The following is a 57671-nucleotide window of genomic DNA, read 5'->3' on the forward strand; positions in this document are numbered from 1 at the left end:
GCCCGACGAGACGTCGGAGACGGGCGTCCTCGACGCCACGCTCGGGGCCGACCAGCGCTGGTCCACGTGGTCGTCCGTCGAGAAGGGCCAGCGCGGACCCGACCCCCTGCCCGAGTGGGTCGTGACCGCCGACGCGGCGGTCGACACCGAGCTCGGCGTGCTCAAGACCGGCAAGGAGGCGGACGTCTTCCTCGTCGAGCGTGCCGTCCCCGACGACCCTGCGCGGCGCTCGCTCCTCGCGGCCAAGCGCTACCGCGACCTCGACCACCGCTCGTTCCGGCGGGACACCGTGTACACCGAGGACCGTCGCGTCCGGCGCACGCGCGACCAGCGCGCGCTCGACCGCAAGTCCCGCTACGGCCGCCAGGTCGCGGCGGGCCGGTGGGCCGCCGCCGAGTTCGCCGCTCTGTGCGAGCTCTGGTCGGCGGGAGCGCCGGTCCCGTACCCGGTGCAGATCGACGACAACGAGATCCTCATGGAGTTCGTCGGCACGTCCGACGGCGTCGCGCACGAGGCCGCGCCCAGGCTCGCCCGCGCGCACCCGGACCCTGACCTCCTCGCGGCGTGGTGGGACCAGCTGCGCGACGGGATGGCCGTGCTCGCGCGCCTGGGGTACGCGCACGGTGACCTGTCGCCGTACAACGTGCTGGCGGACGGCGACCGGATCGTCATCATCGACCTCCCGCAGGTCGTGGACCTCGTCGCCAACCCGTTCGGCACCGAGCTGCTCCTGCGCGACTGCCGCACGATGTCCGCCTGGTTCACCGCGCGCGGGCTGGACGCGGACGCCGAGGAGCTGTTCGCCATGCTCCTCGCCCAGGCGTGGTGACACCCGGCTGACGACGGACGGCTGGACGCGCCGTGGGACGATCGGCGCGTGCTGCGCATCGCTCTGGTCGGGCTCGACTCGTCCCACGCCGACCAGTACGTCCGCCTGGTCGCGGCCGAGCGCCGCTGGCCCGGCGTGCAGATCGCTGCGCTCGTCGACGCCGAGCCGGGCCGGCGCGCGGAGCTCGCGGCGGCGGGCGGGCTCTCCCTGCCGGCGGGCTGCCTCACCGTGCCTGACGCCGTCCGGCGGGTCGACGCGGCGATCGTCGCCCATCGTGCGGGCCGGCTCCACGGTGCCGCGGCGCGCGAGCTGCTGAGCGCCGGCGTCCCGGTGCTCGTCGACAAGCCGTTCGCGGCGTCGGTCGCCGACGCGCGGACCACGCTCGACGTGGCCCGCGCGCACGGCACCGCCGTGACGACGGCGTCCGCGCTCCGCTTCGCGCCCGAGGTCGCCGCTGCCCGGGACTCGCTCGCCGGGCTCACGGCGGGTGGGGTCGCGCCGGGCGCGATCGCCGTGGAGGTGTCGGGCCCCGCCGACCCGGACGACGAACGGGACGGGCTGTTCTTCCTCGGCATCCACGTCGTGGAGGCGGCGCGCGCCGTCGTCGGCGCGACGCCGGACGTGGCGTGGGAGCCGCCCGAGACGACGACTTCCACGGACGGGATCGTCGCGACGACGCGGCTCGGAGGCATCGGCGTCCGGCTCCGCTTCCTCTCCCCGGTGACGCACGCGACCGCGGGGTTCGACGTCGTGCTGCGGACGCCCGACGGCGTCACGCGGTCCCCGGTGGTGCTCGACGACGACTACCTCGCCCCGGTCGTCGAGCACGGGCTCGCCGTCCTCGCGCTGCCAGGCGGCCTCGCGGACGAGCGCGCCACGATCCTCGCCGACCTCGCGCTCCTCGAGCAGGTCGCCGCAGCCGTGCGGGGCTGACGCCAAGTCTCGACCGCCACGCCCCGACCGCGCCGATGCGCGGCGGACGAGGTAGAACGGGACCATGGAGCCCTCCACCGAGTCCTTCGACGCCGACGACGTCCAGACGTTCCTCAACTCCTACGGGATCGCGCTCTCGACCGGGGACCTGGACGTCATCATGGAGAGCTACGCGTTCCCCGCGCTCGTCGTGGGGGCGACGACCTCGGTGCCGCTCCCCGACCCCGAGTCCGTGCGCGAGTCGACGCTCGAGACCGCCCGTGGATTCCGCGAGCGCGGGCTGGTCGGGGTCGTCGCCCACCTCGAGCAGGTCGAGGAGGTGGGCGACGCACTCGTGTGGGCGCAGGTGCGCTGGAGCTACCGCGACGAGTACGCGAACGAGCAGGAGGCGCAGGAGGTCCGGTACCTGCTGCGCCGTGCCCGGGACACCTTCGAGGTGTGCGTCGTCGCTCCGCTGAGCCCCTGACTTCGCAACGAGGCTCAGCAACCGGCTCCGTCGTCGGCGACCGGCCCGGTGCGCGGTGCCTCGCCGCCGGGGTCCGGCGGCAGGTAGTCGAGGCGCACCCCGTCGCCGACGGGGACGGCGAGCACGGCGGAGTCCTCCCCGGCCCGGCTCCAGTCTCGCGGGAGGAGGAAGTACGTGCCTCCGGCCTGCTGCATGAGGACCAGACCGTCGTAGCGGTGGCGGAAGGCGGTCCCGTCCGGACCGCAGACGCGGGGCTCCACTCCCGGCGCCACGAGCTGGAGGTCTGTCGTGCTGCGGACGACGACGCCGGGATACTCCGCGAGCTCCGCCTCGAACTGACGCCCACGACTCTGCCCGATCTCCGCCGAGAAGTTCGCGACCGCCCAGAAGAGCGCCACCGCGACCAGGGTGAACACCGCCGCCCACTCCGTCAGACGAGCGCCGACGGACGGCGCCCGCCACCCGGGCCTGGACCGCCGCAGCTCGCCGCGCCACGTCTGCACGACGGCGACGATCGCCAGGACGCCGAGCGCGAGGCAGACCGGCGCGGCCCAGGACGGGACGCCGTCGGCGAGACCGGTCCCGGGCCACACGGCCTGGAACAGGCCGAACCCGACGAGCGCGGCCCCGACCGCACCGACCGCCAGGAGCACCCGAGGACGATGGCGTCGCGCGTCCGGAGCGCGCACGGAGCCGCCGCGCGCCCACAGGGACACCAGCACGACGACCGCGACGACGGCGAGCGGCAGGAGGAACCCGTCCTGGGCGTTCACCATGTAGTCCGTCGAGGTGAGCTGTAGGGAGGTCACGTCGACGCCGAAGTAGTTGTAGAAGAAGATGACGCGCTGCCGGCCGAAGAAGTAGAGCAGCGCGGCGACCAGGCCGGCGGGAGCCACGATCTCGGTCGCGATCCGGGCGAGGCGCGGGACGTCGGTGCTCGGCCCGTCGCTCGGCCCGTCGCCGCCCGGCGCGGGGCCACGGTCGTTCATGGCGTGCTCGTCCCCGTCCCTGCCCCGTCGCCCTCCTGACCGCCGTCGTCACCGCTCCCCTCACCGGGGTCGCTCGTGGACGGGCTGCAGTCTGCGTGGAGGACCACGGTCGACCCGCGCGGGACGGAGAAGCCGCCCTCCTGCCACGGCGGGTCCGATCCCTGGTACGTGCACGTGTCGTCCGCGTCGGGCGGTTCGGAGAGGACCGTCACGCACAGCGTCCCCCCGCAGCTGACCGTCATCTGCTCGACGAACCGGCCGTGGACCTCGAGGAAGGGGTTGTCGAGCTCTTGGGCCGCCGTCGCCAGGAGGACGGGCGACCCGCCGCTCCCACCACCTCCGCGACTCCGTTCGCGCGTGGGCGTCGGCTCCGCGGCGGGAGAGGCGGTCGGCGCGGCGGTGTCTCCCGGCGTCGTCGGCCCGGCGTCCGTCACGGCGGCAGGTGCCGGGGACTCCTCGTCCCAGCTGCAGGCCGCGAGCCCGCACGCGACCGCCGCGCCCAGCAGTGCCCCGACGCTCGCGCGACCCACCCGGAGCCGTCGCCCGGCCCGTGCTGTGCCCTGCGTCGCCCGCACCATCGCTCGGCCCTCCTGGTCCTCCTACGACGAGGGAGACTGCGCACGAGGAGGCTGATACGGAGCGGGTGCCGCCGCGATCAGTGGAAGTCGCGCGACGACGTCGCGACCTGCAACGAGAGCGGGGCGAGGTGCTCCGCGACGAGGTTCGTCGCGCCGTCGGCCCGCTCCAGCCGGCCCCGCACGACGAGCGCCGCCGACCCGCGCGCGACCTTCCGGAACCGCTGCCACAGCCCGGGCGAGCACACGACGTTGAGGATCCCCGTCTCGTCCTCGAGGGACAGGAACGTCACGCCCCCGGCGGTCCCGGGGCGCTGGCGGTGCGTGACGACGCCGCCCACGGCGACGCGCGACGGCGGGTGCGGCCGCGTCCCCGGCACCTCGCCTGCCGCGCGCTCGGCGTCGTCGACGCGCTCGATCTCCCGCGACACCTCCACGGCGCCGACGACGGTCAGCACGCCCGCGGCGGTCAGGCCGTCGCGCACGTACTGGGTCGGGTAGGAGTCGGCGGACACCCCCGTGGCCCACACGTCGGCGACGGCGGTCTCGACGTCGGTCATGCCCGGTAGCCGGGGGGCCTCCACGCCGACGCTCACGCCCGGCAGCGTGCCCGGGCCCTCCTGCGCGAGCGCGCCGGCGGCCCACAGCGCCTCGCGCCGCGTCACGCCGAGGCAGTCCGTCGCCCCCGCGGTCGCGAGGCCCTCGAGCTGGGCCGTCGTGAGGTCGACGCGCCGCACGAGGTCGCGCAGGTCGCGGAACGGCTGCTCCCCCGCAGCGCCGTCGTCCGCCGTCTCGCGGGCCGCGACGACCCGCTCCGCGGCCTCCTTGCCGAGCCCGCGCACGCTCGCGAGCCCGAGCCGCACCGCGAGCGTCAGGTCCGGCTCCGGCCCGAACGCCGGGTCGATCCGCACGCCGACGTCACCATGGGGAGAGGGAGAGGGCGGGGACCGCCGAGGGCCGTGGTCGGGCCTGGCGGGAGGACCCGAGGAACGAGGGTCCGGATGGTAGGCCCGAGCGCGGTCCCCGCCCTCTCCCTCTCCCGCAAGCCGCTCGACCGTCGCCTGCACGTCGGACGCGTTGACGTCCGGGCGCAGCACGGTCACGCCGTGCCGGCGCGCGTCGGCGACGAGCGACTGCGGCGAGTAGAACCCCATGGGCTGCGCCGCGAGGAGCCCCGCGTAGAACGCGGCGGGGTGGTGCACCTTGAGCCACGAGCTCGCGTACACGAGGAACGCGAACGAGTACGCGTGCGACTCGGGGAACCCGAAGTCGGCGAACGCCTTGAGCTTGTCGTAGATCTCCTCCCGCACCGCCGGGTCCTCCACCCCCTTCTTCTTCATCCCCTCCATGAGCCGACCCCGCAGCTCCTCCATGCGCTCGACCGACCGCTTCGAACCCATCGCCCGGCGCAGCTGGTCGGAGTCCTTGGGCGAGAAGCCCGCGACGTCGATCGCCATCTGCATGAGCTGCTCCTGGAACAACGGCACGCCGAGCGTCTTGCCGAGCGACTTCTTCAGCAGCGGGTGCAGGAACGTCACCTTCTCGCGGCCCCGCGCCCGGTTGATGTAGGGGTGCACGGACCCGCCCTGGATCGGCCCCGGCCGGATGAGCGCGACCTCGATGACGATGTCGTAGAACTTTCGCGGGCGCAGCCGCGGCAGCGTCGCCATCTGCGCACGCGACTCGACCTGGAACACCCCCACCGTGTCGGCCGCGCACAGCAGGTCGTACACCGCCGGGTCGTCCTCCGGCAGCGTGTGCAGCTCGAGGCGGGACCCCTCGTGCTGCTCCACGAGGCCGAACGCGATCCGCAGCGCCGTGAGCATCCCGAGGCCGAGCAGGTCGAACTTCACCAGTCCCGCGTCCGCGCAGTCCTCCTTGTCCCACTGCAGGACCGTGCGCCCCTCCATGCGCGCCCACTCGACCGGGCACACCTCGATGACGGGCCGGTCGCACATGACCATGCCGCCCGAGTGGATCCCCAGGTGCCGCGGGAGCCGCAGCATCCGGTCCGCGAGGTCCAGCACCGCGTCGGGGATCTCCCCCTCCTCCGCGGCCGACGGCGGCCGGTGCGCAGGGACGACGTCGTGCGTGTCGTCCGCGCGCAGCGCCTCGTGCGGCGCCGCGGGCGGTCTTGGGTCGCCTCCGGCCCCGTCGCCCTGGTCCTCGGCGAGCGGGTCGACGACGCGCGGTCGCCGTGCGCTCCGGCCGCCCAGGTCGGGCGACCAGTCGCCACGATGCCCGGTGTCCTCCCTCCCAGCCGAACCCATCGGACCCGACCCCACGTCACGAGACCCCCACAGCGCCGTGACCCGCGCGTCCTTCTCGGCGGTCTTCGAAGCGATCGCGCGCTCCTTGGCCGCGCGGTCGGCCGCGGGCGACGACGGGTCGGGGCCGCGCAGGGAGCCCCAGCGCTCGATGGACTTGCTCCACGCGTCGGCCTGCCCGACGTCGTACCCGAGCGCGCGGGCGGCGTCGCGCACGGCGGACTTGGGGCGGTAGGAGATGACGTTCGCGACCTGGGCGGCGTGCGTGCGGCCGAACGTCGCGTAGACGTGCTGGATGACCTCCTCGCGCCGTGCGGACTCGATGTCGACGTCGATGTCGGGCGGGCCGTCGCGCTCGGGCGCGAGGAAGCGCTCGAACAGCAGCCCGTGCTTGACGGCGTCGACGGCGGTGATGCCGAGCGCGTAGCAGACGGCGGAGTTCGCGGCCGACCCCCTGCCCTGGGCGAGGATGCCGTGGACGCGGCAGAACTCCACGAGGTCGTAGACGACGAGGAAGTAGCCGGGGAAGTGCAGGTCCTCGATGACGCGCAGCTCGTGGTCGATCTGCGCCCACGCGCCCGGGATCCGCTCGGCCTCGCGCGGCCCGTAGCGGTTCTCGGCGCCGCGGCGCACGAGCTCGCGCAGCCAGGTCGCCTCGGTGTGCCCGTCGGGCACGGGGTAGGGCGGGAGGTCGGGCGCGACGAGGTGCAGGTCGAACGCGCACTCGTCCCCGAGCGCGGCGGCCGTCGCCACGGCCTGCGGGTACCGGTGGTGGCGCGCGAGCATCTCCGCCGCCGAGCGCAGGTGGGCCGTCGGGGCGCCGGGCAGCCACCCGTCCATGTCGTCGAGCGAGGACCGGGCGCGCACGGCCGCGAGCGCCCCCGCGAGGTCGGCGTCGTGCGGGCGGGCGAAGTGGGCGGCGGTGGTCGCGACGAGCGGGAGCCGGGCGTCGGCGGCGAGGTCGGCGAGCGCGGCGTGCAGGTCGGCGTCGCGCGGGTCGTCGGTCGTGGTGATCTCGACGGCGACGTTGTCCGCGCCGAAGACGGCGACGAGCCGGTCGAGCTCGCGGCGGGCCTCGGCCCGCCCGGAGGTGACGAGCGCGCGGCGGACGGCGCCCTTGCGGCACCCGGTGAGCACGAGCCACTGCCCGTCGGCCTCCTCGCCGAGGGTGTCGAGGTCGTAGCGGGCGGCGCCCTTGGTCCCGGTCGCGAGGTGCGCGGTGGCGATGGCGCGCGACAGGTTGCGGTAGCCCTGCGGGCCGCGCGCGAGGGCGAGCAGGTGGGTCGAGCGGGGGTCGGGCACGCCGGTGGGCGGGTCGAGGACCGGGGCCCCGGCCGGCACGGGGACAGGCAGGTGCAGCTCGGCACCGAAGACCGAGGGGAGCCCGACCTTGCGCGCCGCCTCCGCGAACCGGACGACGCCGTACAGGCCGTCGTGGTCGGTGATCGCGAGCGCCGACAGCCCGAGCCGTGCGCCCTCGGCGGCGAGCTCCTCGGGGTGGGACGCGCCGTCGAGGAAGCTGAACGCGGAGTGGGCGTGCAGCTCGGCGTACCGGGGGGCGGTCGTCCGGTCAGTCATACAGCCCCTCCACCGTCCAGCGCCCGCGCGCGCTCGCGAGGAGCAGGCCGCGGCCGTCGCCGAGCAGCACCTGGACGTGCACGCGTCGTCGCGGCGCGGGGGTCCACCAGCGCTCGGCGAGCGGCCACGGCCCGGCCCAGTCCACGACCGTGCTGTCGGGGTCGTCCGGGCCGGGCCACCGCACGCTCGCGGGCGTGCCGCTCATGGCGAGACGCGCGTCGACGACGACGGGCCGCCCGGCGTCGTCGAGCACGACGACGTCCTGGGGCTCCACGGGGACGACCGCCGGGGCGGGGCTCGGCAGCGCCCCGGGCCACGGCAGGGCGGGGTCGCGCGGGCGGGCGACGTCCTCCCCGAACGGCACGAGGTGCACGCGGTCGGTCGCGTCGCGACCGCCCTGGACCTGCACGCGCAGCACGGCGTCACCGCCGAGGATGCCCTGCACGCGCCCGAGCGCGCGGTGGGCGCGCGCGTCCTCCCCGCTCGACGCGCCCCACAGGCGCGGCTGCTCGGCCCCGGCGGGGACGACCTCCTCGGCGGTGAGGGACAGGCGGGCCAGCGGCGCGGCGTCGGGCACGACGCGCGCCCCGCCGGGCGAGCCCCCTTCCCTGCCGCGCCGTGCGGACCGGGCAGCGCGCACGCTCGTCGTGGTGAGCCAGCCCTCGAGCTGCCACCGCACCTTGTCGGTGAGGCGCGCGGGGCTCATCGCGCCCGGTCCGTCGAGGCGCCAGGTGCGCTCGAGGTCGTCCCCCTCGGTGGTCCGGGCGGTGATGCGCAGCCGGCCGGCGACGAGCGAGCGGGCGACGAGCTGGTCGTGCAGGTCCTCGGCGAGGCGGCGCGCGGCGAAGGTCGCGACGTCGACGCGCTCGGCGGGCGGGTCGAGCTCGGCGCTCACCGCGACGTCGGGCTCGATGCGGCGGCGCGCGGGCGGGCGCAGGTCCTCGCCGCGCGCGAGGCGGTGCGCCCACGCGCCGAGGTCGCCGAACCGTCCCTCGACGGTCGCGGGCGGCAGCGCCGCGAGCGCCCCGAGCGTGCGCACGCCGAGCCGGCCCAGGAGGTCGACGAGCTCGTCGATCGCGACGGCGGCGTCGGGCCGGGCGGCGACGTGCACGAGGTCGCGCGCGGGGCGCGGGGCGAGGAAAGCGGGCGAACCGCCAGGGGCGACGACGGCGGACGCGCGCGCGGCGAGCACCGCGGCGAGGATCCCGTCGGCGACGCCCACCTGGCACTCGTGCCCGGTGTGCTCGGCGACGCGTGCGACGAGCGCCTCCGCGAGCGCCGCGTCCGACCCGTGGTAGCGGCTGGCTCCGGACGCCGGGAGGAGCAGCAGCCCGGGACGCGTGATCTCCAGGCCCGCGACGACGGTCTCGGCCGCGAGCGCGACGGGCTCGAACTCGCGGGCGTCGCGCGCGTCGTCGACGTCGAGCAGCTCGAGCTCGGGGCAGCACTCACGGGCCCGGCGGCGGCGCATCCCCCGGCGGACGCCGTGCGCTCGCGCGGTGGCCGAGACGGCGACGACGCGGCGCCCGTCGTGCGTCGCGGCCGGGACGTGCGCAGGGACGTCGCGGACCGCCATCGCGGCGAGCACCGGCCAGTCCGGCACCCACAGGGCGGCCGTGCGGGTCGGGGTCATGGTCATGGTCATGGTCATGGTCATCCGACGAGCCTCAGCCCGGGACGGTCGGCGCGGTCCTCGGTCTCCTCGGGGAGGCCGACGGCCCGTCCTCCCGTGCGCACGGTGGTGCTGCGCTCGGCGAGGAACGCCGGCCAGTCCGCGTGGCCGAGCGGCAGGTCGACCTCGACGCGGACGGGACGTGCGGCGCCCCCGCGGCCCGCGCGCTCGACGACGAGCGTGCGGTGCCGCAGCCAGCCCGCCCCGTGGTGCGTCCCGGACCACCGGCCGCCCGTGACCGTGAGCGCGACGTGCGCGCCGGGCCACGCCGCCGCGGCGACGAGCAGCGCCCCGCGCTCCCGGGCGCGCGCCGCGAGGCGGCGCCGGTCGGCGTCGGTCAGGGCAGCGTCGGGCCCGACGACGACGACGTCCATGCCGTCGACGAGCGCCGCGATCGCGAGCGCGGCGTCCGGCCCCGGACGGGGCACGAGCGCGAGGCGGTCGAGGTCCGTGCCGACGTCCGCGGCAGCGAGCAGCCCGACGGCGGGGAACCCGACCGCGGCGGTCCAGGCACCCGCCCGGGAGGGCGCGGCGACGAGCGCGAGCAGCAGGCTCGTCGAGCCGCGCACGGCGAGGACGGTCCCGCGCTGCAGCGCGCCGAGCGGCAGGAGCGGGGCGAGCGCGTCGTGGACCGGCCACACCCGCTCGTCGGGCACGGTCGGGACGGCACGACGGGGGTGGACGGGCGCACGGTGCGGGCGCGCGGGCGGCGTGGCGGCGGCACCGGGGGCGACGGGACCCGCTGCCGGGGCGGGCACCGAGCGGTGCCGCTGGACCCCGGTCCGCTCCTCCGCACGCCGCAGGGCGGCGCGAGCCAGCTCGGCCCTGTCCACCCGGACCTGCCCCTGCTGCCCGGCGGCCCTCCGACCGGCCGGGTCGGCGAGAACGGTCATCTCGCCTCCCGGGTGGTGCTCGGACCGGCGCACGGGGACCGGCGCCGAGGTTTGCGCAGCGGAGTCGACGCCTCCGCCACGCATCGAACAGGTGTTCGAACACTTCCAGTGAACGGCCGCGCCCGAGGGGGTGTCAACTCCGCAGGTCGGAGCCGTCGGCTTCGTCCGAGATGCCCGTCATAACCCTCGACCACCACTCGAAGGTCTCCTTCAACCCTCGACCTCCACCCGAACCTTCGCCCTCGCGCCGACCACGTGCCTGCACGCGCCCGGTCGCGCACGATGGGTCCCATGGCCGACGTGAACCTCGACTCCCGACCCCAGGCTCCCGACCCCTACTCGCTCCTCCCCGCCGCACCCTCGTTCACCCTCACGAGCGCCGACCTCGCCGACGGCGAGCCGCTCGCGGACCGGTACGCCGCCGACGGCGAGAACCTCTCCCCCGCGCTGGGCTGGTCCGGCTTCCCGGAGGGCACGCGCTCGTTCGTCGTCACCTGCTTCGACCCCGACGCCCCGACCCCCGCGGGCTTCTGGCACTGGACCGTCGCGGACGTCCCGGCGACCGTGACCTCGCTGCCCCGGGGCGCCGGCGCGGCCGACGGCGCCGGGCTGCCCGACGGTGCGTTCCAGGTCCGCAACGACGGCGGCACGCCGGGCTACACGGGCGCCGCACCGCCGCCCGGGGACCGCCCGCACCGGTACGTCTTCGCCGTCCACGCCCTCGACGTCGGCTCGCTCGCCGAGGCGGCCGGCCTCGGGCCGGACGCGACGCCGACCGCGGTCGCGTTCAACGCCTTGTTCCACACGCTCGCGCGTGCGACGCTCACGGCGACGTACCGCACGACCTGACGACCGCACGACGGAAGAACCCATGGACGCCTCCACCACCCTGCCCACGCTCGGCTCGCTCACGTGGGAGCCGGCCCTCGACCACCTCGACCTCGTCGCGCCCGTGACGGCCGACGCGCTGCGCCGCTGGGCCGACGCCGACCCCGACGTCGCGACGCTGGTCGCCGTGACCGAGATCGACCCGGACCTCGCGGACACCGCGACGCTCAACGCCGCGTTCGACCTGCCCGTCGAGGCATCGGCGAACTGCGTCGTCGTGGGTGGCGCGCGGGCGGGCGAGGAGCGGGTCGCGGCCGCAGTCGTGCGCGCGCACACGCGCGCCGACGTCAACACGCGCATCCGCAAGCTCCTCGACGTGCGCAAGGCGTCGTTCCTGCAGACCGAGCGCGCGACGGCCGAGTCCGGCATGGAGTACGGCGGCATCACGCCCGTCGGGCTCCCGGCCGGCTGGCGCGTGCTCGTCGACTCCCGTGTCGTGACCGACGGCGAGCTCGCCCTGATCGGCAGCGGAGTCCGGCGGTCCAAGCTCCTCCTGCCGGGCACGCTGCTGGGGCGGCTCCCGGGCGTCGAGGTCGTCGAGGACCTGGCGGTCCCCGTCGCCTGACCCGGCGACGGGGAGCCGCCCGGCGTCAGCGCTCGAGCACGACCAGCCGCTGCGTCGCGCGCGTCATCGCGACGTAGCGGTCGACGGCGCCCTCGACGCCGTCGCCGAACGCCTGCGGGTCCACGAGGACGACGAGGTCGAACTCCAGGCCCTTGGCCGTCTCCGGGGTGAGCGACCGCACGCGCGCCGTCCCGGTGAACGTCTCGGTGAGCGCCGCGTCGCCGATGACGCACGCCGTGCCCTCGGCATGCTCGGCGAGCCACGCCTCGAGCACCGCGTCGAGGTCGCCCGCCGACCCGTACACGACCGGCACGCCCGTGCTGCGCACCGACGTCGGGACGTTGGCGTCGGGGAGCGCGGCGCGGATCACGGGCTCCGCCGCGGCCATGACCTCCTGCGGCGTGCGGTAGTTGACGCGCAGCGACGCCTCGGCCACGCGGTCGAGGCCGACGCGCTCGAGGCGCTCGCGCCACGTCTCGGGGAACCCGTGCCGCGCCTGCGCCCGGTCCCCCACGACCGTGACGCTGCGCGACGGGCAGCGGCTGAGGACCATCTGCCACTCGGCGTCGGTGAGCTCCTGCGCCTCGTCGACGACCACGTGCGCGAAGGGCCCGGCGAGCCGGTCGGGCGTCGCCGTGACCAGCGCGCCGTCGTCGACGAGCGCGTCGCGCAGGTCCTGGCCGCGGAGCATCTGCATGACGCGGAGCTCGCTGTCGTCGGTCGCGAGGAGGTGGTCGACGACGTCGTCCATGCGGGCGCGCTCGGCCGCCGCCGCGGCCTCGTTGCGGCGACGGCGGCGCGACGCCTCGGGGTCGCCGAGGCGTCGGCGCGCGGCGTCGAGCAGCGGCAGGTCCGCGGTCGTCCACGCGTGGGCGTCCGCGCGCTGCAGCGCGCGCACCTGGTCGGCCGTGAGCGACGGCGCGCACAGGCGGAGGTAGGCGGGCACGGACCAGAGGTCGGCCACGAGGTCGGTCGCCTCGACGAGCGGCCACGCGCGGTCGAACGCGGCGCCGAGCGCACGGTGGCCGCGCAGGGCGCGGCGTACGTCGTCCGCCGGCAGGTCGGTGACCTCGCCCACGGCCTTGTCCACGAGGATCTCCACGAGCGCGGCCCAGACCTCGTCGCGCGCCTCGTTGTGCGGGGTGCCGGGGTCGATCGACTCGAACGCCTCGGCCCAGTCGGCCGTGGAGAGCCAGACGTCGGCCCACGGCGTCTCGACCTCCATGCCCTCGGCGGGCGGGCGCTCCGAGAACCGCACGGCCGGCTCGATCGCGGCGACGAGCTCGGCCGACGCCTTGAGGCGCGCGACCTCGGGGTCCGCCTCCTCGCGCGCGGTCGCACCCTCCGGGACCAGGTCGCGCAGCGTGCACGTCTGCACGCCCTCCTCGCCGAGGCTCGGGAGCACGTCGGCGACGTACCCGAGGTAGGGGCGGCTCGGCCCGATCACGAGCACGCCACCGCGCCCCTCGCCCACGTGCGGGTCGGCGTACAGCAGGTACGCGGCGCGGTGCAGCGCGACGACCGTCTTGCCCGTGCCGGGGCCGCCGTCGACGACGAGCGCGCCGCGCGACCCCGCGCGCACGATCGCGTCCTGGTCGGCCTGGATCGTGCCCAGCACGTCGCGCATGCGCGGAGACCGGCTCGCGCCGAGGCTCGCGACGAACGCCGACTGGTCGTCGAGCGCCGCGCTCGACCCCGCGCCGTCGGGCACGAGCTCCTCGTCCCAGTAGTCCGTGACGCGCCCGCGCGTCCAGCGGTACCGGCGCCGCGCCGCGAGGCCCGCCGGGTGCGCGGGCGTCGCCGCGAAGTACGGCTCGGCCGCCGGCGAGCGCCAGTCGACGAGGAGCCGCTCCCCCGCCGGGTCGGTGAGGCCGACACGGCCGACGTAGACGGGGTCGGAGCCGTCGGCGAACGTCATGCGGCCCAGGCACAGGTCGACGCCGTAGCGCTGCAGGAGCCGCAGGCGTGCGCTGAGCCGGTGGACCTCCTGGTCGCGCTCGAGCGACTCCGTGCTCGACCCGCCCGGCGCGCGGCGCGCCGCGTCCAGGCGCTGCGAGAGGTCGGCGACGGAGTGCTCGAGGCTCGCCGCGATCGCGGCGAAGTGCCGCTCGTCCGCGTCGACGAGCGCGAGCTCGCCCTTGGCGGCGAGCCGGTCGGGAAGGTCGAAGGTACGGGTGGGCGCAGCGGTCAAGGTCATCAGCTCCGGTCCGGGCTCTCACGGGCGCGCGGACGTCGGTCCGCGCACGATCGGAGATTCTGCGCCCGGGAGGGGGCCTTGCCGCAAGACCCCCCGTGCGCTATACCTTGGAAAGGGAGGCCGGTCGGCCTCCCTTTCTCGTGCCCGCCGTCCGCAGGACCGGCTCCGTCCCGTCGTCCGTGCCGAGACGTGAGAAGTGGCCCCTCGCCGAGGTCGGTGAGGGGCCACTTCTCGCTTCGCGCTTCTCGCGTCTCTCGTGAGCGTGTCAGCTCTCCGCGCGGCCCTCGCGCCAGTAGCCCATGAACGCGACGGCGCGACGGTCGACGCCGAGCTCGGCGACGAGATGGCGCCGCAGCGTCTTGATCGCGCTCGCCTCGCCCGCGAGCCACGCGTACAGGACGGTGTCGTCCTCGAGCAGGCCCGGGACCTCCCAGAGGATCGACGCGTCGACGTCGACGTCCTCGAGGTCCTCGGCGGTGCGGCACTGCGCGGGCGGGTCCGTCCCGAGGACCCCGGCACCGAGGATGCGCGCTGCCGCCTCCTTGACGGCCGGCACGAGGCGTGCGCCGTGCGCGTCGTGGGCTCCCCCCGGGACGTCGTCGCGCGCGAGGAACGTCACGCGGACCCCGGGCGGCGTGACGAGGTCACGGGCGTCGCCCACGTGCGGCACCTCGACGTACACCTCGCCCCACGCGTCGGCGGGCAGGTCCTCGCAGATCGCCGCGATGGCGGGCAGGGCCGTCTCGTCGCCCGCGAGCAGGAGCGCGTGGGCGCGGGCCGGGGGCCGGAACTCGATGCCGCCCACGGGTCCGTCGAACGTCGCGTCCGGGCCGAGCAGGACGAGCGGTGTGCCGACCTGCGCGTCGAGCGCCCAGCGCGACGCCGGCCCGGCGTCGCCGTGCAGCACGACGTCCACGTCGACCTCGCGCGCCTCGGGACGCACCGCGACGGTCGTGTACGTGCGCAGCGGGTTGCGGCGCGCCTCGGGCTGCGCACGCCACGCGGCGTACCACCCCTCGGGGTCGCGCACGAGGTGCTCGTAGCCGCCGTCGGGTGCGGGGAGGACGAACTTGATGCGCACGTCCAGACCGGGGTCGCCGAAGAGGTCGAGCTCCGGGCCCGTGAAGGTGAACCGGCGGAAGCTCGGCGAGAGCTGCTCGACGCGCGCCACCTCGACGTCGAAGAAGCGCCACGGCGCCGTCGCCCGCGGGGCGGGGCGGGTGGTGGCGGCGCGGTGGGCGGCACGCGGTGCGGCGACGGTCTGACTCACACAGGTGAGGCTAACCTACGCGCCCCGCACGGGGTCAACCCGTCCGGCGGACGACCTCGCCATCGGGCGCGTGAGACGCGTCACGCCGCGCGGCCGCGGCTGCGCCACAGCAGGTACACGAAGTACGGCGCGCCGAGCAGCGCCGTGCCGAGCCCCGCGGGGATCTGCCCCGGTGCGATGACGACGCGCCCGAGCGTGTCCGCGACGGACACGAGGAGGGCGCCGAGGAGCATCGCGACGGGCACGACGCGCGCGTGCCGCGCCCCGACGAGCGCGCGCGCCGCGTGCGGGGCGACAAGGCCGACGAACGCGAGCGCGCCGATCGCGCAGACGGCCGCCGCGGTGAGCAGGGCGGCGGCGCCGAGGAGCAGCAGGCGCGTGCGGTCGAGGGCGACGCCGAGCACGCGGGGCGTGTCGTCGTCGATCGCGAGCACGTCGAGGTCCCGGCGGTGGAGGGCGACGAACGGCGTGACGAGCACCAGCGCCGCCGCGACGGGGACCAGCTGCTCGAGCGTGCGCCCGTACGTCGACCCGGACAGCCACGTGAGCGCGAGGTTGACGTCCCACGGCGCGACGACGACGACCACCAGCGTGATGAGCGCCATGACGCCGGCCTGCGCCCCGATGCCGATGAGCACGAGCCGGTCCGAGCTGAGCCCGCCCCGGTACGACAGCCCGTAGACGAGGCCGAAGACCAGGAACGCTCCGACGGTCGCAGCAGCGGACATCGGCCAGATCCCGACCCCGGGAACGAGCAGGATCATGGTCACGGCCCCGAGGCCCGCGCCGGAGGTCACGCCGAGCAGGCTGGGCTCGGCGAGCGGGTTGCGGCACACGGCCTGCACGATCGTGCCGGCGAGGGCGAGTGCCGCGCCCGCGAGCAGCGCGGCGAGCACGCGCGGGAACCGCTGGTCGAGCACGAACGAGACCTGGCGGCCCGCGACGCCGTTCCACCAGTTCGCGACGTCGCCGAGGAGCACGACCCGGTCGCCGAGCAGGAGACCCGCGACGATCGCGGCGACGACGGCTGCGGCCAGCACGACGACGACCACGAGCACGGTCCGCGTCGACCGGGGCCGACCGAGCGCGCCGTTCGCCGCCCGGGCTCCGGGGCCCGCGTCGCGCAGCCGGCGCGCGAGCCAGATGAGCAGCCCCGCGCCGACGACGGTGGTGACGATGCCGGTCGGCACGGCGAGCGACATCGTGCCCGGCAGGACGAGTCGGAGCAGGACGTCCGCGCCGAGCACGACGATCACGCCGGTGAGCGCCGCGAACGGCAGGAGCAGCACGTGCCGGCCGAGGCCGGGGACGCGGCGTCCGACGAGGCGCGCGACGACCGGTGCCGCCAGGCCCACGAAGCCGATCGGGCCGGCGACCGTCACCGCGATCGCGGCGAGCAGCACGGCCACGAGCACGGCGACCGCACGCGTGCGGCGCACGTCCACGCCGAGCACCGTCGCGGCGTCGTCCCCGAGGCCGAGCAGGTCGAGCCGGCGGGAGAGCACCAGCGCGGCGAGCACGCCCACGACGACGACCGGGGTCGCCATCGCGACGGTGCGCGTGCCGGACTGGACGATCGACCCGCTCCCCCACGCGAACAGCCCCGTGGTCTCCTGCTCGAACAGCACGAGCAGGACCATCGTCAGGGAGTGCAGCGCGAGCATGATCGCCGACCCTGCGAGCACGAGGCGGGTCGGCCCGTCGGCGCCGCCGCGCGACAGCACGAGCACGAGCCCCGCGGCCGCCAGGCCGCCGAGGAACGCGAGCCCGCCCTGGAGGTAGAACGGGACGGAGAGTCCGAACGCCGCGACGGCGACGACCGTCACGTACGACCCGGCGTTGACCGCGAGCGTGTCGGGCGACGCGAGCGGGTTGCGGGCGACGGACTGGAGCACGGCACCGGCGACGCCGAGCGCGACACCCACGAGGAGGCCTGCGAGCAGCCGGGGCACGCGCGACGCGACGAGGACGGCGACCGTCTCGTCGACCCCCTCGCCGCCGGTGGCGAGCCGCAGCAGGTCGAGCGGGCCGACGGCGGCCGTGCCCTGGGTGACGTGCACCGCCGCGAGGACGACCGCGACCAGGGCCGCGGCGACGAACGCCGCCGCGATCCCCAGGCGTGACGACCGCACGCGCGGGGAGACGGCCGGAGCCGGGTCCTCCAGGAGGAGGGTGTCCGGCTCCGCCGGCGTGCGCTCTCGCGTCGTCACAGTCGTCTCTTCGGTCTTTCGTGTGCGGACCGCCGGTGGGGGCGGAGGATCAGGCCGTCAGCGCCTCGACGACCGCGTCGACGTACGCGCCGGCGGACAGCGGGCCGCCGAACATCCAGATGCCGTCGGGCAGGCGGTGCACGTCACCGGCGGTGACGAACGGGAGCTGCTCCCACACGGCGTTGCCCGCGAGGCCCTCGGTGAACGGGTCGGCCTCGGCGTCGTTCGCGACGTAGAGGAACTGCACGTCGCCGAGCTGCGTCAGGCCCTCGACGTCGGTGGTCGCGAGCCCGTAGTCGGGGTCGCCGCCCTCGGTCCACGCGTTGACGAGGCCGAGCTCCTCGCCGATCCCGCCGAAGAACGACCCGGGGGTGAACATGCGGATCGACACCGCGCCGTTGACGACGTACCCGTCGGCCATCGTGAACTCGGAGCCCGCGAGACCGGCCTCCTCGAGCGCGGCGACGCCGTCGGCGACCTTCGCGTCGTACTCCTCGAGCGCGGCCGTGGCCGCGTCCTGCGTCCCCGTGACCTCGGCGAGCGTCTCGACGGTGGAGCGCATGTAGCCGATGGGGTCCTCGCCGTCGGAGCCGCGCAGCGTGAGCACCGGCGCGACCTCCTCGATCTGGGCGATGACGTTCTCGGGGAGGTCGGTCGTCGTGACGACGAGGTCCGGCTCGAGCGCGGAGATGGCGTCGAGGCTCGGCTCGCCGCGCGTGCCGACGTCGGGCGTGCCCTCGTCGATCGGCGCGACGGTGTTCCACGTGTTGTAGCCCTCGACGTCGGCCTGGCCGACGGGCTCGACGCCCAGCGCGACGAGGTTCTCCGTGAGGCCCCACTCGAGCGAGACGACGTCCGTGGCGACCGCGTCGAGCTCGTGCTCGCCGCGCTCGTCGGTGTAGGTCACAGGGCCCGACGCCGCGGCGTCGGTCGTCGCGTCGGTCGCGGAGCCCGCGTCCGGGTCCTCGGTCGTGCCGCACGCGGTGAGCGCGAGCGTCGTGGCGAGCGCGAGCGCGCCCACGGCGAGGGAACGGGTGGTCGAGCGCATGGGTGTCCTTCGGTTCGGTCGGCACCGGACGGTGGTCGGTCCGGTGGCCCGGGACGGGCCGCGCGGCGGTCCGGGCGAGGGGTGAGGCAGGAGGTCAGGCGGGGACGGCGACCCCGACGCGGGCGGCGTGCCGCCCGAGCGGCTCGCAGCACGTGCGTCCCGTGAGGGGGTGGGTGTAGACGTCGACGTGGATGCCGTACACCTCGGTGAGGAGGTCGGACGTGAGCACCTCGTCGGCCGGGCCTGTCGCGCGCACGACGCCGTGGTGCAGCAGGACGACGTGGTCCGCGACGGCAGCCGCCTGGTTGAGGTCGTGCAGCACGACGCCGACGGCGACGCCGTGCTCCGCCGCGAGGTCGCGCACGAGGTCGAGCAGCTCGACCTGGTAGCGCAGGTCGAGGTAGGTCGTCGGCTCGTCGAGCAGCAGCACGCGCGTGTCCTGCGCGAGGCACGTCGCGAGCCACACGCGCTGGAGCTCGCCACCGGACAGCTCGTCGACGCCGCGCTCGGCCATCGCCGTGATGCCCGTGACGTCCATGGCGTGCGCGATGGCGCGCGGACCGTCGGCGTCGTTCGAGCGGAACCGGCCGCGGTACGGGTGGCGGCCGTACGCGACGACGTCGCGCACCGTCACGCCCGACGGCGTCGGGCGGCTCTGGGAGAGCAGCGTCACGCGGCGCGCGAAGTCCTTGGGGTGCAGCGCGAGGGCGTCGGTGGCGTCGTCGAGCGCGACCGTCCCGGCGTCGGGCCGGTGCAGGCGCGCGAGCGAGCGCAGGAGGGTCGACTTGCCGGAGCCGTTGGGTCCGATGAGCGCCGTGACGGCGGCCGGCGCGAGGTCGAGCGCGGCGCCGTGCACGACGGTGCGCGCGTCGTAGGACAGGCGCAGGTCGTGGCCCGCGAGCGCCGGGACGGGGCTCGCGACGGGAACCAAGGTTTCACTCACATAGGTGAGGCTAATCTATGCAGGAGCCCGGGAACCAGCCCCGGGCCGTGTGATCGGCCTCACCGGTTCGGGCCACTCGGTGGCTCAGCCCTCGACGTGCCGGTGGTGCCGACGTACCGGCTCCGCGGGCGCTCGCGAGGGCGGCCGGTCCTCGTCGGCGGCGTGCGGCCGCGTCGGGGACGGCTGGTGCTCCCCGCCGAGCGCCACCGGGACGACGAGCGCGCGGTGGTCCGACAGCCCGGTGTCGACCGCGGACGCCTGGGTGGTCGCGCGGACCGCCCCGTGGGCGAGGATGTGGTCGAGCTGGCGGGTCGGCTCCGCGACGGGGAACGTCGCGGCGGACGCGAGCGGGTGCCAGCCGCTCGTGCGTGCCGCCTGCGGCGCGTCGACGTTGAGGTCGCCGAGGAGCACGACCGGCTCCCCGTCGAGAGCCTCCTCCACGAGCGAGCGCGTGAGGCGCACGAGCTGCGTGAGGTTGCGTCCCGGCACGAACGTGAGGTGGGTGCACGCCACCGTGATGCGCCCGCCGGGGGCGTCGACGCGCGCGACGAGCGCCGCCCGCGGCTCGTCGCGCACCAGCGTCGGCAGGCGGCTCCCCGGGAACCGGACAGGGATCTGCGTGCGCGGCGGCGGCATGACGACGGTGCGCCACGCCGTGACGGGGTAGCGGCTGACGACGGCGATCCCGTAGGCCGCCTGGCCGGGCTGGTGCTCCCCCGTGGGCGCCGTCCAGACACCGGGCTCCCCGACGAGCGTCGCGACGAAGCGGTGGTCGGCCGCTCCCGCCGCCTCGGCGGCGACGGCCGTGAGGTCCGCGCGGTGCGAGCGCGGCTGGTCACGGTCCACCTCCTGCAGCGCGAGGACGTCCGCGTCGAGCGAGCGGACCGCGTCCGCGAAGCGGTCGAGGTCGACGGTGTCGTCGACGGTCGACCGCCCGTGGAGGATGTTGAACGTCGCGAGGCGCATCGACTCGATTCTGGGCACCGCGACCCGCGGTCGCACCTCCAGTCCCCTCGGTGCACCCGCGACGTGCCAGCAGGGCCCGCGTGGTGTAGACCCTGGGGCATGGTGGACGACAGAGAGGCGCTGCACGACGGCCTGCGCATGACGGCGGCCGCGCTCGCCGACGCCGAGATCCCGCACGCGCTCGTGGGGGGCTACGCCGCGTGGGCGCGCGGTGCGCCGGAGCCGAGCCACGACGCGGACTTCGCGATCCGGGAGGTCGACGTGGACCGGGCTCGTGAGGTGCTGCGCGCTGCCGGGCTGAAGATCACGGAGCCCACGGAGAACTGGCTGTTCAAGGCGTACCACGGCGGCGAGCTCATCGACGTGCTGTACCGCATGGTCGGCGAGCCGATCGACGACGACCTCCTCTCCCGGACCGACGAGCTGGAGGTGCTCGCCGTCCGCATGCCCGTGCTCGCCGCGACGGAGATCATGGCCTCGAAGCTGCGCGTCATCGGCGAGCACTTCTGCGACTTCTCCCGCCTGCTGCCCGTCGCCCGGGCGATGCGCGAGCAGATCGACTGGGCGGAGGTCCGCGAGCGCGTCGACGACAACCCGTACGCGCGCTCGTTCCTCTTCCTCCTCGACGAGCTCGGTGTCGTGGACGCGACGCAGATGCACGACGACGGGTCGTCGAACCCGGGCCACACCTCCGACCCCGCGTCGGGAGACCCCTCGAGCCACCTGGAGTGACGACGTCGCTCGATGACCCTTCTGCCCGGGTTCGTCCCTCCGCGCGCGAGCGGGCGCGACCGTGGCAAGGGTGGAGGGGTACCGCCCGCCAACCCCAGGAGGTATCCGATGAGCACGGTCACCCAGTCGATCGACGTCAGCGTCCCCGTCCGCACGGCCTACGACCAGTGGACGCAGTTCGAGGAGTTCCCGCGCTTCATGGAGGGCGTGGAGGAGATCCGCCAGCTCGACGCGACGCACACGCACTGGAGGACGAAGATCGGCGGCGTCGAGCGCGAGTTCGACGCCGAGATCACGGAGCAGCACCCCGACGAGCGCGTCGCGTGGAACAGCACGTCCGGTCCCGACCACGCCGGCGTCGTGACCTTCCACCGGCTGAACGACACCGAGACGCGCGTCACCGTGCAGCTCGACTGGACGCCCGAGGGCGTCGTGGAGAAGGCCGGCGACCTGCTGCAGCTCGACGAGCGTCGCGTGAAGGGCGACCTCGCACGGTTCAAGGAGTTCATCGAGTCCCGCGGGACCGAGACGGGCGCCTGGCGCGGAGACGTCGGCTGACGCGCCGGGCGAGGTCCTCGACCTTGCCTCATCCTGGTGCGATGACCACGCACACCTCCGCCTCGTCCCGCACGTCCGGGGACGGGGCGGAGGTGCGTCTCACGGTGGGCGGCCTGCGGGCCGTCGCTCACGTCTCGGGCGCCACCGCACCGGGCCTCGTGGTCGTCCTCGTGCACGGTGTCGGGTCGTCGTCCCGCGCCTTCGATCCGGTGCGCCGCGAGCTCGTGCGCCGCGAGGCGCGTCCGCCGACCGCGGTGCACGCGATCGACCTGCCGGGGTTCGGCTCGGCGCCCCGCGCCCGGCACGACGTGTCGATCGAGGAGCACGCCGCCGTCGTCGCCGGGTACGTTCGCGAGCACGTGCTCCCCGACCCGCACGACCCCGCGCCCGTCGGCCCTGCTCCCGCCGTCGTCCTCGTCGGCCACTCGATGGGCGCCCAGGTCGTGGCGCAGGCGATGGCGGACCACCCGCGCGAGGCGCCCGCCGGCGTCCTGATCGGCCCCACGGCGGACCGCCACGCGCGCACCGCCGTGCGCCAGGGCCTGCGGCTCGCTCGCGACGCGTTCGGGGAGCGGCCGCGCGCGCTCGCCACGCTCGCGGTGGACTACGTGCTGCGCTGCTCGCTGCCCCACTACGCGCGCCAGGTCCGCTCGATGCTCGGGCACCGGATCGAGGAGGTCCTGCCCCGCGTACCGGGCCGCGTCGTCGTGCTGCGCGGCGTGGACGACCCGATCGCGCCGAGCCCGTGGGCGCGTGAGCTCGCCGCCGCGGCGCCGCACGGCGAGTACCGCGAGGTCCCCGGTCGCCATCACACGATGGATGCCGACCCGGAGGGGGTCGTCGCGGCCGTGCTCGCCGCCGGAGGTCTCTCGGCGTGAGCCGGCGTGGACGGTGGGGGGACGGGCTGCGCCTGCGGGACCGCGCCGCGGACTACGCGTACGTCGCGCTGCGCCAGGTCGAGCACGCGCTCCGGCACGGGCGAGCCGTCCCCACCGGCCCGGGCGACGGTGCTCCCGTGGTCCTGCTGCCCGGGGTGTACGAGACGTGGCAGCTGCTCTCCCCCGTCGCCGACGCGCTCGCCGCTGCGGGGCATCCCGTGCATGCCGTACCCGGGCTCGGGTACAACCGGCGGCCGTTCGGTGACGCGGCCGAGCTGACCGCGGGCTTCCTCGCGACGGCGGACCTGCGCGACGTCGTGCTCGTCGCGCACAGCAAGGGCGGGCTGATCGGCAAGCGCGTCATGCTGTCGGCCGCCGGGGGCCGCGTCGCGGGCATGGTGGCGGTGGCGACGCCGTTCGCCGGCTCCCGCTACGCCCGGTACCTCGTCGGCCGCACGCTGCGCGCCTTCTCACCGCACGACGCCGCGCTCCTCGCGCTCGCGGCGGAGCGCGGCGTCGATGCCCGGATCACGGCCGTCTACCCCCGGTTCGACCCGCACATCCCCGAGACGGGCAGGCTCGAGGGCGCGCGGAACGTCGAGCTGCCGCTCGCCGGCCACTTCCGCCTCCTGGGCGACCCCACGCTCGTCGCGACGGTGGTGCACGAGGTCGACCGCCTGTCGCGGTCCACGGCCGCGCGCTGAGCCGGCGGCGTCAGGCCGAGGCGACCGACCCGTCCGGCTCCACCGCCACGCGCACGAGCTCCTGCGTGCACCGGGTCATCGCCACGTACAGGCCGTTCCAGCCGCGCGGCTCGGCGGCGATGCCGTCGGGGTCTACCACGACCACCGCGTCCCACTCGAGCCCCTTGGCCTCGGACGCGCCGAGCACGGGGACGTCGGCGACCTCCTCGCGCAGGACGGCTCGGACGTCCTCGCGCAGCACACCGAGCCGCGCGTGCGGCGCCACGACGCCCACCGTGCCGCCGTCGTACCGCGCGGCGAGCACCGCGACCTCGGCTGCGACCGCCGCCCCGAGCCCGGCAGCTCCCGAGGTCACGTCACGTGGCGGGAACCCCGACGAGCGCACCGCGCGCGGCGGCGTGCTGCGGCTGCCCGCCCGACGCAGCACGGGGCCCACGAGCTCCATCACCTCGCGCGGCGTGCGGTAGCAGATGGTCAGGTCGGCACGACGCCAGCGGGTCCCGAGCACCGGGCCGACGGCGTCGTCCCAGTCGGTGTGAGGGTGCGGCGCCCTGGTCTGGTCGACGTCGCCCACAGCGGTGACGGACCGGGTCGGGCAGCGGCGCAGCACCATGTGCCACTGCATGGGCGACAGCTCCTGCGCCTCGTCGACCACGACGTGCCCGTACACCCAGTCGCGCCGCGCCGCCGCGCGGCCGGCGAGGAAGTCGCCCTGGTCACCCGGCTCGTCCTCGGTGCCGAGCGCGTCGGCGAGCGCGTCGAGGATCGGGACGTCGCTCGGCGCGAGGGTGGCGGGCTCGCCCACGACCCGTTCCACCTCCCCCGCCGAGAGCTCCGGTGCCAGTCGGGACAGCAGCGCGGCGTCGCCCAGCAGGTCGCCCAGCGCGGTGCGCGGGTCCGCGACCGGCCACCAGGCGTCGAGCACGCCCGTGACCGCGACGTCGCGCGCGAGGTCGACGCGCAGCCGTTCCAGGTCGTCCTCGGTGAGCTCGCCGTCCACGTCCCCGCCCTTCGCGCCGGTGGTCGGCGCGCGGTCGTCCCTCGCCGCGAGCCCGGCGTCGAGGCGGCCGAGGACGTCCTCGAACCCCTCTTCCACGCGCTCGAGCAGCTCGGCGTGGCGGGCCGCGACCTCGTCCACGACGGCGTCGAGCAGCAGGTCGAACGCCCGACGGCGCGCGGCGAGCACGCTGCGGCCGCCGGCCCGCGCGGCGTGCAGGACGCGGCCGACGCGGTCGGCGTCGAGCACGTGGGGCTCGCCGTCGACGCGCACCGCGAGCGCCCGCGGGCCGGGGACGAGCGCGTCGGCGTAGCGAGCGACGACGTCCTGCCAGAGCGCTCGGCCCTTGATCTCGGCGACGTCCCGCGCCTCCTCGCGCTCGGGCGCGACGCCGGGCACGAGCGTGTCGCACGTCGCCGAGACGACCGCCGTCTCGCCGAGCGCGGGCAGCACCTGGGCGACGTACTCGAGGAACCGGGACGACGGGCCGAGCAGCAGGACGCCCCGCTCGGAGAGGTGCGGGTGCGTGAACAGCAGGTAGGCGACGCGGTGCAGCGCGACCACGGTCTTGCCCGTGCCCGGGCCGCCCTGCACGACGAGCGTCTGGTCGGCAGGGGCCCGCACGATCGCGTCCTGCTCGGCCTGGAGCGTCGCCACGGCGGTCCCCATGCGCCCGGTGCGGCGCTCGGACAGGGCGGCGAGCAGCGCGCCCTCGCCGACGAGGCCGTCGGCTCCGCCCTCGCCGTCGACGCCGTCGAGCGGCTCGTCGTCCACCCCGGTCACGCGCTCGCCCGACGTGCGCACGTGCCGACGGCGCGCGAGACCCTGCGGCTCGCGCGCCGTCGCGGTGTAGAACGGGCGGGCTCCGGGTGCGCGCCAGTCCAGGACGAGCGGTTCCGCGCCGTCGTCGGACGCGCTCAGCCCGACCCGTCCGATGTGACGTGTGGAGCCGTCGCGCGCGTCGGTGCGGCCGAACACGAGCCCGTTCCGCGCCAGGTCGAGCTCCTCGCGGCGACGGCGCAGGCCGGCCCGGCGCGAGCGCTCGACGGGGTCGTCGGCGGCCGCGCGGTCCGTGGTGTCGCCCGGGTCGACGTTCCCGGCCCGGGTGTCCGCGGAGCCGTCCAGCAGTGCGTCCAGCTCGGCGAGGAGCTGCACGCGCCGAGCGAGGGCGGCGTCGAGGTGCTGCTGCTCCTCGGCGACGGCGCGCGCGACCGCGGACGGTGGGTCGACGGGCGCGGGAGCGGCGTCCGGCGTCGGAGCGGGGTCAGGCGGGATGGCGGGGTCAGGCGGGATGGCGGGGTCGACGTCGGGGACGGCGGCGGGCAGGGACGGGGACGGCTGGACCGGCACGGAACCTCTTCTCGTACGACGTACGGACACGAGCCCAACGCGCGGGTGCGCCCGGTTGTTCCCGGTGACCGCCGACGCCCCGCGGTCAGTCCACCCGCGTCGCCCAGAACGCGACGGCCGACGCCGCGGCGACGTTCAGCGAGTCCACTCCCCCGGCCATGGGGATCGTCACGACGCTGTCCGCCGCCTCGATCGCGCCGCGAGAGAGCCCGTCGCCCTCGGTGCCGAGCACGAGGGCGAGCCGCTCGGGCGGGTCGGCGACGACGTCGTCGAGGCTCACCGCGTCGTCGGCGAGCGCGAGCGCCGCGACCACGAACCCCTCGTCGCGCAGCACGTCGAGCCCGCCGGGCCACGACTCGAACCGCGTCCACGGCACCTGGAACACCGTGCCCATGCTCACGCGCACCGAGCGGCGGTACAGCGGGTCGGAGCAGCGCGGCGAGACGAGCACCGCGTCGACGCCGAGGGCCGCCGCCGACCGGAAGATCGCACCGACGTTCGTGTGGTCCACGATGTCCTCGAGCACCGCGACGCGCCGCGCACCGGTCCCGCCGCGCGCGGCGGCGAGCAGGTCGTGGACGGTGGGGACCGGCGGGCGGTGCATGGCCGCGAGCGCCCCGCGGTGCAGGTGGAACCCGGTGATCGCCTCGAGCACGTCGGGTGCGCCGAGGTACACCGGGACGGGCTCGCCCGTGCCGCCCGGGGCGTCGTCGACCGGGAGCGCGGCGATGTCGTCGGCGAGGTCGTCGAGCCAGCGCTCCGCCATGAGGAACGACCGCGGCCGGTGCCCGGCGGCGAGCGCGCGCCGGATGACCGTCGAGCTCTCCGCGATGTACAGCCCCTTCTCGGGTTCGTGCTTGGACCGCAGCGCGACGTCGGTCAGGCGGTTGTAGTCCGCGAGGCGTTCGTCGGCGGGGTCGGTGACGTGCACGACCCGCAGGCCTGCCCGGGTGCTGGTCTCGCTCACGGCGTCGATTCTCCCAGCCTCACGACGCGTGCCGCCGCAGCAGGGTGACCCTGCTCACGGTCTTTCGTCTCTCGCGCGATCCGGGCATCGGGGGTCGAATAGGGGCATGGGACCCGCGCCGGACGCTGCACCGACCCCCGCCTCGGCGGCCTCTTCGACCTCCGCGAGCACAGCCGAGCGCCTCCTCGACGCGCCGTGGTCGCGCCCGCCCGACGACGTCCTCGCCGAGCTGGGCACGGACGCGGGGGGACTGTCGAACGCCGACGCAGCGACGCGGCTCGCGGAGGTGGGGCCCAACCGGCTCCCCCCGCCGCAGCGCGACCCGCTGTGGAAGCGGATCCTCGTGCATTTCGACGACGTCCTCATCTACATCCTGCTCGTCTCGGCCGTGCTCAAGGCGATCCTCGGCGACTGGGTCGACTTCACGGTCATCCTCGCGGTCGCGGTCATCAACGCGGCGATCGGCTTCATCCAGGAGGGCCGCGCGGAGAGCGCGCTCGAGGGCATCCGCAACATGCTGTCGGTCAACGCCGAGGTCCGGCGCGACGGCGCGTGGGCGCGCGTGGACGCCGACGACGTCGTGCCGGGCGACGTGGTGCGCGTGCGGTCGGGCGACCGCGTGCCCGCGGACGTGCGGCTGCTGCAGGCGACGAACCTGCGCGTCGAGGAGTCCGCGCTCACGGGCGAGTCGGTGGCGGCGTCGAAGTCGGCCGACGCGGTGGGCGCGGACGCGGGGGTCGGCGACCGGTCGAGCATGCTCTTCTCGAGCACGATCGTCGCCGCGGGTCAGGGCGTCGGCGTCGTGACGGCGACGGGCTCGGCCACGGAGATCGGCCGCATCCAGACGATGATCTCCGAGGTCCGCAGCCTCGCGACGCCGCTCACGCGCCAGCTCGACCGGTTCGGCAAGCTGCTCGCGGTGCTCATCCTCGCGATGGCCGTCGTCATGGTGATCATCGGCCGGGTCGTCCACGACTTCTCCGTGCCCGAGCTGATCTCGGCGTCGATCGGCTTCGCCGTCGCCGCGGTGCCCGAGGGCCTGCCCGCGCTCGTCACCATCACGCTCGCGCTCGGTGTGCAGCAGATGGCCCGCCGCCGGGCGATCACACGCAAGCTGCCCGCCGTCGAGACGCTCGGCTCGGTCACGACGATCTGCTCCGACAAGACCGGCACGCTCACGAAGAACGAGATGACCGCGCGCACGGCCCGCACGCGCGGTCGCGCGTTCGCCGTCGCGGGCGCGGGGTACGCGCCCGTCGGGGACGTGACCGTGCCCGACGGCGGCCCTCGCCCCGCGGGGATCGACGCACCGGGCGAGGCGGCCGACCAGGGCACCGCGCCGGCGTCGGGCACGAGGACCGCCGACCTGGCCCGCGACCGCGACCTCGCGGCCCTCGCGACGGTCATGATGCTGTGCAACGACGCGCGGGTCGTCCCGGACGCGTCGGACGCCGACGGCTGGCGGCTCGTGGGCGAGCCCACCGAGGGCGCGCTGCGCACGCTCGGCATGAAGGCGGGGGTCGACCCCACGGGGTGGCGGCGCGTCGCCGTCGTCCCGTTCGAGTCCGAGAACAAGTTCATGGCGACGCTCGACGCCGACCCCGACGGCATCCTGCACGTGCACGTCAAGGGCGCGCCCGACCGCGTGCTCGACCGCTGCGCGACCCAGGTCGGACCCGACGGGACGTCCGAGCCGCTGGACCGCGCCTTCTGGGACGAGCAGATCGACGCGCTCGGCGCGCGCGGGCTCCGGGTCCTCGCCGCCGCGCGGCGGGCCGCCGCCGAGGGCACGGACGACCTCGACGCGGGCGACGTCGACGACGGGCTGGAGCTGTGCGGGCTCGTCGGGATCGTCGACCCGCCGCGGCCCGAGGCTGTCGAGGCCATCGCCGAGTGCCGCGACGCGGGCATCCGCGTGAAGATGATCACCGGCGACCACGCGGGCACCGCGCTCGCGATCGGCCGCGAGATGGGCATCGTCGACCCCGACGACGGGACCGGCGCGTCCGGGGCGCCCGCCGTGCTGACCGGGCCGGAGCTCGAGGAGATGAGCACCGAGCGGCTGCGCCAGGTGGTGCGCGACGTCGACGTGTACGCGCGCACGAGCCCCGAGCACAAGATCCGGATCGTCTCGGCTCTGCAGTCGCACGGCGAGGTCGTCGCGATGACGGGCGACGGCGTGAACGACGCGCCCGCGCTGACGCAGGCCGACGTCGGCGTCGCGATGGGCATCAAGGGGACCGAGGCGACCAAGGAGGCCGCCGAGGTGGTGCTCGCCGACGACAACTTCGCGACCATCGAGCGGGCCGTCGAGGAGGGGCGGCGGATCTACGACAACATCCGCAAGTCCGTGCTCTTCCTCCTGCCGACGAACGGCGCGCAGTCGCTCGTCATCCTCGTCGCGGTCCTCTTCGGGCTCACGCTGCCGCTGCAGCCCGTGCAGGTGCTGTGGATCAACATGATCACCGCCGTCACGCTGTCCCTCGCGCTCGCGTACGAGAAGGCGGAGCCCGACGTCATGCGTCGTGCCCCGCGCGACCCGAAGGCGTCGATCCTCGACGGCGCCTACGTGCGGCGCATCCTGCTCGTCTCGCTCCTCATCGGCGGCGCGACGATCCTGCTGTTCTACGTCGAGCGCGCCCAGGGCGTGCCGCTCGCCGAGGCGCAGACGACGGCGGTCACGATGCTCGCGCTCGGCCAGCTCGCGTACCTGTTCAACTGCCGCTTCCTCGACCGGTCGAGCCTCACGCTCGACGTGCTGCGCGGCAACCGCGTCGTGTGGATCTCGGCGGTGACGCTGCTGGCGCTGCAGGCCGTGTTCGTCTACGCGCCCTTCATGCACACGTGGTTCGACTCCGCGCCGATCGACGCGCTCGAGTGGGGCAAGACGCTGGGGCTCGCGCTGGTCGTCTTCCTGCTCGTCGAGGTGGTCAAGTGGGTCGGCCGGCGCTGGACGGCGCGCGACCACGTCCCCACGCTCGTCGACCGCCACCACGGTGCGTCCGCGGGCGGCGACGTGCGACGCTGATCCTGCTCGACCCGGAGCTCCGAGCCCCGAACCGCAGACCCCAGAAGTCCCGAGGAGAGACACCGTGTGCAGTCCCGCCCTGTGCCGCACGTGCGGCAAGACCACCTGGACCGGCTGCGGCATGCACGCCGACGAGGTCATGGCCGAGGTGCCGCCCGAGCAGCGCTGCACCTGCGCCTGACCGAGCCTGCCGAGGACGGCGAGGGCCCGCGCTCGGCTCACCCTCGGGTGCACCGCGCGCGGGCCGAGCCGTGTCAGCCGCCGGCCGGCCGCCCTGCGGGCACCGCGGCGGCGTCCTCGGCATCCTCCGCCTCGGCGCCGACGGGCGCCGCGAACTGGCTCTCGTACAGGCGTGCGTACGCGCCGCCCGCCGCCAGCAGGGCGTCGTGCGTGCCCTGCTCGACGATCGAGCCGTGCTCCATGACGAGGATCGTGTCCGCGTCGCGGATCGTCGAGAGCCGGTGCGCGATGACGAACGACGTGCGCCCGGCGCGCAGCGCGTTCATCGCCTGCTGCACGAGCACCTCGGTGCGCGTGTCGACGGAGCTCGTCGCCTCGTCCAGGACGAGGATCGCCGGGTCGGCGAGGAACGCGCGCGCGATCGTGAGGAGCTGCTTCTCCCCCGCGCTCACGCTCGAGCCCTCGTCGTCGATCACGGTCGCGTACCCGTCGGGCAGCGTCCGCACGAACGGGTCGACGTGCGTCGCCCGGGTGGCGGCGAGGAAGGCCTCCTCGTCGACGGTCCGGCCGTCGCGCACGCCGTAGCGCAGGTTCTCCTCGATCGTGCCCTTGAACAGCCAGGTGTCCTGGAGCACCATCCCGATGTCGGAGCGCAGACCGTCGCGCGTCATGTCGCGCGTGTCGACGCCGTCGAGCGTGATCCGCCCGGAGTCGACGTCGTAGAAGCGCATGAGCAGGTTGACGAGCGTCGTCTTGCCGGCGCCCGTCGGCCCGACGATCGCGATCGTCTGGCCCGGCTCCACGACGAGGTCGAGGTGCTCGATGAGCGGGACCTCGGGGTCGTACGAGAACGAGACGTCCTCGAACGCGACGCGGCCCCGGACCGGGTCGACCGTCGCGGCGGGCGACGGGTCGGGCGTCTGCTCCTCGGCGTCGAGCAGGTCGTACACGCGCTCGGCAGACGCCACGCCCGACTGGAGCAGGTTCATCATCGACGCGATCTGCGTGATGGGCTGCGTGAACTGGCGCGAGTACTGGATGAACGCCTGCACGTCGCCGAGAGTCAGGGTGCCCGACGCGACGCGCAGGCCGCCGACGACCGCGACGATGACGTAGTTGAGGTTCGCGACGAACCCCATCGCCGGCTGGATCGTCCCGGAGATGAACTGCGCCTTGAAGCTCGCGTCGTACAGGTCGCCGTTCTCGCGCTCGAAGTCGTCGATCGCCGCCTGCTGGTGGCCGTAGACCTTCACGAGAGTGTGACCGGTGTACATCTCCTCGATGTGGGCGTTGAGACGCCCGGTCGCGGCCCACTGCTGGATGAACTGCGGCTGCGAGCGCTTCGCGATCTGCGCCGTGATGATCACCGACAGCGGGACCGTGACGAGCGCGACCACCGCGAGGAGCGGCGAGATCCAGAACATCACGCCGAGGACGCCGAAGACCGTGAGCACCGACGTGACGAGCTGGGACAGCGTCTGGGTCAGCGTCTGGGAGATGTTGTCGATGTCGTTCGTCACGCGCGAGAGGATCTCGCCGCGCTGGTTGCGGTCGAAGTACGACAGCGGGAGCCGCCCGAGCTTCGTCTGCACCTCGGCGCGCAGCCGGTAGACCGTGCGCTGGACGACGATCGCCGTGATGCGTCCCTGGAGCCAGCCGAAGAGGAACGACCCCACGTACACGGCCAGGACCCAGGCGAGCACCGTCGCGAGCGCCGAGAAGTCGATGCCCGCGCCGGGCACGAGTCCCGGGACGCCGGAGACGAGTTCCGCGACCTGGTCCTGACCCTGGGCGCGCAGCGCCTCCACGGCCTGCGCCTGCGTCACGCCCGCGGGGAGCTGGGAGCCGACGACGCCCGCGAAGATGATGTTCGTCGCGTTGCCCAGGAGCTTCGGGCCGGCGACGGCGAGCGCGACGGACACGACGCCGAGGATCACCACGGCGACGATCGGCACGCGCTCGGGCCGCAGGGACCCGGCGAACCGGCGGAGCGAGCCCTTGAAGTCCAGGGCCTTCTCGGTGGGCATTCCCATGCCACCCATCGGGCCCGGGCCACCACCGCCGCGAGGGCGGCCCGCGAGGCGGGTCCGCGCGACGTCCTTGCCGGGAGCGTCCGTCGCGGGGGCGTCGGTGGCCGGGGCGTCCTGCTCGCCGCTCATGCTGCCTCCTCCATGGAGAGCTGGGAGTAGACGATCTCCTGGTAGGTCTCGTTCGACTCCAGGAGCTCGGTGTGCGTGCCCCGGCCGACGATGCGGCCGTGGTCCAGCACGAGGATCTGGTCGGCGCCGCGGATGGTCGCGACGCGCTGCGCGACGACGATCACGGTGGAGTGCCGGGTGCGGGGCGCGAGCGCGGCACGCAGCCGGGCGTCGGTCGCGTAGTCGAGCGCCGAGAAGGAGTCGTCGAAGAGGTAGACCGCAGGGTCGCGCACGACCGCCCGCGCGATGGCGAGCCGCTGACGCTGCCCGCCCGAGAAGTTCGTGCCGCCCTGCGCGACGGGTGTGTCGAGACCGGCGTCGAGCGCCTCCACGAACTCGCGTGCCTGCGCGACCTCGAGCGCCGCCCACACCTCGTCGTCCGTGGCGTCGGGCTTGCCGTAGCGCACGTTGTCGGCGATCGTCCCGGAGAACAGGTACGCCTTCTGCGGGACGAGGCCGAGCAGCGAGCCGAGGTCGGCGCCGGTGAGGTCGCGCACGTCGGTGCCGTCGATCCGCACCGTCCCGGCGGTGACGTCGAAGAGCCGCGGCACGAGGTTGAGGAGCGTCGTCTTGCCCGACCCGGTGGAGCCGATGATCGCGGTGGTCTGCCCGGGCTCGGCCGTGAAGCTCACGTCGTGCAGGACCGGCTCCTCGGCACCGGGGTAGCCGAACTCCACGCCCTCCAGCTCGACGCGACCCGTGCGGCTCGTCAGGGCGACGGGACGCTCCGGCTCGACGACCGTCGCAGGCGTGCTCACGACGTCGGTGATGCGCTCCGCGGACACCGCGGCGCGCGGCACCATCATGAACATCATCGTCGACATCATCACGGCCATGAGGATGTACATGAGGTAGGACAGGAACGCCGTGAGCGCCCCCACCTCCATGTTCCCCGCGTCGATCTGCCGGCCACCGAACCACAGCACGGCGACGCTGGAGGCGTTCATGACGAGCATGACGGTCGGGAACATGAGCGCCATGAGCTTGCCCGCCTTGAGCGAGACGTCGAACAGCGCGTCGTTCGCGACCGCGAACCGCTCCTCCTCACGACGCTCGCGCACGAACGCGCGGACCACGCGGATACCCGTGATCTGCTCGCGCAGGACGGCGTTGATCGCGTCGATCTTCTTCTGCATCTGCCGGAAGTACGGGACCATCCGCCAGATGATCAGCCCCACGGCCACGCCGAGCACGGGGACGATGACGAGGAGCAGTGCCGAGAGCTCGACGTTCTCCTGGAGCGCCATGACCACGCCGCCGACGAGCATGATCGGCGCCATGACCATGATCGTCAGCGAGAGCAGCACGAGCATCTGCACCTGCTGCACGTCGTTGGTCGTGCGCGTGATGAGCGACGGCGCACCGAACTGGCCCATCTCCTGCGCCGAGAACCGCTGGACGTTCGTGAAGAGCCTGGCCCGGACGTCCCGGCCGAACGACATCGCGACCCGTGCGCCGAAATACACGGCGGCCACGGCGCACACGACCTGGCCGAGGCTCACGAGCAGCATCCAGCCGCCGGTGCGCATGATGTAGGCGGTGTCGCCCCGCGTCACGCCCTGGTCGATGATGTCGGCGTTGAGGCTCGGGAGGTAGAGCGACGCCAGGGTCGCGAGGAGCTGGAGCACGAGGAGGACGACGATCGGCGTCCGGTACGGACGCAGCTGCGTCCGCAGCAGTCTGACGAGCATGGGGTTCCTGTCCGGGTGGGGGCTTCAGGACGACGCGCGGCGAGGCCGCGCGGGGACCGCCGACGGCGGGAGGGCACCGCTCAGGGCGCGGTTCGGGGCGGGTGATCGCCGGGGCGAGCGGCGCACCTCGGCCGACGAGAGGGCCGGTCGATCCGTCAGGGCGACGGGTCGGTGGTGACGTCGGCACCGATGCCGCCGAGGACCACGTCGGCGAGCTGCACGGCGTCGAGCGTGTCACCGCCGGAGAGGTGCGGCAAGGCATTTCCGAAGACGAGCGAGAAGACGGCGCGAGCGGCGAGCGCCGGGTCCACGCGCAGCTCGTCGCGGTGCGCCTCGAGCGCGCGTTCGATCGCCCCGACGATCGCGCGGGCTGACCGTTCGCGCACGTCGACACCTGCGCCGGGCGCGCCGTGCCACCGGCGCACGGCCTCGGCGCGCCGTTCGTCGGCGACCGGCTCCTGCGGGGCGGCGGCCCCGTCGCGGCCCCGCATCACGTCGCCGTGCCGGTGCGGGTCGAGCACCTGGTGCGCGGCGGCGAAGATCCGCATGCCCACGCGCTGCGCCTCGAGGAGGAACTCGACGAGGCTCGTGACGAGGGGTCGCAGGCCGTCGTCGTCGGGGAGCAGGCCGATCGCCTCGACGGCCGGCGCCGGGTCGAGCGAGCGCACCACGGCCGCGTGCAGGATCTCGTCCTTGTCGGCGAACGCTCGGAACAGCGTCCCTTCCGCGACGCCCGCGGCGTCGGCGATCTGGCGTGTCGTCACCGCGGCACCGTGCTGGACGAGGAGCGGGATGGTCGCCGCCGCGATGGCGTCCCGGCGGTCCTCGCGCGACAGGGGGCGCGCACGGGAGCGCTCCGGGGCGGGCGACACGTCCGGCGGGACGGAGATCGGGATCACGCCTGCGATCGTAACTGAGTGAGCACTCACTCGCACCCACGTACGCCCAGGGCGAAAGCGCAAAGGCCCCGCACCTCACGGTGCGGGGCCTTCCTCAGCGGCTCGGCGGGTACGACGGCGGGGGCTCGTCCGCGGACGGCTCTCCCTGCTGCGGCGCGTCCTCCACGGAAGGCGGCGGGGGCGGCGCGTACCGCGCCGGCCCGCCGAGCGGGCGCGGAGCAGCGGTACCGGGCTCGACCGGCGGCACGCGGTGCTCGCCGGAGCCGCCGGGGTGCTGACCGCGCTCGGTCTGCGGGTCGAACGGCAGACCGGAGCGCGTCCCCGCGCTCGTCGCGTCGGCGGTCGCCGCCTCGGCCTGGCGTCGTGCCTCGGCGAGGGCCTCGGCCGGGTCCGTGAGCGACGGCGTCCCGAACTTCACGCGGTCGCGGTCGCGCTCCCGGCGCGCCTCCGCGCTCGCCTCGGCGTCGGCGTCGGACGTCTCCGCCACCCCCGGCACTCCCCCGCCGCTGATGCCCGGCACACCGCCGAAGCCCTTGGCGATGGAGCCGAGCGCTGCGGTGAACTCCGTCGGCACGACCCACAGCTTGCTCGCGGTGCCGTTGGCGATCTGCGGGAGCATCTGCAGGTACTGGTACGCGAGCAGCTTGGGGTCGGCGTCACCCTCGTGGATGGCGTCGAAGACCTGGAGGATGGCGCGCGACTCTCCCTCCGCACGCAGGATCTGGGACTGCGCGTCACCCTCGGCACGGAGGATCGCGGCCTGCTTCTCACCCTCGGCCGTGAGGATCTGCGACTGCTTGACGCCCTCGGCGGTGAGGATCGTGGCGCGACGGTCACGCTCGGCGCGCATCTGCTGCTCCATCGAGCCCTGCACGCTCGGCGGCGGGTCGATCGACTTGAGCTCGACGCGGTTGACGCGGATGCCCCAGCGGCCGGTGGCCTCGTCGAGCACGCCGCGGAGCTGGCCGTTGATCTGGTCGCGGCTCGTGAGCGTCTGCTCGAGGTCCATGGAGCCGATGACGTTGCGCAGCGTCGTGACCGTGAGCTGCTCGATCGCCGTGATGTAGTTCGCGATCTCGTAGACGGCCGACTTCGGCTCCGTCACCTGGAAGTAGATGACCGTGTCGATGCTCACGACGAGGTTGTCGGAGGTGATGACCGGCTGCGGCGGGAAGGACACGACCTGCTCGCGCAGGTCGACCGACGCCCGCACACGGTCGATGAACGGCACGAGGAGGTGCAGCCCGGGCTCGAGCGTGCGGGAGTAGCGACCCAGCCGCTCGACGATGATCGCGACCGCCTGCGGCACGATGCGCACCGCCTTGACGAGCGCCACGATCACGAAGATCAGGACGAGCGCGAGAACCACGTACGCGAGGATCGTTCCGGGACTGGGGTCGTTCATCGACTACCTCCTGGTGGTCGGTCGCTCCGCCGTGCCGGCGGAGCATGACGGTGCGGCGGGACGACCGGTCACGTCCCGGTCGGGTGGTCGGCGGGCAGCGGGGCGACGACGGCGGTCGCGCCGTCGATCCGCACGACACGGACCTCGGTCCCCCCGGGGATCTCGGGAGCGTCGGGCTCGGTGCGGGCGGTCCAGACCTCCCCGACGAGCTTGACCCGACCTCCGAACTCGCTGACGCGGTCGACCACGAGCGCCGTGCGCCCGACGTGCGCCGCGACGTTCGTCTCCGTCAACGGGACGCGTGAGCGCAGGTGCCGCAGGAGCCACGGTCGCAGCGTGACGAGCAGGATCACGCTAACGACGGCGAACGTCAGGATCTGCAACCACAACGGCCCGCCGGCGGCGTTGACGCCGGCTGCGGCGAGCGCGCCGCCGGCGAACATGATGAGGACCAGGTCCAGCGAGATGATCTCGATGAGGGCGAAGACCAGTCCCGCCCCGACCCACCACAGCCAGTCCATCTCGACCCCCGTTCCCACGTGGAGACTTTACACGGACTTTACCGAAGTTCCGCCCGGAATGCACGCCTTCTCGGAGGCCCCAGCGCGGCTCAGGGGCGCGCGGCGCGCGCCATCCACCGGCCCCCGCCGTGGGCGACGAGCAGCGGGAGCCCGAAGGCCTCGCTGAGGTTCTCGGCGGTGAGCACCTCGCCGATCGGACCAGCCCGGTGCACCTTCCCGTCGCGCAGCAGCATGAGGTGCGTGAAGCCCGGCGGGATCTCCTCGACGTGGTGCGTCACGAGGACGAGCACCGGCGACCGAGGGTCGCCGGCCAGCTCCGCGAGCGCCGCGACGAGCTCCTCGCGGCCACCGAGGTCGAGGCCGGCCGCCGGCTCGTCGAGGAGGAGGAGCTCGGGGTCCGTCATGAGGGAGCGGGCGATCTGCGTCCGCTTGCGCTCACCCTCCGAGAGCGTCCCGAAGGTGCGCTCCGCCAGGTGGGCCATGCCGAACGCGGCGAGCAGGTCGTCGGCGCGCTCGGCGTCGAACTCCTCGTAGGTCTCCCGCCAGCGACCGGTGACCCCGTACGCGGCCGTGAGCACGACGTCGCGCACGGTCTCGTCGCCGGGGATCCGCTCGGCCAGCGCGGCCGAGGCCAGGCCGATGCGGGGACGCAGCTCGAAGACGTCCGTGCGGCCCAGGCGCTCGCCGAGCAGCTCCGCCGTCCCGACGGTCGGGTGCATCCGCGCGGACGCGATCTGCAGCAGCGTCGTCTTGCCGGCGCCGTTGCGGCCGAGCACCACCCAGCGCTCGCCCTCGTTCACCTGCCAGTCCACCGCGTCGAGGATGGTCGTGGTGCCCCGCCGGACGGTGACACCCTTCAGGTCGAGAACGGCGCTCATGGTCCCCGACCCTATAGGTTGGCCGTCGTGGTTTCCCATTCGTCCGAGGGCCCGCACGACGGGACCGGGAGGGGCTCCGCGTCCAGCGCGGGAGCCCTGCCGCGCAGCGCCCTCCTCGCACTCTGGCTCCGTTCCGCACCACGGCTCTCCGACGACGGGCTCGCGCGCCTCGTGCGCGCGGTGCAGCGCGACGACGAGCCGCACGTCGTCGCCGGCGCGCTCGGGGACGTCCGGCTCGCGGACCTCGCCGGGGCGTGGGCGGGCGACGTGCGCGAGGTCGTCGCGCTGTCCCCCGCACCCGGCGACGTGACCGGCACCCCGCCCGAGGTCGGCCCGCACGCGACGGACGTCGGCGAGTGCGTCGTCGTCACCACGTCGTCCGGGTCGTGGGCGCTCGTCCCCGAGGTCACGGAGTTCGGCAGCCACCTCGAGCCCGGCCACCTCGTGACGTGGCACGTGCGTGCGGTCGGTCCCTGGACGCTGCGCGTCCTCGGCGCCGTCGGCTCCCTCGCCGACGCCGAGGGCGAGCTGCGCACGGCGCTCCTCGTCGCCACGCGAGCGCTCGACGAGCTCGACGTCGCGAGGTGGCGCGAGGACGCGGCCGACGCCATCGCGGGGCTCCGCTCCGGCGGGGCCCCCGGCTGGCAGCTGCCCGACGGCGTCGACGGACGCGCCGTGCGCGTCCTGACCCAGGCGGTGCGCCTGCGCGCGATCGTCGACCTCGCCTCCGACGACGACGGCGGCGCCGTGAACCTCTGGCAGGCCGACCAGCGCTCCACCGCCCTGCGCGAGGTCGAGCGCGCCTCGCGCCGCGCGATCGGCGCCGCGACGTTCTGGACGTCGTCCTAAGCCGTCGCCGGACGCGTCACGTACGCGTCGAGCTCGGCGAGCGACGACCCCATGCCGGTGGCGTGGTCCTGCGGCGAGATGCCGGGGGGCACGTCGGTCGCGCGCACCGTGACGCGCGTGCCGGCGTCGTCGTCCTCGACGACCCACGTCATGGTCATGGTGCCCGCGAAGGCGGGGTCGTCCGCCTCGAACACCACCTGCTGCACGACGCGCTCGTCCGGCACGAGGTCGACGATCGCGACGTCGACGACGTCGGTCCCCTCCCCCGACTTCCCAGGGTCCGACGACGGGTCGTCGTAGGCGAGCACCATCCGGTAGCCACCGCCGGGCCGCAGGTCGAACCGCTCGAACCGACCGGTCATGCCCTCGGGCGGGAGCCAGGTCGCGAGCGCCTCGGCCTCGACGAGCGCCCGGTACACGACGCGCCGCTCGGCCGCGACGACGCGCGTCGCCTCGTCGACCCGACCCGCCTCGGGGCGCCCGGCCGTCACGACTCCCCCAGCACCGCCCGGTAGACGTCGAGCGTGCGCTCGCCGATCTCGTCCCACGCGAAGTGGTCCTCGACGCGCTGCCGCGCCGCGCGCCCCATCTCGGCGGCCCGCGCCGGGTCGCTCACGACGCGGGTCAGCGCGTCCGCGAGGTCGGCGACGAACCGGTCGGGGTCGAGCGGGGTGCCCGTGCCGTCGTCGGCCTGGTCGATGGGCACGAGCAGGCCCGTGACGCCGTCGTCGACGACCTCGGGGATGCCGCCGGTCGCCGTGCCCACCACGGGCAGCCCGACCGCCATGGCCTCGAGGTTGACGATGCCCAGCGGCTCGTAGACGGACGGGCACACGAACACGGTCGACGCGGCGAGCACCGCGACGAGCTCGGCGCGCGGGAGCATCTGCTCGATCCAGACGACGCCGCCGCGCTCGGCCTGCAGCTCGGCGACCGCGCCGCTCACCTCCGCGGCGATCTCGGGCGTGTCCGGGGCGCCGGCGCACAGGACGAGCTGGACGTCCTCGGGCAGTGCACGCGCGGCGCGCAGCAGGTAGGGCAGGCCCTTCTGACGCGTGATGCGTCCGACGAAGACGACCGCGGGGCGGTCGGGGTCGATCCCGAGGTCGCGCACGACGGCCTCCGCGCCGCCGCGCTGGGTCTCCGACTCGGGGCGGCGCCAGCCGTCGAGGTCGATGCCGTTGTGCACGACGTGGACCTTCGCCGGGTCGACCTGCGGGTAGACGCGCAGGATGTCGTCGCGCATGCCGCCCGAGACGGCGACGATCCCCGCCGCGCCCTCGTACGCGGTCCGCTCGGCCCAGGACGACAGCGCGTACCCGCCGCCGAGCTGCTCGGCCTTCCACGGGCGCAGCGGCTCGAGCGAGTGCGCGGAGAGCACGTGCGGCACACCGTGGAGGAGGCCGGCGAGGTGCCCGCCGAGGTTCGCGTACCAGGTGTGGGAGTGGACGATGTCCGCCCCGGCCACGTCGTCGGCCATCTGGAGGTCGACGCCGAACGTCCCCAGCGCGGCGTTCGCGCTGCCGAGCATGCTCGGCACGGAGTACCCGGTCACCCCGTCCTCGCCGCGCGGGCCGTCGAAGCAGCGCACGCGCACGTCGACGTGGCGGCGCAGGACGGCGGACAGCTCGGCCACGTGCACGCCGGCGCCGCCGTACACGTGCGGCGGGTACTCACGGGTCAGCAGGTCGACTCTCACGCGCCACACGCTAGCCGAACCGCCCAGGATGCGGGTCGTGCTGCGTGGTCGTGCCCGCAGGGACTACGGTCTGGGCATGGCCGCCGCACCACGAGTCCTCGCCATCGTCCTCGCCGGGGGCGAGGGCAAGCGCCTCATGCCGCTCACCGCCTCCCGGGCCAAGCCCGCGGTGCCGTTCGGGGGCATCTACCGCCTCGTGGACTTCGCGCTGTCCAACCTGGTGAACTCGCACTACCTGCACATCATCGTGCTCACGCAGTACAAGTCCCACAGCCTCGACCGCCACATCACCAAGACGTGGCGCATGTCGGCCCTGCTGGGCAACTACGTGGCCCCGGTCCCGGCGCAGCAGCGCGTCGGCAAGCACTGGTACCTCGGCAGCGCCGACGCGATCTACCAGTGCCTCAACATCATCGACGACGAGCGGCCCGACATCGTCGTCGTCGTGGGCGCCGACCACGTCTACCGCATGGACTTCTCCCAGATGGTCGACGCGCACGTCGAGTCCGGCGCGCAGCTCACCGTCGCGGGCATCCGGCAGCCGATCTCCATGGCCGACCAGTTCGGCGTCATCGAGACGGACCCGAAGGACCCGACGAAGATCGCTGCCTTCCGCGAGAAGCCGAAGGACCCGGTCGGCCTCGCCGACTCGCCGGACGAGATCCTCGCCTCCATGGGGAACTACGTCATCGACACCGACGCCCTGATCGACGCCGTGACGTCCGACGCCGCGAACGCCGACTCGCGCCACGACATGGGCGGCGACATCGTGCCCGCGTTCGTCGAGAAGGGCACGGCGGCCGTCTACGACTTCATCCGCAACGACGTCCCCGGCTCGACCGACCGGGACCGCGACTACTGGCGCGACGTCGGGACGATCGACTCGTACTACGACGCGAACAAGGACCTCATCTCCGTCACGCCGGTGTTCAACCTCTACAACGAGGAGTGGCCGCTGCACACCGGCTACGTCGGGCTGCCGCCCGCGAAGTTCGTGCACGCCGGCCGCGGCCGCCTCGGCCACGCGGCGGACTCGATCGTCTCGCCCGGCGTCATCATCTCGGGCGCGACGGCGGTCGGTTCCGTCCTCTCCCCGGGCACCTACCTGCACTCCTGGGCGTCGGTGTCGGACTCGGTGCTCATGGACGGCGTCCAGGTGAACCGGCACGCGCAGATCCACCGCGCGATCATCGACAAGAACGTCGTCGTGGGCGAGCAGGCCCGCATCGGGCTCGACCCGGAGCAGGACCGCGCGCGCGGCTTCACCGTCACCGAGTCGGGCATCACGGTCGTGCCGAAGGGCACGGTCGTCGAGTGACCGCGGTACCCACGCTCCCGGACCACCCGGTCCGGCTCCTCGTCATGGACGTCGACTCGACGCTCATCGAGCAGGAGGTCATCGAGCTCCTCGCCGACCACGCCGGCACCCGCGAGCAGGTGACCGAGGTGACGGAACGCGCGATGCGCGGCGAGATCGACTTCGGCGCCTCGCTGCGCGAGCGCGTCGCGACGCTCGAGGGCGTCCCCGTCACGGCGTTCGACGACGTCCGCGCCCGTGCCACCTTCACGCCGGGCGTGCGCGAGCTCGTCTCCGAGGCGCGCCGGCGCGGCTGGGAGGTCGGGCTGGTCTCGGGCGGGTTCGAGGAGATCGTCGCGCCGCTCGCCGCGGAGCTCGGCATCACCCGGTACCGCGCGAACCGCCTCGAGGTCGCCGACGGCCGCCTCACCGGTCGCACGACGGGGCCGGTCGTGGACCGCGCGGCGAAGGAGGTCGCCCTGCGCGAGTTCGCCGCGGAGCTCGGCCTGCCGATGAGCGCGACGATCGCGGTGGGCGACGGCGCGAACGACCTCGACATGATCGGCGCCGCGGGCATCGGGGTCGCGTTCGCCGCGAAGCCGGTCGTGCGGGCCCAGGCGCCCTACGGCGTCGACGGCCCGCGCATCGACGAGGTGCTCGACGTCGTCGACCGCGCCGACGCGACGCGCGCCGACGCCACGCGCTGACCCGCGCCCGTCGGCGCCCTTCCGGTCAGGAAGGGCGGCCCACGTACGTCAGCAGGGCGCCCCGTGCGTCCCACGCGTCCCACGGGGTCGACGACTCCAGGACGCTGTACGTCGCGGTGGGCACGCCGACGCGCACCTGGGCGAGCGCGCCGCCGTCGGACGCCGGGTCGGCGAGGTGGGACGCCGTCGCGGCCATCGTGGGCTCGTGCCCGATGACGAGGAGCGTGCGGACGCGCGAGTCCGTCGCGCGGACCAGGTCCAGCACGTCGGAGACGTCCGCGGCGTAGAGGTCGTCGCTCACCACGACGTCGGGCCCGACGTCGCCCAGGTGCGCGGACAGCAGCTCCCACGTCTGGCGCGTGCGCAGCGCCGACGAGCACAGGACGCGTTCCGGGACGAGACCGGAGTCGACCAGGGCCGCGCCGACCCGTCCTGCCTGCCGACGGCCGTTGAGGGCGAGCGGGCGCAGGACGTCGTCGACGTTCCCGCCCGGCTCCGCCTTGGCGTGGCGCAGGAGGACGAGCCGGCGCGCTCCGCCGTCCGCGACCTCGTCGCCCGCGGGCACCACCCGGCTCACTGCCCCATGGCGTGCACGCCACCGTCGACGTGCACGATCTCACCGGTCGTCGCGGGGAACCAGTCCGACAGGAGCGCGACCACGGCACGCGCCGCGGGCTCCGCCGTCGTCTGGTCCCACCCGAGGGGCGCCCGCTTGGGCCAGCCGTCCTCCATCTGCTCGAAGCCGGGGATCGACTTGGCCGCCGTCGTGCGGATCGGGCCGGCCGAGACGAGGTTCGCCCGGATGCCGTCGGGTCCGAGGTCGCGCGCGAGGTAGCGGTTCGCGGACTCGAGGCCCGCCTTCGCGACGCCCATCCAGTCGTAGACGGGCCAGGCGAACTGCGCGTCGAAGGTCAGGCCGACGACGGCGCCCCCGTTGGTCATGAGCGGCTTGGCCGCCACCGCGAGGGACTTGTACGAGAACGTCGACACCTGGAGCGCGGTCGCGACGTCCTCCCACGTGCCGGTGAGGAAGTTGCCGCCCATGACGCTCTGCGGCGCGAACCCGATCGAGTGCACGACGCCGTCGAGCGTGTCCACGTGCTCGCGCACCGCGTCGGCGAGACCCGCGAGGTCGTCGTCGTCCGTGACGTCGAGCTGCACGACGGGCGCCTCGGCCGGCAGGCGCTTGGCGAACGCCTGCGTGAGCTTCATCTGGCGGCCGAACGACGAGAGCACGACCTGCGCTCCCTCCTCCTGGGCGAGCCGCGCCGCGTGGAACGCGATCGAGGAGTCGGTGAGGACCCCCGTCACCAGGAGCTTCTTGCCGTCGAGCAGACCCATCGGTTTCCTTCCGTCGTCGCGCCCACCGTGCGGGCACGCTGAGAGCGTACTGAAAGAGAGGGCGCGCGGTCGCGCCGGGTGACTCCTGCCGGCCGTCGGCCGGTCGCGGGTCGGTGCGTGTCCGGAACCGTCAGTGCCCCATGCCGAGGCCGCCGTCGACGGGGATCACGGCCCCCGAGACGTACGCGGCGGCGTCGGACGCGAGGAACTGGACGACCCCGGCGACCTCGTCGGGCTGCGCGAAGCGGCCCGCGGGGATCGCGGCCTTGTACGCGGCCTGGCGCTCCTCCGGAAGCTCCGCCGTCATCGCGGTGTCGATGAAGCCCGGGGCCACGACGTTCGCGGTGATGTTCCGCGACCCGAGCTCGCGCGTGATCGAGCGGGCCATGCCGACGAGCGCCGCCTTGGACGACGCGTAGTTGACCTGCCCGGCGCCGCCGTAGAGGCCGATCACGGACGAGACGAGCACGATGCGCCCGCGGCGCAGGCGGACCATGCCCTTGGTCACACGGCGCACGCAGCGGAACGTGCCCGTGAGGTTGACGTCGATCACCGACTCGAAGTCCTCGTCGCTCATGCGCAGCAGGAGCCCGTCGCGCGTCACGCCGGCGTTCGCGACGAGCACCTCGACGGGGCCGAGCTCGTTCTCGATCTCGGTGAACGCGGCGTCGACGGCCGCGGTGTCGGTGATGTCCGCCACGGCGCCGAAGACGCCGTCGGGCAGGTCGCCGCCGCGGTACACCGTCGCGACACGGTCGCCGTTCGCCACGAACCGCTCGGCGATGGCCCGCCCGATCCCCCGGTTGGCGCCGGTGACGACGACGGTGCGGGCGGCGGGTGCGGTGGACTCGGACACGGTGCGGCTCCTCGGGACGGTCGGGCTGGCGGCGGGACGACCGGGGACGAGGGTCCCGCACGGTCGGCGCCGGATGGGGCCGTGAGCGGGCTCCTGGAAGGTCCGCGCACACGCGCCGCACCGACCGTACCGTGCGTGCGACCCGCCGTGCGCGCGTTCAGCGTCACACAGCACCCGGCGTGTTTGTGGGGTCCCCACAAACGTAGACTGGCGTAGTGAGCACACGACGCACGGCCCGGAGGTCGGCCGAGGCGGTCCCGAGCATCACGTCGGCACCGGAACCGTTGGCCACGGACCAGGCGCGCCGTGAACGCAAGTACCTGATCCAGATGGGCATCCGCATCGTGTGCTTCGTGGCCGCGATCCTCGTGGCACCGAGCTGGTTGACGTGGGTCTTCGCGGCCGCCGCGATCGTCCTGCCCTACAGCGCGGTGCTGATCGCGAACGCGGGCCGCGACCAGGCCCACTACGACACGTCACCCATGGAGCACCGCGCGCTGCCCTCGGCAGGGGCGCCGGGCAGCCACGGGATCGCCGGGAGCGAAGCACCTCGCGACGGCCGGGAGGACGCCCGATGATCGACGTCCTGGGCATCGCCGACCCGGTCGGCGAGGAAGAGCTCGTGTGCAGCGCGAAGGGCTGCCGCGAGCCGGCCGCCTGGGGCCTGCTGTGGAACAACCCCAAGCTCCACACGCCCGAGCGGCGCAAGGTGTGGCTCGCGTGCGACGCGCACCGCGAGCACCTCGAGACGTTCCTCGGCGCGAGGTCGTTCTGGCGCACGACCGTGCCCGTGGACGACCTCGAGCGCCGGGCCGAGCCGTGACGCCCGACCCTCCCCCGGGCCCGACGACGCAGCGCGTCACCGCGGACGCGCACCAGCCGCGCACCCCGCGGCAGTGGGTGACGCTCGCCGTCGGAGTCGTCGTGCTCGTCGCGCTGTGCCTCGTCGCGGGCCGCTGGCAGTGGAACCGCTACGTCTCTCGCGAGGCCGAGATCCAACAGATCGAGGCGAACTACACGTCCGCCCCCGTCCCGGTCGGCGAGCTGCTCGACGGCCCCGGCGCCGTCCTCGACCCCGGCGACGTCTGGCGGCCGGTGACCCTCGAGGGTCGGTACGAGCCCGACGCGACCGTGCTGCTGCGCAACCGGCCCGTCGGCGGCAGCCCTGGCTTCCACGTGCTCGTGCCGTTCGTCACGGAGCCGACGCGGAGCGCGCCCGACGGGCTCGTCGTGGTGGTCGACCGCGGCTTCGTCCCGCTCGGCACCGACGCCGTCACGCCGGGCGACCTCCCGGCACCGCCGGACGGCACGGTCGAGGCGACCGTGACGCTGCGGGGCGACGAGCCGCCGTCAGGCCGGGACGCCCCGGACGGACAGGTCCAGGCGATCTCCACCGACCAGGTGCTCGCAGCCGGTCCCAACGGCTCCGCGTGGGCCGACGGACGGACGGTCGGCGCGTACGGCCAGCTCCGGACCGAGGACCCGGCCACGGCCGCGGCGCTCGAGACGCTTCCGAAGCCCGACACCGACCCCGGGTCACACCTGTCGTACGCGTTCCAGTGGTGCGTGTTCGCGATCGGCGCCGTCGCGGGCTTTTGGCTGCTCGTGCGCCGCGACCGACGCGACGCGCGCGGTGAGGAGACGACCCTCACGGCCGGGGACCTGCTCGCCGCGCACGACCCGTCCGCGCACCCGCGACGCGAGCCGCGCACCCGCCGTCCGACCGCGGAGGACGAGGAGGACGCGCTCATCGACGCCCAGCTCGACGCCCGGCCGGGCGCCCACGGCCCGGCCGAGGGACGTCAGGCGAGCGAGACCAGCTCCGCGTAGTCGTCGTTCCACAGGTCCTCGTCGCCGTCCGGCAGCAGCAGGACGCGCTCGGGCTCCAGAGCCTCGACGGCCCCGTCGTCGTGGGTGACCATGACGACCGCGCCCTCGTACGTCTTGAGCGCCCCGAGGATCTCGGCGCGCGACGCGGGGTCGAGGTTGTTCGTCGGCTCGTCGAGGAGCAGGACGTTCGCGGCCGAGACGACGAGCGTCGCGAGCGCGAGGCGCGTCTTCTCCCCGCCGGACAGGACGTTCGTCGGCTTGTCCGCGTCGTCGCCCGAGAAGAGGAACGACCCGAGCGTCGAGCGCACCTCGGTGTCCGTGAGGTCGGGAGCGGCGTGCCGCAGGTTCTCGACGACGGTGGCGTCCATGTCGAGCGTGTCGTGCTCCTGTGCGTAGTAGCCGATCTTCAGCCCGTGCCCGGGGTGCACCTCGCCCGTGTCGGGCTTCTCGACGCCGCCGAGGATGCGCAGGAGCGTCGTCTTGCCCGCCCCGTTGAGACCGAGCACGACGACGCGGCTGCCGCGGTCGATCGCGAGATCGACGCCCGCGAACACCTCCTGGGACCCGTACGCCTTGGACAGCCCGCTCGCGGTGAGGGGCGTGCGACCGCACGGGGCCGGCTTGGGGAACCGCAGCTTGGCGACCTTGTCGCTCTGCCGCTCGCCCTCGATGCCCGCGAGCATCTTCTCGGCGCGGCGCATCATGTTCTGCGCGGCCACGGCCTTGGTCGCCTTGGCGCGCATCTTCTCGCCCTGGGCCAGGAGCGCGCCGGCCTTCTTCTCGGCGTTCTGGCGCTCGCGCCGGCGGCGGCGCTCGTCCGACTCGCGCTGGGCGAGGTACGCGTCCCAGCCGAGGTTGTACTGGTCGAGCTCGCCACGGTTCGCGTCGAGGTGGAAGACCTTGTTCACCGTCGCGCGCAGGAGGTCGACGTCGTGGGAGATCACGACGAACCCCCCGTTGTACGACTTGAGGTAGTCGCGGAGCCAGATGATCGAGTCGGCGTCGAGGTGGTTCGTCGGCTCGTCCAGCAGCAGCGTCTCCACCCCGGAGAAGAGGATGCGCGCGAGCTCGATGCGGCGGCGCTGGCCGCCGGACAGCGTGCTCAGCGGCTGGCCCAGCACACGGTCGTCGAGGCCGAGGTTGCTCGTGATGCGGTGTGCCTCGCTCTCCGCGGCGTAGCCGCCCGCGGCGAGGAAGCGCGCCTCGAGCTTCGGGTAGCGCTCCATCGCGGCCTCGTGCGTCTCGACGTCGGCGCTCGCCATGGCGCCCTCGGTCTCGCGCATCTGCCGCACGATCTTGTCGAGGCTGCGCGCCGAGAGCACGCGGTCCATCGCGATGACGTCGAGGTCGCCCGTGCGCGGGTCCTGCGGCAGGTAGCCGATCTCGTTGCCGCGCGTGATCTTCCCCGCCGTCGGCTGGGTCTCCCCCGCGAGCGTCTTGGTCAGGGTCGTCTTGCCGGCGCCGTTGCGCCCGACGAGGCCGATCCGGTCGCCGGACGCGATCTGGAACGTGGCCTCGTGCAGCAGGACGCGGGCGCCGACGCGCAGCTCGACGCCGTGGGCGGTGATCACGTGCTGGTCCTCTCCACAGGGGAATCGTCCCGGTGGATCCAGCCAGGCAGGCGATCCGAACGACGGGGCCCGACGATTCTACGGGCCCGCCGCCCGCCGGCGCTCCACCATATGGCACCGGGCACGCACCTTCGGGGCAAAATGCCTATCGTGGTCGCGCCGGACATCCCGGACCCTTCGCCGAGGCAGACGGCGGATCGTGAGGAGAGAACGAACGTGAGCAACGCCGAAGCAACACTGAGCAAGGTCCTCGAGCTGGACGGGGCGATGGCGGTCGCCGTCGTCGACTACAGCAGCGGCCTCGCCCTCGTCCAGAAGCAGGTCGCGCCGTTCGACCTCGAGCTCGCCGCGGCAGCCAACACCGAGGTCGTCCGCGCCAAGCTCCGCGCGATCGACCAGCTCGGCCTCGACGACGGGGTCGAGGACATCCTCATCACGCTGGGCCGCCAGTACCACCTGATCCGCCTCTCCCAGCGCGACAACCTGCGCGGGACGTTCTCCTACCTCGTGCTCGAGCGCGGGCGGGCGAACCTCGCGCTCGCGCGCCGTGGCCTGGCGCAGCTCGACGAGTCGCTGTCCCTCTGACCTCCGTGAGCGCACCTCCGACCCTCCGTGACGTGCCGCGCAGCGTGGTCGACGTGCTGCGCGGGATCGACGACGCGCTGGAGCACGAGGCGCACGTCCTGGCACTGGGCCCCCAGGGCCGGGTCATCGGCCAGGCGGGCAGGACGCCCGGACCCGTCGTCGACGTCGCGCGGGGCATCGTGGGCGCCCTGAGCCACGGTCCGACGATCCCGGGCGACTCCGCGCGCTGCATCCTCAGCACCGCCCAGGCGTGCGTGTTCGTCTACCTCCTCGGGAAGGACCTGTCGGTCATCCTCGTCGGCCCGACCGACTGGAACATCGCACTGACGGGCCGGCGCGTGGAGCGGTACCTCGTCGACTTCGTCGACACCTACCTGGCACAGACGGTCACGGCGACCGAGGGCGGTGGCGGGGCTGCGCTGCCCCGGCGCGAGCCGACGTCGCACGCCGCCGTCAGCCCGGGAGACCGCACCGCGGTGCGGGGTGAGCACGACCTGCTCGCACGCGTGCTCAAGTCGCTCATGCGGTTCTGAGTGCCCGACGCCGCGTGGCGGGTGCGCGCCCGCCACGCGGCGGTAGCGTTGACCCGTGACTTTCCAGGAGGGTGGCTCGTTCGAGGGCGGACGCGTCCGCAAGGGCGGCGGCCGCGGCCGAGGTCCGTTGATCGCAGGTGGCGGCATCGGCGCAGTGCTCGTCGCGCTCGCCGTGGCGTTCCTCAGCGGCCAGACCGGCATCGACCTCAGCGGGCTCACCGGCGGCAGCGCGTCGGACTCCGGCGCGTATGGCGAGGGCCAGGCCGAGTACGTCGACACGTGCACCGCGCAGGAGGCGAACTCGACGCGCGAGTGCCGGCTCAACGGCACCGTCCAGTCGCTGGACGCCTACTGGACCGAGTCGCTCCCCCAGCAGGCCGGCGTCGAGTACGCGCTGCCCGAGGTCGTGAGCTTCACCGGCCAGGTCTCGACGGGTTGCGGCGCGGCGACGAGCGCCGTCGGGCCGTTCTACTGCCCGCCCGACCAGACGGTCTACATCGACCTCGGCTTCTATGACGACCTCACGTCGCGCTTCGGGGCGAACGACGGCGGCCTTGCGGAGATGTACGTCGTGGCGCACGAGTTCGGCCACCACATCGAACAGCTCGTCGGGGCCATGGACTCCGCCGACCGCAGCGGAACCGGACCCGAGTCCGACTCCGTGCGCATCGAGCTCATGGCCGACTGCCTCGCCGGCATGTGGGTGGGTCACGCAGCATCGACCGTGGACCCCGACACGGGGGTGACCTTCCTCGAGCCGATCACGGAGCAGCAGCTCCGCGACGCGCTCTCCGCCGCCTCTGCCGTCGGCGACGACCGCATCCAGGAGTCCGCGACCGGCCAGGTCAACCCCGAGGCCTGGACCCACGGCTCGAGCGAGCAGCGCCAGCGCTGGTTCACCACCGGCTACGACGGCGGCACGATCCAGGACTGCAACGCCCTCTCCGCCGCGACGCTCTGACCGGACTTCGGAGGGACGCTCGGCCCGGCCGAGGGAGAGCGCTGGTCCGTCGAGGGAGAAACGCGGTCGCGCGAGGTAGAACCGTGGTGCGTCGGGATCAGAGCTCGATCGAGTACATCCGCGAGCCGCTGACCTTCTCGTAGCCGAGGCTTGCGTACAGGCCGTGCGCGCCGGAGGGATTCTCGGTGTCGACGTCGAGCGACGCGTACTGCATGCCGTCCGCCGCCATCGCACGCATGCCCGCCGCGAGCGCCGCGACGGCGACCTTGCGACCGCGGTACGCGCGCCGCACCCCGAGGGTCTCGGTGTAGCCGAACGTGTAGCCGCGGACGGCGAAGTCCGCGTCGTAGCGGCCGGCCATCTCGTAGCCGACGACGAGCGGCTGGCCCGCGCGCAGCGCGGCGGCGGTGTCCGGGTCGGTCGAGCCGTCGGCGAGGAGCGCGTCGACGTCGGGCGCGTCGTCGACCACGAGGAACGACCACTGGGGGGCGAACTCGCTGCGCCCGTGCGTCCACGTCTCCGCGGTCTGGGGCTGGCTCCCCCAGTGGTCCCGGAACGCGTCGTTGTGCGCGAGTCGCGCCGCCTCGTCGAGCTCCGCGGACCACGGCACGACGCGCAGCGACCCGCCGGGCGGCACGTCGGGCACGGGAGCGGCGAGGTCGCGGCGCAGGTCGGAGTAGAAGCGGCGCGGGGTGAACCCGAGGCGCTCGTAGAGGCGCTGCTTCGACGGCGGGTCGGTGTCCTCGCCGTACAGCGAGATGCGCGCCGGGATCTCCTTGCCGCTCGCGGCCAGGAGCTGACGGGCGCGTGCGACCTCCCATGCGAGGAGCTCGCGACCGATGCCGCGTCCGCGGTGCGTCGGGTGCACGCCGCCCCACAGGAAGGTGCGCACGGTCGTGACGTCGCCGGGCGCGGTGTCGACGAGCGCGTACGCCCGCAAGGTGCCGTCGGCGTCGGCGCCGACGAGCGAGTCCATGGCCGCGTCGCGCCACGAGGCGGTGAACAGCTCCTCGACCTCGCCGAGCGACTCGCGGTACGGCTCGGCGTCGGCCTCCGCGATCGCGTTCTTGAGCGTGAGCAGGGCGGGTGCGTCGGACGGCTCGGCGGGCCGCCAGGCGAGGTCTCCCGCCGTGACCGCCGGGAGGGTCGACGGCGCGGCGGCCCGCTCGGCGATCGGTGCGAGCGTCGCGGCGGCCGGGTTCTCGACCTGGTCGGTCGTCGAGGGAGAGGACATGCCGACCACGGTAGGTGCGCGCGCGCCGTCGGGCACGCGCTTTTCGTCGCCCGGGCCGGCGCCCGTCGACTGATGCACATCGGGCCGAGTGATGCACTCCGGCGTGCATCCCTCGGCCGAGAGTGCATCACTCGGTCGCGCGGCGTTCCGTTGAGACGGCGCCCCACGACCTACCGCGGGCGATCTACGCTGCGTACCATGCCGACCGTCGTTCCTCAGGACCTCGCCGACGCCCGTTCCCAGGCCCTCGCCGACGCGCTGCGCACGCGCGTCGTCGTCGCGGACGGCGCGATGGGGACGATGATCCAGGAGCAGGACCCGAGCCTGGACGACTACCAGGGGCTCGAGGGCTGCAACGAGATCCTCAACGTGTCGCGGCCCGACATCATCGCCGCGGTGCACGATGCCTACCTCGAGGTCGGGGTCGACGCGATCGAGACGAACACGTTCGGCGCCAACTGGTCGAACCTGTCGGACTACGACATCGACGACCGCATCCGCGAGCTCGCCGCCGCTGGCGCCCGGATCGCGCGCGAGCGGGCCGACGCGTTCGCGACACCCGAGCAGCCCCGCTGGGTGCTCGGCTCCATGGGTCCGGGCACGAAGCTGCCGAGCCTCGGGCACACGACGTACGCGCACCTGCGCGACACGTTCGCGGAGCAGGCGGCCGGCCTGCTGGAGGGCGGGGTCGACGCGATCCTCGTCGAGACGAGCCAGGACCTGCTCCAGGCGAAGGCCGCGGTGACGGGGTCACGCAACGCCATGCGCGCCGTCGGGCGCGAGGTCCCCGTGATCGTCCAGGTGACCGTCGAGACCACGGGCACGATGCTCATGGGCTCCGAGATCGGGGCCGCGCTCACGACGCTGCAGGCGCTCGACGTCGACGCGATCGGCCTCAACTGCGCGACCGGCCCGGCCGAGATGAGCGAGCACCTGCGCCACCTCTCGCGGCACGCGGAGATCCCCGTCACGTGCATGCCCAACGCGGGGCTGCCCGTGCTCGGGCCGAACGGCGCGACGTACCCGCTGACGCCCGACGAGCTCGCGGCCGCGCACACGCAGTTCGTCGGCGAGTTCGGGCTCGGGCTCGTCGGAGGCTGCTGCGGCACGACGCCCGAGCACCTGCGCCGCGTCGTCGAGGCGGTCCGCGCGCGGCCGGTCGTCGAGCGTCACCCCGTGCGGGAGAACGGCGTCGCGAGCCTGTACTCGCACACCGACCTGCACCAGGACGCGTCGTTCCTCGCGATCGGCGAGCGCACCAACGCGAACGGGTCCAAGGCGTTCCGCGAGGCGATGCTCGCGGAGAACTGGGACGAGTGCGTCGAGATCGCGCGCGCCCAGACCCGCGACGGCGCGCACCTGCTCGACGTCTGCATCGACTACGTCGGGCGCGACGGCGTCGCGGACGTCCGCGAGGTCGTCTCGCGCCTCGCGAGCGCGTCGACCCTGCCGCTCGTCATCGACTCGACGGAGCCCGAGGTCATCGCGGCGGGGCTCGAGCTCGTGGGCGGGCGCGCCGTCGTGAACTCGGTGAACTTCGAGGACGGCGACGGGCCGACGTCGCGGTTCGCCCGCGTCATGCCGCACGTCGTCGAGCACGGGGCGGCCGTCGTCGCGCTGACGATCGACGAGGAGGGGCAGGCGCGCACCGCCGAGACGAAGGTTGCGATCGCGACGCGGCTCGTCGAGACGCTGACGCGCGACTGGGGCCTGCGGGTCGACGACATCATCGTCGACGCGCTGACCTTCCCCATCGCCACGGGCCAGGAGGAGACGCGCCGCGACGCGATCGAGACGATCGAGGCGATCCGCGAGATCACGCGCCGCTACCCCGGCATCCACACGACGCTCGGGGTGTCGAACGTGTCGTTCGGGCTCAACCCCGCGGCGCGCACGGTGCTCAACTCGGTGTTCCTCCACGAGGCCGTCGAGGCCGGGCTGGACTCCGCGATCGTGCACGCGGCGAAGATCCTGCCGCTCGCGCAGATCCCCGACGAGCAGCGCGAGGCCGCGCTCGACCTCGTGTGGGACCGGCGCGTGTACGACGACGAGGGGAACCTCGTGCACGACCCGCTCGCCCGCCTGCTCGACCTGTTCGAGGGCGTGGACTCCGCGGCGCTGAAGGACGCCCGTGCCGCCGAGATGGCCGCGCTGCCCGTCGGCGAGCGCCTCGAGCGGCGCATCGTCGACGGCGCACGCAAGGGCCTCGAGGACGACCTCGACGCGGCGATGGCGTCCGGGCTGAAGCCGCTCGAGATCGTCAACGACCACCTGCTCGAGGGCATGAAGGTCGTCGGCGACCTGTTCGGGCGCGGCGAGATGCAGCTCCCGTTCGTGCTGCAGTCCGCGGAGGCCATGAAGACGGCGGTCGCGTACCTCGAGCCGCACATGGAGAAGGTCGAGGGCGGGTCGGGGTCGAAGGGCACGATCGTCCTCGCGACCGTGCGCGGCGACGTGCACGACATCGGCAAGAACCTCGTCGACATCATCCTCACGAACAACGGCTACACGGTCGTCAACATCGGCATCAAGCAGCCGATCTCCGCCATGATCGAGGCTGCCGAGCAGCACGACGCCGACGTCATCGGGATGTCGGGGCTGCTCGTGAAGTCGACGGTCGTCATGAAGGAGAACCTCGCGGAGCTCGCCTCGCGCGGGCTCGCGGAGCGCTGGCCGGTGCTGCTCGGGGGCGCTGCGCTCACGCGCACGTACGTCGAGGACGACCTCGCCGGCCAGTTCCCGGGCGTCGTGCGGTACGCACGCGACGCGTTCGAGGGCCTGCGGCTCATGGAGCCGCTCGTGCGCGTGGCACGCGGCGAGTCGCCCGACGCCGTCGGGCTGCCCGCGCTGAAGAAGCGACGCCATGCGGTCGTCACCGTGACCGAGACGCCGGTCGAGGACCTGCCCGCGCGGTCCGACGTCGCGGCGGACAACCCCGTGCCCGACCCCCCGTTCTGGGGCACGCGCCTCGTGAAGGGCGTGCGTCTCGCCGACTACGCGGCGTTCCTCGACGAGCGCGCGACGTTCATGGGGCAGTGGGGGCTCAAGCCGGGGCGTGGCGACGACGGCGCGTCGTACGAGGAGCTGGTCGAGACCGAGGGTCGCCCGCGGCTCAACGAGTGGCTCGACCGGATCCGGACCGAGGGCATGGTCGACCCGTCGGTCGTCTACGGGTACTTCCCGGTGTGGTCGGAGGGCGACGACGTGGTCGTCGCGCACCACGGCGCCGGGCTCACGGGGATCGGGGCGCCCGACGGCGGCTCGGGCGGCGAGCCGGGGACCGAGCGGCTGCGCTTCGCGTTCCCGCGCCAGCGCCGCGACCGGCACCTGTGCCTCGCGGACTTCGTCAAGCCGCGGTCGCGGGTCGAGGAGACCGGCCGGTACGACGTCCTCCCCGTCCAGCTCGTGACCATGGGCGCGAGCGTCGACCAGCACACCGCCAAGCTCTTCGCCGGGAACCACTACCGCGAGTATATGGAGCTCCACGGCCTGTCGGTGCAGCTCACCGAGGCGCTGGCGGAGATGTGGCACTCCCGCGTGCGCGCCGAGCTCGGGTTCGCCGACGAGGACCCGGCCGAGGTCGAGGGCATGTTCAAGCTCGAGTACCGCGGGGCACGCTTCTCGCTCGGCTACCCGGCCTGCCCCGACATGGAGGACCGCACCAAGGTCGTCGAGCTCCTGCGGCCGGAGCGCGTGGGCGTCGAGCTCTCCGCGGAGCTCCAGCTCCACCCGGAGCAGTCGACCGACGCGTTCGTGTTCCACCACCCCGAGGCGAAGTACTTCTCCGTCTGACGTCTTCCCCGGCGAAGGATCATCGCCGCACGCTCACGCGGTGATCCGGACCGTGCAGCCATTCCTCGAACGTGGTCGTGGTCTCTGCACGGTCCCGTCCGCCTCGCAGCGAGCCCGAGGCCAGCCCACGACCGTAGGCGCCAGGAAGCCGAACTTCGACCACGCGGCGTCGGATGCCGTCGTGCGCGAGCTGACGACGGGCGAGATCTGCCAGGATCTCGTCGCGTGGACCGACGAGATCCGTGGCCCGCCCCCTCGGCGGACCTTCGGCGAGGTCGACCAGGTGCCGGGCGACGTCGCGGGCGGCGACCGGGCGGGTGAGAGCTCGAGGCATGATGGCGAGCGGCCCGCTCATCCCGGCGAGGAGCTGTCCGGCGAACTCGTGGAACTGCCCGGCCCGCGCGATCGTCCAGGGGACCGATCCGGTAGCGACGACCCGTTCCTGCGCGAGCTTGCCGGCGTAGTACGAGGCGTCGATGGCGTCGATGCCGACGATGGACAGCGCGACATGATGGCCCACGCCCGCGTCGGCCTCGGCGGCGAGCAGGTTTCGAGTCACGGTCTCGAAGAAGCGGCGAGACCTGGCGGCGGACAGCGTCGTCCGGTTGGTCACGTCGACCACCGTGTCCACGCCGTCCAGAGCGCCTCGGACCTCACGTCCCGTGAGGAGATCCACACCGGTCGTGCGACTCAGCGGGACCACCAGGTGCCCGCGCGCCCGCGCCGTGCTCACCACGTACTGGCCGACAGTCCCCGTCGCTCCGGCGATGGCAATCTTCATGGCTCCTCCGAGTGTCCACGTCCTGCAGCGGTCGCCGACGGCGCCGGCGTCCCGACGTACGACCGGGAAGCCCTCGAGACTGTGACCAGCCGTCTCGGGAAGGGCTGCTCCCGGAGATGTCACACAGCGTGCCCACCTCCGGTCGACAGGGTGGCAGCGCGGCACCGGCCGCACGCACACACAGGAGGACACCATGAAGATCGTCGTGATCGGCGGCACGGGGCTCATCGGCTCGAAGCTCGTCACCGTGCTGCGGGACCGCGGCCACGAGGCCGTCCCCGCCTCGCCCAACTCCGGCGTCAACACCCTCACCGGGGAGGGCGTCGCGGAGGTGCTCCAGGGCGCGGACGTCGTGGTCGACGTCTCGAACTCGCCCTCGTTCGAGGACCAGGCGGTCCTCGACTTCTTCCGCACCTCGACGGGCAACCTCCTGGCGGCCGAGGAGAAGGCCGGCGTCCACCACCACGTGGCGCTCTCCGTCGTGGGTACGCAGGCGCTGACCGAGAGCGGGTACTTCCGCGCGAAGATCGCGCAGGAGGAGCTCATCGCAGGTTCGCCCGTCCCGTACTCGATCGTCCACGCGACGCAGTTCTTCGAGTTCCTGAAGTCGATCACGGACGGCGCGACGCAGGACGGTGTCGTGCACCTCGCGCCGGTCCTGTTCCAGCCGACCGCCGCCTCCGACGTGGCCGTCGCGGTCGCGGACGTAGCCACGGGCGCGCCGGTGCGCGGCATCGTCGAGGTGGCAGGACCCGAGGTCTTCCGGCTGGACGAGCTCGTCCGGACGACGCTCGCGTCGCTCGACGACCCGCGCGAGGTCGTCGCCGATCCGGAGGCACGGTACTTCGGCGCGCCGCTCGTCGAGGACTCGCTGGTCCCGGGCGACGGCGCGGTGCTCGGAAGCACCCGGCTCGTGGACTGGCGCCGTCAGCAGTCCATGGCGACGCGCTAGCGGAGGGCTCTGCCGAGTCACCTCGGCTCGGTGCCACGACGGGACACCCTGCGACACGACGGCGAGGCGCTCATGGACACAGAGGCACTCGGCCCCACGGTGCGACGGCTCCGGCTCGCCGCCGACCTGACCCTGGAACGGCTCTCCGAGCTCTCCGGCGTCAGCGACCGGGCCCTCAGCGACATCGAGCGCGGCGCGGCCCGGGGACCCCAGCACCGGACGATGCTGGCCGTCGTCGACGCGCTCGGCCTCGGCGAGCAGGACCGGGCGCTCGTGCTGCGGGCTGCGCGCGAGGGACGCCGCCGGGCCCGTCCTGAGCCCGGGTGGCGTCTGCCGCTGCCGCGCGGGACGGCCGACTTCATCGGGCGCGACGCGGAGCTCGACCGGGTGACGCGGGCGCTGCGCGCGGCCCCCGGCGAGCAGCCGCCCGTCGTGGTCGTCACGGGGCCGCCGGGCTATGGCAAGACGAGCCTCGCCGTCCGTGTGGCGCAGCGGCTGCAGGCCGAGTTCGACGACCAGCTCTTCCTCGAGCTGGCCGGGACCGCGCCCGACGCCGTGCCCTCGGGCAGCGTGGTCGCACGGCTCGTCCAGGCGCTCGTCGGGACGGGCACCCGGGGCAGCGACGACCCGGCCCGGCTGCGGGCCCTCCTCGCGGGTCGACGCGTCCTCGTCGTGCTCGACGACGCGCGCGACGAGGCGCAGGTTCGCGCCGCGCTCCCGTCGACGGGACCCGCGGCGGTGCTCGTCACGAGCCGACGTCGCCTCGAAGGACTCGAGGACGTCGTGCGGGTCGATCTCGACCGCCTGCGCTCCAGGGACTCCCGTGCCCTCCTCGCGCGCATCGTCCCCGAGAGGCAGGCCTCCCAGCTCGACCTCGCGCGCCTCGCCGAGCTGTGCGACGACGTCCCGCTCGCGCTGCGCATCGCGGCCAACCGGCTCGCGAGCCGGGCGACCTGGACCGTGGACGCCCTGGCCGCCCGCCTCGCGGTCGCGGACCGTCGCCTCGACGCGCTGGCCGCCGGCGACCTCTCGGTGCGCGCGGCGATCGACCTCTCGTTCGACCAGCTCGGCCCGGCCGCGCAGCGGCTGTTCCGCCGCCTCGCGCTCGCCGACGGGCGCGACGTCGGCACGGGCCTGGCCGCGACCCTCGCGCAGGAACCGGTCTGGACGACCGAGGAGCTGCTCGACGAGCTCGTGTCCCTGAGCCTCGTCCGCCCGGCCGAGCGCGACCGGTACGCGCTGCACGACCTGCTGCGCCTCTACGCGCAGCGAGCGCTCGACGACGCCGAGCCCGTCGAGGTACGCGCCACCGTCCGCGCCGCGGCGGACGCCTGGCTCCTGCGCACCGCTGTCCGGGCGGGCAGGTGGTTCGAGCCCGACGTCCTGGGCGACGGGTCCGCGGACGACG

General features: G+C 74.2%; 49 protein-coding genes (2 of these 49 only partly in view). 22 read left to right on the forward strand and 27 right to left on the reverse strand.

Translation table 11 applies throughout. The features are described from left to right. From ACMXGY_RS12145 to ACMXGY_RS12155, 3 genes are all read left to right on the forward strand, one after another. Positions 1 to 829, forward strand: the 3' portion of a protein-coding gene (locus tag ACMXGY_RS12145; RefSeq protein WP_483773247.1) for a serine protein kinase RIO. It extends 185 nt beyond the left edge of the window; only the last 829 of its 1014 coding nucleotides appear in the window; its start codon lies off the left edge, out of view; it ends in the stop codon at positions 827 to 829. Between the two features lie 48 nt (positions 830 to 877). Beyond that, entirely contained in the window at positions 878 to 1762 is an 885-nt protein-coding gene (locus ACMXGY_RS12150) for a Gfo/Idh/MocA family oxidoreductase (protein ID WP_483773248.1), read from the forward strand. 64 nt (positions 1763 to 1826) lie between these two features. Beyond that, complete coding sequence (locus tag ACMXGY_RS12155) at positions 1827 to 2228, forward strand: hypothetical protein (protein ID WP_483773249.1); 402 nt, start codon at positions 1827 to 1829, stop codon at positions 2226 to 2228. Between the two features lie 14 nt (positions 2229 to 2242). Here ACMXGY_RS12155 and ACMXGY_RS12160 read toward each other — a convergent pair whose 3' ends face one another. The 5 genes from ACMXGY_RS12160 to ACMXGY_RS12180 all read right to left on the reverse strand — a co-directional run bounded on the left by ACMXGY_RS12160 (position 2243) and on the right by ACMXGY_RS12180 (position 10202). Then, entirely contained in the window at positions 2243 to 3217 is a 975-nt protein-coding gene (locus ACMXGY_RS12160; protein ID WP_483773250.1) for a hypothetical protein, read from the reverse strand. Beyond that, complete coding sequence (locus ACMXGY_RS12165; protein WP_483773251.1) at positions 3214 to 3795, reverse strand: hypothetical protein; 582 nt, start codon at positions 3793 to 3795, stop codon at positions 3214 to 3216. The genes ACMXGY_RS12160 and ACMXGY_RS12165 overlap by 4 nt, the downstream gene beginning before the upstream one ends. 77 nt (positions 3796 to 3872) lie before the next feature. Continuing rightward, a complete protein-coding gene (locus tag ACMXGY_RS12170; RefSeq protein ID WP_483773252.1) occupies positions 3873 to 7637 on the reverse strand; it encodes an error-prone DNA polymerase in 3765 nt (1254 codons plus the stop codon). Continuing rightward, entirely contained in the window at positions 7630 to 9294 is a 1665-nt protein-coding gene (locus ACMXGY_RS12175; RefSeq protein WP_483773253.1) for a DNA polymerase Y family protein, read from the reverse strand. The genes ACMXGY_RS12170 and ACMXGY_RS12175 overlap by 8 nt, the downstream gene beginning before the upstream one ends. Beyond that, the gene (locus ACMXGY_RS12180; protein ID WP_483773254.1) at positions 9291 to 10202 is read right to left on the reverse strand and encodes a hypothetical protein; all 912 of its coding nucleotides are present in this window, start codon (positions 10200 to 10202) and stop codon (positions 9291 to 9293) included. The genes ACMXGY_RS12175 and ACMXGY_RS12180 overlap by 4 nt, the downstream gene beginning before the upstream one ends. Before the next feature lie 291 nt (positions 10203 to 10493). Here ACMXGY_RS12180 and ACMXGY_RS12185 point away from each other — a divergent pair, with 291 nt between their 5' ends. Further along, on the forward strand, positions 10494 to 11051 hold the full coding sequence (locus ACMXGY_RS12185) for a YbhB/YbcL family Raf kinase inhibitor-like protein (RefSeq protein WP_483773255.1): 558 nt from the start codon (positions 10494 to 10496) through the stop codon (positions 11049 to 11051). Positions 11052 to 11073: 22 nt separating this feature from the next. Then, complete coding sequence (locus ACMXGY_RS12190; RefSeq protein ID WP_483773256.1) at positions 11074 to 11655, forward strand: YbaK/EbsC family protein; 582 nt, start codon at positions 11074 to 11076, stop codon at positions 11653 to 11655. A 25-nt stretch (positions 11656 to 11680) separates the two neighbouring features. On the opposite strand, the gene helR is transcribed toward ACMXGY_RS12190, so the two are convergent. From helR to ACMXGY_RS12220, 6 genes are all read right to left on the reverse strand, one after another. Then, complete coding sequence (helR, locus tag ACMXGY_RS12195) at positions 11681 to 13852, reverse strand: RNA polymerase recycling motor ATPase HelR (RefSeq protein ID WP_483773257.1); 2172 nt, start codon at positions 13850 to 13852, stop codon at positions 11681 to 11683. A 265-nt stretch (positions 13853 to 14117) separates the two neighbouring features. Then, positions 14118 to 15122: a siderophore-interacting protein gene (locus ACMXGY_RS12200; RefSeq protein WP_483773258.1), complete on the reverse strand. Its 1005-nt coding sequence runs from the start codon at positions 15120 to 15122 to the stop codon at positions 14118 to 14120. A gap of 80 nt (positions 15123 to 15202) precedes the next feature. Next, positions 15203 to 17332 (reverse strand): iron ABC transporter permease, encoded by a 2130-nt coding sequence (locus ACMXGY_RS12205; protein ID WP_483773259.1) that lies wholly within the window; start codon positions 17330 to 17332, stop codon positions 15203 to 15205. A gap of 49 nt (positions 17333 to 17381) precedes the next feature. After that, the gene (locus ACMXGY_RS12210) at positions 17382 to 18380 is read right to left on the reverse strand and encodes an ABC transporter substrate-binding protein (protein WP_483773260.1); all 999 of its coding nucleotides are present in this window, start codon (positions 18378 to 18380) and stop codon (positions 17382 to 17384) included. 94 nt (positions 18381 to 18474) lie between these two features. Next, on the reverse strand, positions 18475 to 19323 hold the full coding sequence (locus tag ACMXGY_RS12215) for an ABC transporter ATP-binding protein (protein ID WP_483773261.1): 849 nt from the start codon (positions 19321 to 19323) through the stop codon (positions 18475 to 18477). A gap of 84 nt (positions 19324 to 19407) precedes the next feature. Beyond that, positions 19408 to 20289, reverse strand: coding sequence for an endonuclease/exonuclease/phosphatase family protein (locus tag ACMXGY_RS12220; RefSeq protein ID WP_483773262.1), 882 nt, complete (start codon positions 20287 to 20289; stop codon positions 19408 to 19410). Between the two features lie 99 nt (positions 20290 to 20388). On the opposite strand from ACMXGY_RS12220, the gene ACMXGY_RS12225 reads away from it, so the two are divergent. The 4 genes from ACMXGY_RS12225 (at position 20389) to ACMXGY_RS12240 (ending at position 23161) form a co-directional block, all read left to right on the forward strand. After that, positions 20389 to 21021, forward strand: coding sequence for a nucleotidyltransferase family protein (locus tag ACMXGY_RS12225; RefSeq protein ID WP_483773263.1), 633 nt, complete (start codon positions 20389 to 20391; stop codon positions 21019 to 21021). 108 nt (positions 21022 to 21129) lie between these two features. Then, a complete protein-coding gene (locus ACMXGY_RS12230) occupies positions 21130 to 21579 on the forward strand; it encodes an SRPBCC family protein (RefSeq protein ID WP_483773264.1) in 450 nt (149 codons plus the stop codon). 41 nt (positions 21580 to 21620) lie between these two features. After that, a complete protein-coding gene (locus ACMXGY_RS12235; RefSeq protein ID WP_483773265.1) occupies positions 21621 to 22457 on the forward strand; it encodes an alpha/beta fold hydrolase in 837 nt (278 codons plus the stop codon). After that, positions 22454 to 23161 (forward strand): esterase/lipase family protein, encoded by a 708-nt coding sequence (locus ACMXGY_RS12240; protein ID WP_483773266.1) that lies wholly within the window; start codon positions 22454 to 22456, stop codon positions 23159 to 23161. Before ACMXGY_RS12235 ends, ACMXGY_RS12240 begins: the two co-directional genes overlap by 4 nt. 10 nt (positions 23162 to 23171) lie before the next feature. Here the strand turns inward: ACMXGY_RS12240 and ACMXGY_RS12245 are convergent, their stop codons facing one another. Next, a complete protein-coding gene (locus ACMXGY_RS12245) occupies positions 23172 to 25508 on the reverse strand; it encodes a HelD family protein (RefSeq protein ID WP_483773267.1) in 2337 nt (778 codons plus the stop codon). A gap of 85 nt (positions 25509 to 25593) precedes the next feature. Next, positions 25594 to 26475, reverse strand: coding sequence for a TrmH family RNA methyltransferase (locus ACMXGY_RS12250; protein ID WP_483773268.1), 882 nt, complete (start codon positions 26473 to 26475; stop codon positions 25594 to 25596). Between the two features lie 106 nt (positions 26476 to 26581). On the opposite strand from ACMXGY_RS12250, the gene ACMXGY_RS12255 reads away from it, so the two are divergent. Further along, a complete protein-coding gene (locus tag ACMXGY_RS12255) occupies positions 26582 to 29503 on the forward strand; it encodes a cation-translocating P-type ATPase (RefSeq protein WP_483773269.1) in 2922 nt (973 codons plus the stop codon). A 254-nt stretch (positions 29504 to 29757) separates the two neighbouring features. Here the strand turns inward: ACMXGY_RS12255 and ACMXGY_RS12260 are convergent, their stop codons facing one another. The 6 genes from ACMXGY_RS12260 to ACMXGY_RS12285 form a co-directional block, all read right to left on the reverse strand. After that, a complete protein-coding gene (locus ACMXGY_RS12260) occupies positions 29758 to 31842 on the reverse strand; it encodes an ABC transporter ATP-binding protein (protein ID WP_483773270.1) in 2085 nt (694 codons plus the stop codon). Next, positions 31839 to 33572 (reverse strand): ABC transporter ATP-binding protein, encoded by a 1734-nt coding sequence (locus ACMXGY_RS12265; RefSeq protein ID WP_483773271.1) that lies wholly within the window; start codon positions 33570 to 33572, stop codon positions 31839 to 31841. The genes ACMXGY_RS12260 and ACMXGY_RS12265 overlap by 4 nt, the downstream gene beginning before the upstream one ends. A 155-nt stretch (positions 33573 to 33727) precedes the next feature. Next, positions 33728 to 34471, reverse strand: coding sequence for a TetR/AcrR family transcriptional regulator (locus ACMXGY_RS12270; RefSeq protein WP_483773272.1), 744 nt, complete (start codon positions 34469 to 34471; stop codon positions 33728 to 33730). A gap of 94 nt (positions 34472 to 34565) precedes the next feature. Beyond that, on the reverse strand, positions 34566 to 35876 hold the full coding sequence (locus ACMXGY_RS12275; protein ID WP_483773273.1) for an SPFH domain-containing protein: 1311 nt from the start codon (positions 35874 to 35876) through the stop codon (positions 34566 to 34568). A 68-nt stretch (positions 35877 to 35944) separates the two neighbouring features. Beyond that, entirely contained in the window at positions 35945 to 36415 is a 471-nt protein-coding gene (locus ACMXGY_RS12280; protein ID WP_483773274.1) for an NfeD family protein, read from the reverse strand. Between the two features lie 71 nt (positions 36416 to 36486). After that, on the reverse strand, positions 36487 to 37275 hold the full coding sequence (locus tag ACMXGY_RS12285; protein WP_483773275.1) for an ABC transporter ATP-binding protein: 789 nt from the start codon (positions 37273 to 37275) through the stop codon (positions 36487 to 36489). A 27-nt stretch (positions 37276 to 37302) separates the two neighbouring features. On the opposite strand from ACMXGY_RS12285, the gene ACMXGY_RS12290 reads away from it, so the two are divergent. Next, positions 37303 to 38124, forward strand: a complete 822-nt coding sequence (locus tag ACMXGY_RS12290; RefSeq protein WP_483773276.1) for a hypothetical protein — start codon at positions 37303 to 37305, stop codon at positions 38122 to 38124. Here ACMXGY_RS12290 and ACMXGY_RS12295 read toward each other — a convergent pair. Both ACMXGY_RS12295 and glgA read right to left on the reverse strand, forming a co-directional pair. Then, positions 38121 to 38615, reverse strand: coding sequence for an SRPBCC domain-containing protein (locus ACMXGY_RS12295; protein ID WP_483773277.1), 495 nt, complete (start codon positions 38613 to 38615; stop codon positions 38121 to 38123). The genes ACMXGY_RS12290 and ACMXGY_RS12295 overlap by 4 nt on opposite strands. Then, positions 38612 to 39823 carry a glycogen synthase gene (gene glgA / locus ACMXGY_RS12300; RefSeq protein WP_483773278.1) on the reverse strand — a complete coding sequence of 404 codons (1212 nt, stop codon included), beginning with the start codon at positions 39821 to 39823 and terminating at the stop codon, positions 38612 to 38614. The genes ACMXGY_RS12295 and glgA overlap by 4 nt, the downstream gene beginning before the upstream one ends. A 76-nt stretch (positions 39824 to 39899) precedes the next feature. Between glgA and glgC the strand changes: the two genes are divergently transcribed. Beyond that, complete coding sequence (gene glgC / locus ACMXGY_RS12305) at positions 39900 to 41141, forward strand: glucose-1-phosphate adenylyltransferase (RefSeq protein ID WP_483773279.1); 1242 nt, start codon at positions 39900 to 39902, stop codon at positions 41139 to 41141. Beyond that, entirely contained in the window at positions 41138 to 41827 is a 690-nt protein-coding gene (gene serB, locus ACMXGY_RS12310) for a phosphoserine phosphatase SerB (protein ID WP_483773280.1), read from the forward strand. The genes glgC and serB overlap by 4 nt, the downstream gene beginning before the upstream one ends. A gap of 25 nt (positions 41828 to 41852) precedes the next feature. Here serB and ACMXGY_RS12315 read toward each other — a convergent pair whose 3' ends face one another. The 3 genes from ACMXGY_RS12315 to fabG all read right to left on the reverse strand — a co-directional run bounded on the left by ACMXGY_RS12315 (position 41853) and on the right by fabG (position 44024). Continuing rightward, complete coding sequence (locus ACMXGY_RS12315) at positions 41853 to 42404, reverse strand: SixA phosphatase family protein (protein WP_483773281.1); 552 nt, start codon at positions 42402 to 42404, stop codon at positions 41853 to 41855. Further along, positions 42401 to 43168 (reverse strand): enoyl-ACP reductase FabI, encoded by a 768-nt coding sequence (fabI, locus tag ACMXGY_RS12320; RefSeq protein ID WP_483773282.1) that lies wholly within the window; start codon positions 43166 to 43168, stop codon positions 42401 to 42403. The genes ACMXGY_RS12315 and fabI overlap by 4 nt, the downstream gene beginning before the upstream one ends. A gap of 130 nt (positions 43169 to 43298) precedes the next feature. Beyond that, positions 43299 to 44024, reverse strand: coding sequence for a 3-oxoacyl-ACP reductase FabG (gene fabG, locus ACMXGY_RS12325; protein ID WP_483773283.1), 726 nt, complete (start codon positions 44022 to 44024; stop codon positions 43299 to 43301). Positions 44025 to 44239: 215 nt separating this feature from the next. Here fabG and ACMXGY_RS12330 point away from each other — a divergent pair, with 215 nt between their 5' ends. The 3 genes from ACMXGY_RS12330 to ACMXGY_RS12340 are packed head-to-tail and all read left to right on the forward strand — an operon-like array spanning position 44240 to position 45854. Next, on the forward strand, positions 44240 to 44602 hold the full coding sequence (locus ACMXGY_RS12330; RefSeq protein WP_483773284.1) for a DUF3099 domain-containing protein: 363 nt from the start codon (positions 44240 to 44242) through the stop codon (positions 44600 to 44602). Further along, complete coding sequence (locus ACMXGY_RS12335) at positions 44599 to 44847, forward strand: hypothetical protein (protein WP_483773285.1); 249 nt, start codon at positions 44599 to 44601, stop codon at positions 44845 to 44847. The genes ACMXGY_RS12330 and ACMXGY_RS12335 overlap by 4 nt, the downstream gene beginning before the upstream one ends. After that, positions 44844 to 45854: an SURF1 family cytochrome oxidase biogenesis protein gene (locus tag ACMXGY_RS12340; RefSeq protein ID WP_483773286.1), complete on the forward strand. Its 1011-nt coding sequence runs from the start codon at positions 44844 to 44846 to the stop codon at positions 45852 to 45854. The genes ACMXGY_RS12335 and ACMXGY_RS12340 overlap by 4 nt, the downstream gene beginning before the upstream one ends. Here ACMXGY_RS12340 and ACMXGY_RS12345 read toward each other — a convergent pair. Further along, positions 45827 to 47425 (reverse strand): ABC-F family ATP-binding cassette domain-containing protein, encoded by a 1599-nt coding sequence (locus ACMXGY_RS12345; protein ID WP_483773287.1) that lies wholly within the window; start codon positions 47423 to 47425, stop codon positions 45827 to 45829. The genes ACMXGY_RS12340 and ACMXGY_RS12345 overlap by 28 nt on opposite strands. Positions 47426 to 47641: 216 nt before the next feature. On the opposite strand from ACMXGY_RS12345, the gene ACMXGY_RS12350 reads away from it, so the two are divergent. From ACMXGY_RS12350 to ypfJ, 3 genes are read left to right on the forward strand one after another with little or no spacing between them, the layout of a single operon-like run. Then, on the forward strand, positions 47642 to 48010 hold the full coding sequence (locus tag ACMXGY_RS12350; RefSeq protein WP_483773288.1) for a hypothetical protein: 369 nt from the start codon (positions 47642 to 47644) through the stop codon (positions 48008 to 48010). Between the two features lie 32 nt (positions 48011 to 48042). After that, positions 48043 to 48543, forward strand: coding sequence for a hypothetical protein (locus ACMXGY_RS12355; RefSeq protein WP_483773289.1), 501 nt, complete (start codon positions 48043 to 48045; stop codon positions 48541 to 48543). Between the two features lie 55 nt (positions 48544 to 48598). Then, positions 48599 to 49504 (forward strand): KPN_02809 family neutral zinc metallopeptidase, encoded by a 906-nt coding sequence (gene ypfJ / locus ACMXGY_RS12360; RefSeq protein ID WP_483773290.1) that lies wholly within the window; start codon positions 48599 to 48601, stop codon positions 49502 to 49504. 97 nt (positions 49505 to 49601) lie between these two features. Here the strand turns inward: ypfJ and ACMXGY_RS12365 are convergent, their stop codons facing one another. Beyond that, positions 49602 to 50738: a GNAT family N-acetyltransferase gene (locus ACMXGY_RS12365; RefSeq protein ID WP_483773291.1), complete on the reverse strand. Its 1137-nt coding sequence runs from the start codon at positions 50736 to 50738 to the stop codon at positions 49602 to 49604. A gap of 198 nt (positions 50739 to 50936) precedes the next feature. On the opposite strand from ACMXGY_RS12365, the gene metH reads away from it, so the two are divergent. Beyond that, positions 50937 to 54530 (forward strand): methionine synthase, encoded by a 3594-nt coding sequence (metH, locus tag ACMXGY_RS12370; RefSeq protein ID WP_483773292.1) that lies wholly within the window; start codon positions 50937 to 50939, stop codon positions 54528 to 54530. Positions 54531 to 54549: 19 nt separating this feature from the next. Here the strand turns inward: metH and ACMXGY_RS12375 are convergent, their stop codons facing one another. Then, positions 54550 to 55311: an SDR family oxidoreductase gene (locus ACMXGY_RS12375; RefSeq protein ID WP_483773293.1), complete on the reverse strand. Its 762-nt coding sequence runs from the start codon at positions 55309 to 55311 to the stop codon at positions 54550 to 54552. 193 nt (positions 55312 to 55504) lie between these two features. Here ACMXGY_RS12375 and ACMXGY_RS12380 point away from each other — a divergent pair, with 193 nt between their 5' ends. Together ACMXGY_RS12380 and ACMXGY_RS12385 are read left to right on the forward strand one after the other, a co-directional pair. After that, complete coding sequence (locus ACMXGY_RS12380; RefSeq protein ID WP_483773294.1) at positions 55505 to 56263, forward strand: SDR family oxidoreductase; 759 nt, start codon at positions 55505 to 55507, stop codon at positions 56261 to 56263. A 72-nt stretch (positions 56264 to 56335) separates the two neighbouring features. After that, positions 56336 to 57671: the 5' portion of an ATP-binding protein gene (locus ACMXGY_RS12385; protein ID WP_483773295.1), read on the forward strand. The gene runs 977 nt beyond the window's last position; 1336 of the gene's 2313 nt are visible here — the first part of the coding sequence; its start codon is at positions 56336 to 56338; its stop codon lies beyond the right edge, outside the window.

It is taken from the genome of Cellulosimicrobium sp. G4 BAM 1002 (assembly GCF_057126935.1).

Excerpts from the sequence above, each read along its gene's own strand:
- ACMXGY_RS12155 (WP_483773249.1), top strand. The coding sequence starts at position 1,827 with ATGGAGCCCTCCACCGAGTCCTTCGACGCCGACGACGTCCAGACGTTC.
- ACMXGY_RS12160 (WP_483773250.1), bottom strand. The coding sequence starts at position 3,217 with ATGAACGACCGTGGCCCCGCGCCGGGCGGCGACGGGCCGAGCGACGGG.
- ACMXGY_RS12165 (WP_483773251.1), bottom strand. The coding sequence starts at position 3,795 with ATGGTGCGGGCGACGCAGGGCACAGCACGGGCCGGGCGACGGCTCCGG.
- ACMXGY_RS12170 (WP_483773252.1), bottom strand. The coding sequence starts at position 7,637 with ATGACTGACCGGACGACCGCCCCCCGGTACGCCGAGCTGCACGCCCAC.
- ACMXGY_RS12175 (WP_483773253.1), bottom strand. The coding sequence starts at position 9,294 with ATGACCATGACCATGACCATGACCATGACCCCGACCCGCACGGCCGCC.
- ACMXGY_RS12180 (WP_483773254.1), bottom strand. The coding sequence starts at position 10,202 with ATGACCGTTCTCGCCGACCCGGCCGGTCGGAGGGCCGCCGGGCAGCAG.
- ACMXGY_RS12185 (WP_483773255.1), top strand. The coding sequence starts at position 10,494 with ATGGCCGACGTGAACCTCGACTCCCGACCCCAGGCTCCCGACCCCTAC.
- ACMXGY_RS12190 (WP_483773256.1), top strand. The coding sequence starts at position 11,074 with ATGGACGCCTCCACCACCCTGCCCACGCTCGGCTCGCTCACGTGGGAG.
- helR (WP_483773257.1), bottom strand. The coding sequence starts at position 13,852 with ATGACCTTGACCGCTGCGCCCACCCGTACCTTCGACCTTCCCGACCGG.
- ACMXGY_RS12210 (WP_483773260.1), bottom strand. The coding sequence starts at position 18,380 with ATGCGCTCGACCACCCGTTCCCTCGCCGTGGGCGCGCTCGCGCTCGCC.
- ACMXGY_RS12220 (WP_483773262.1), bottom strand. The coding sequence starts at position 20,289 with ATGCGCCTCGCGACGTTCAACATCCTCCACGGGCGGTCGACCGTCGAC.
- ACMXGY_RS12225 (WP_483773263.1), top strand. The coding sequence starts at position 20,389 with ATGGTGGACGACAGAGAGGCGCTGCACGACGGCCTGCGCATGACGGCG.
- ACMXGY_RS12230 (WP_483773264.1), top strand. The coding sequence starts at position 21,130 with ATGAGCACGGTCACCCAGTCGATCGACGTCAGCGTCCCCGTCCGCACG.
- ACMXGY_RS12235 (WP_483773265.1), top strand. The coding sequence starts at position 21,621 with ATGACCACGCACACCTCCGCCTCGTCCCGCACGTCCGGGGACGGGGCG.
- ACMXGY_RS12255 (WP_483773269.1), top strand. The coding sequence starts at position 26,582 with ATGGGACCCGCGCCGGACGCTGCACCGACCCCCGCCTCGGCGGCCTCT.
- ACMXGY_RS12260 (WP_483773270.1), bottom strand. The coding sequence starts at position 31,842 with ATGAGCGGCGAGCAGGACGCCCCGGCCACCGACGCCCCCGCGACGGAC.
- ACMXGY_RS12265 (WP_483773271.1), bottom strand. The coding sequence starts at position 33,572 with ATGCTCGTCAGACTGCTGCGGACGCAGCTGCGTCCGTACCGGACGCCG.
- ACMXGY_RS12275 (WP_483773273.1), bottom strand. The coding sequence starts at position 35,876 with ATGAACGACCCCAGTCCCGGAACGATCCTCGCGTACGTGGTTCTCGCG.
- ACMXGY_RS12285 (WP_483773275.1), bottom strand. The coding sequence starts at position 37,275 with ATGAGCGCCGTTCTCGACCTGAAGGGTGTCACCGTCCGGCGGGGCACC.
- glgC (WP_483773279.1), top strand. The coding sequence starts at position 39,900 with ATGGCCGCCGCACCACGAGTCCTCGCCATCGTCCTCGCCGGGGGCGAG.
- fabI (WP_483773282.1), bottom strand. The coding sequence starts at position 43,168 with ATGGGTCTGCTCGACGGCAAGAAGCTCCTGGTGACGGGGGTCCTCACC.
- ACMXGY_RS12335 (WP_483773285.1), top strand. The coding sequence starts at position 44,599 with ATGATCGACGTCCTGGGCATCGCCGACCCGGTCGGCGAGGAAGAGCTC.
- ACMXGY_RS12365 (WP_483773291.1), bottom strand. The coding sequence starts at position 50,738 with ATGTCCTCTCCCTCGACGACCGACCAGGTCGAGAACCCGGCCGCCGCG.
- metH (WP_483773292.1), top strand. The coding sequence starts at position 50,937 with ATGCCGACCGTCGTTCCTCAGGACCTCGCCGACGCCCGTTCCCAGGCC.
- ACMXGY_RS12375 (WP_483773293.1), bottom strand. The coding sequence starts at position 55,311 with ATGAAGATTGCCATCGCCGGAGCGACGGGGACTGTCGGCCAGTACGTG.
- ACMXGY_RS12380 (WP_483773294.1), top strand. The coding sequence starts at position 55,505 with ATGAAGATCGTCGTGATCGGCGGCACGGGGCTCATCGGCTCGAAGCTC.